Source organism: Amycolatopsis sp. NPDC059027, from assembly GCF_042739735.1.
Taxonomy (GTDB): domain Bacteria; phylum Actinomycetota; class Actinomycetes; order Mycobacteriales; family Pseudonocardiaceae; genus Amycolatopsis.
The window spans coordinates 126,318-183,988 of record NZ_JBHYIK010000004.1; the positions used below are offsets into that span (position 1 = coordinate 126,318).

The following is a 57,671-nucleotide window of genomic DNA, read 5'->3' on the forward strand; positions in this document are numbered from 1 at the left end:
AAGACACACCCTTACGGGCGTCAGACGCCCGTAAGGTGGCCTTAACGGCACGCGGGATCAGGCCAGGGTCAGGCCGTAGGCCTGCAGTTCCAGGGTCAGCGGGTAGAAGTAGCTGGTCTGGGTGTCGCCGCCGGACAGCGTCCCGAGGCCCTTCTCACCGTCGTAGGCCGGGCCGCCCGAGTCACCGTGGTCGGTGTGCGCGGTGGTGCCGAACTCGTGGTTGAGCACGCCGACGTCGAAGTTCACCGACTGGTCGACCGAGGTGACCTCGCCGGTGCCGCCACCGGTCGTGGAGCCCTGCTTCGAGATCTTCTCGCCGACGGTCGGCGCCGCGGCGCTGGTGATCTTCTGGCCGGTGTTGACCTCACCGGGGCCGGTGCCGTTCGGCCGGGTCAGGTAGCCGGAGTCGGCGCCGGGGCAGTCGCTCTTGACGACCTTGGCACCGCTGACGTCGCCGCCCGCCCAGGTGCCGCCGAGGTTGGTGCAGTGCCCGGCGGTGAGCAGGTACGGGGTGCTGCCCTTCTTGACGTTGAAGCCGAGCGAGCAGCGGCCCTGCTCGTTCTTGATGGCGTCGCCGTCCTTGATGTGCAGTTCGAGCTTGCCGGTCTTGTGCTCGACGCGGACGGCGTCGCCGTGCTTCGCCGCCGCGGCGGTCACAGTGTCCGAAGTGGACTTCGTGGCCGCGGAGTAGATCGTCACGACGACCTGGTTGGTCCTGGTGTCGATGCCCCACGTGGTCTGCGGGACGTTGCGGACGGTGTCCAGCGATTCCTTGACACCGGTCAGCGCGGCGAAGCTGTGCGCGACCTTCTTGGCCGTCAGGCCGGCGGCCTGGACCTTCTGGACCGCGGCGTCGTCGAGGACGTTGACGACGGCCTTGCCGTTGTCGAGGTACATCCCGCCGGACGCGGCGCCGAGGCTGTCCGCGACCTGCGAGGCCTGGGTGATCGCGGCCTCCTGGATCTGGGCGAAGGCGAGCGGGCTCGCGGTCGCCGCGGACGAGCACACACCGGTGGTGAGCGCCGCGGCGGATAGGACGGTGAACACGGCGAGATTCTTCCGGAGAGCCATGAAAAACTTTCCTCCAGTTGTGCCGGGTCGAAGCCTGCGCGGCCGGGGCCGCGCACCATGGGGACACCGCCCACCCTTGTTTCTCGGCAACCAACGCACTACCGACGATCGTTGGTTAATAACCAAGCTATCCGGACAAAAGCGGTCAAAACGCGGCATTCGGCGCACTGATTCTGCCGCCGAACGGCGCCGAGGACGAGCCCTGGCACTGCCCGTGGCCGATACCCGGCCGGGGTGAGCGCCTCGTGCGACTTGTGGGTCACGCGAGCCTGACACGCTGGTCAACGCCGCTGGTCCGGGCGAGGGACCCCACTCTCCCGATCGTGTGCAACACCGCCGCGGACCTTGGCGGGACGGCGCGACCTTTGGTTGCCTCAGCGGGTCGGGATCGTCGTGTCGCAGAACGCCGGAAGGCCAGGTACCCCGCGTGCAGCCGTTCGTACTGCCCGAGTTCTACATGCCCTATCCCGCCAGGCTGAACCCGCATCTGGAGGGTGCGCGCGAGCACAGCAAGGCGTGGGCGTACGGCATGGACATGATCGACGTGCCGCAGCACGGCACGGTGATCTGGGACGAGCACGACCTCGACTCGCACGACTACGCGCTGCTCTGCTCGTACACGCATCCGGACGCGGGCGCCGACGAACTCGACCTGATCACCGACTGGTACGTCTGGGTCTTCTACTTCGACGACCATTTCGTCGAGCTGTACAAACGGACCGGCGACATCGCCGGTGCCCGCGCGTACCTCGACCGGCTCGCCGAATTCATGCCGGTCACCGGGGAAATCACCGCGAAACCGGAGAACCCGGTGGAACGCGGGCTCGCCGATCTGTGGAACCGCACCGTGCCCGCCCGCTCCGAGTGCTGGCGCCGCCGGTTCGTCGAAAGCACCAGGAACCTGCTGGAAGAATCGTTGTGGGAACTGGCCAACATCACCGAGGGCCGGATCGCCAACCCGATCGAGTACATCGAAATGCGCCGCAAGGTCGGTGGGGCGCCGTGGTCGGCGAACCTGGTCGAACATTCGGTGGACGCCGAGGTGCCCGGCGAGATCGCCGCGAGCAGGCCGATGCACGTCCTGCGCGACTGCTTCGCCGACAGCGTCCACCTGCGCAACGACCTCTTCTCCTACCAGCGCGAGGTCACCGACGAGGGTGAGCTGTCCAACGGCGTCCTCGTGCTGGAGAAATTCCTCGGGCTCGGTACGCAGGAGGCCGCCGACGCGGTCAACGACCTGATCACCTCGCGGCTGCACCAGTTCGAGCACACCGCGCTCACCGAGGTGCCCGCGCTGTTCGCGGAACACGGCATCGACCCGGCGGCGCAGGCGGCGACCGCCGCATACGTCAAGGGCCTGCAGGACTGGCAGGCGGGCGGGCACGAATGGCATCTGCGGTCGAGCCGGTACATGAACGAAGGGGCGTTGAAGACGCGTGGCGGCCCCGAACTGCTGAACGGGCCCGCCGGGATCGGCACGTCGGCCGCGCGGATCTTCACGTCGGTGGCCGAGACGGCGCCGCAACGACTGCGCGGCTACCAGCACGTGCCGCATCAGACCGTCGGCGCCCGCCCGCGCCCGTCGTTGCGGATGCCGTTCCCGCTCACGCTGAACCCGCACCTCGACGGAGCGCGGGAGCGGGCGGCCGGGTGGGCCCAGCGCATGGGCCTCCTCGACGACGTCGTCTGGGACCGGCGGAAGCTCGAAGCGGTCGATGCACCCCTGTGTGCCGCCGGAACGCACCCGGACGCGAGCGCCGAGCGGCTCGACGCCACCAGCGGCTGGATGACCTGGGGTACCTACGCCGACGACTACTACCCCCAGGTGTTCGGCCGCGCGGGCGACCTCGCCGCCGCGAAGGCGTGCCACGAGCGGCTCCTCCAGTTCATGCCGACCGATTGCGAGCCCATGCCCGAACCGCTGACGCCGCTGGAACGCGGGCTGGCGGACCTGTGGGAACGCACCGCCAAACCGCTTTCGGTCCGTGCGCGACGGACGTTTCGTCACTCCGTCGAAGACATGCTCGAAAGCTGGCTGTGGGAACTGGGCAACCGGATCCAGCGCCGGGTGCCGGACCCCGTCGACTACATCGAGATGCGGCGGCGGACCTTCGGCGCCGAACTCACCATGCTCCTGTCCCGCCTCGACACGTCCGCGATCCCGCCCGAACTGCTCCGGACCCGGCCGCTCCAGGCGCTCGAACACGCCGCCGCGGACTATCCCGGCCTGCTCAACGACGTCATCTCGTACCAGAAGGAGATCCAGTTCGAAGGCGAGATCAACAACGCCGTGCTGGTGGTCGAAACCTTCCTCGACACGCCGCGGGAGCGCGCGTTCGACGTCGTGACCGACCTGGTCGATGCCCGCCTGCGCGAGTTCGAGCACGCGGCGTCGGTCGAACTGCCCGCACTGGTCGACGCCTACGACCTCGGCACCGAAACTCGCCGTGCCCTCGACGACCACGTCGAGGGCCTGAAGCACTACCTGGCCGGATGTCACCACTGGCACATGACGGTGACCCGCTACGACGAGGCCGAGGCGCGCCGCCCGATCGGCACGCCGGCCCTGCTCGGCGGCCCGACCGGGATCGGGACGACCGCACTGCACCTCGCCGCGCGCTGACCCGCCGGGGCGGAGTGTGGAAGTCCACACTCCGCCGGGCATTCCCCGAGTTCACCGGCGATACTCGACGTCGTGAGCGGCTTCAACCTGCGTTTCCTCGGCCATTCGACGGTCCGGCTCGAACTCGGCGGCCGCGTCGTGCTCACCGATCCCGTGCTGACCTCGCGGATCGGCGCGCTGACCAGGGTGGTGCCGGCGCCGGACCCGCGCCACTGGGCGGACGCGGACCTGGTGCTGATCTCGCATCTGCACGGCGATCACCTGCACCTGCCGTCGCTGCGGCTGATCGGCGCGAGCACCCGGATCGTCGTCCCGCGCGGGGCGGGCGCCTGGCTCGCCAAGCGCGGTTTCCGCGACGTCGAGGAGATCGCCGAGGGCGAGACGATCACCGACGGTGACCTCCGGATCACGGCCACCCGAGCGGTCCACTCGGGACATCGCTGGGGCCCGCGGCTGACCCACGGCCCGCAGAGTTCCGCGCTCGGGCACCTGGTCACCGACGGCGCCACCACGGTGTATTCCGCCGGGGACACCGACCTTTTCGACGAGATGGCGGACCTGGGGCCCGTCGACGTCGCGCTGCTGCCGGTCTGGGGCTGGGGGCCGAACCTCGGACCCGGCCACCTCGACCCGGAACGCGCCGCCGTCGCGGCCGGGCTGCTGCGCGCGAGGATCGCGGTCCCGGTGCACTGGGGCACCCTGGCCGTCCGCGGGCTGAGCCGCACGGCCCGGATGCGCCGGCTGCTGACCGACCCGCCGCGCCGGTTCGCCGAGGCGGTCGCGGCCGCCGGGCATCCTTGCGAGGTGCTGCTCACCGAACCCGGCGAGAACGTCGCCCTCCCCGCCACCACGGATCTGGCGTGAACTGGTCCGACCCGTCGGCGATCGGGTACCCCGCGCTCTTCGGCGGCGTCCTGCTCGGCTCGATCATCCCGGTGGTCCCGACCGGCGCCGTCGTCGGCGCGGCCGCGGCAGTCGCGACCACCACCGACCACCTGTCCCTGCCTGTCGTGATCGTCCTCGCCGTGCTGGGCGCGTACATCGGGGACGTGGTGACGTTCGCCGTGCCGAAGTTCGGCAGCGAGGCCGCGGTCCGCTGGATCGCGCGGCGTCAGCAGGCCGACCGGCTCGCCAAGGCCCGTGAGCAGTTCGCCCGGCGCGGCTGGCAGCTGGTGATCATCGGACGGCTGGTGCCCGCCGGGCGGATCCCGGTCCTGCTCGCCGCGGGCGCGCTGAACTACCCGTGGCGGCGGCTGGCGCCCGCCGCGCTCGGTGCCTGCGTGCTGTGGGCCGTCGCCTACGCCCTGCTGGGCATCCTCAGCGGCGGGATCTTCGACTCGCCGTTGGTCGCCACGCTGCTGGCGACGGTTCTGGTCCTGCTGGTCACCGTGCTGACGAACGTGCTCGGCAGGCTGGTCAAGAAGAAGCGGGAGGCGGCGGTGAAAACCGGACAGGACAAGGAGAAGGGACGCCTGTTGCGCGGCGGCCGGACCGTCGCCCGCGTCCTGGTGATCTGGATCTTCGTCAGCGGCGCGCTGCACCTGCTCGACGTCTGGCTCGACGGGTTCGCGATGCCGCACTGGTGGCAGCGGCTGGTCTGCGCGTTCCTGCTCGGCGTGCTGGCGTCGGTCGTGTGGCCGCTGATCATGCGGATCGCGATGCCCATCGCGTTCTTCACCCTCGGCGTCGGCAGCTTCCTGGTGCTCGGCGCGGGCGCGCTCGCGGTCTTCGAGGCCGTGCCCGGCGTCCGCATCGACGGCTTCGGCACCGCGGTGCTGGTCGTCGTCGCGATGGCGGTGGTCAGCGTGGCGCTGTCGAGTCTGCTGGCGATCGACCAGGACGAGGTCTTCTTCCGCCGCGCCGCCCGGCGGCGGCAACGACACAGCCGTGGCCACGACGCGGAACTTCCGCCGGGTGTGGTGTTCCTGCAGATCGACGGTCTCGGTCACGACATCGCGCGCCGCGCGATCCGCGACGGCGACATGCCGACGCTGGCCGCGTGGCTCAACGAGGGCAGCCACTCACTGACCCGCTGGCACACCGACTGGAGTTCGCAGACCGGCGCGAGCGTCTGCGGGATCCTGCACGGATCCAACCACGACATCCTCGGTTTCCGGTGGTACGAAAAGGATCGCGACCACGTCATGGCGTGCGCGCACCCGAGCGACGCCGCCGAGATCGAGCGGCGGCATTCCGACGGCCGCGGGCTGCTTTCCCACGACGGCGCGAGCCACGGCAACCTGTTCAGCGGCGACGCCGAGCACGTCAGCCTCACGATGAGTTCCGTGCCGGTGCTCGTGCCGAAGAACCTGCGGCACCGCAGGCACCATCGCGTCGGCGACGGGTACTACGCGTATTTCGCGAACCCGGTGAACGCGGTGCGGACGTTCATCATCGCGCTGGTCGACGTCGGCCGGGAGCTGATCGCCTCGACACGCCAACGCCGCGCGGGCGTTCTGCCGCGAGTCCCGCGCGGCGGGCTGTATCCGTTGGCGCGCCCGGGAACGACCGTGATCTCCCGTGACGTCGTGGTGTCCGCGATCCTCGGCGACATGCTCGACGGCCGGTCTGTCGTCTATGCCGATTTCCTCGGCTACGACGAGGTCGCGCACCACTCCGGCATCGAGCGGTTCGACACGCTCGCCGTGCTGCGCTCGATCGACCAGCAGATCGCCCGGCTGCACCGCGCGAGCAAGATCGCGCCCCGGCGGTATCACCTCGTGGTGCTTTCCGATCACGGCCAGACCCAGGGAAACGCCTTCTCCCAGCGGTTCGGCGAAAGCATCCAGGAATACATCGGCAGGCTCTGCGGTGGGACGTCGCCGGTCGCGCCCGGCAAACGACGTCAGGCGGAGAGCTGGCAGATGAACGCCGGGCTCGCCGAGGCGGCCGCGAGCGGCGGCCTGATCGCCCGGCGGCTGCGGGCCAGGGTCGAGGACGCCGAATGCGCGGACGACCGGCCGCGCACCACCAGCGGCGCACCGGGCGAGGTCACCCGCGTCGCGCCCGGGGTGGTCGCGGTGGTGTCCGGGCACCTCGCGATGGTGTCGTTCACCGAGCACGAAGCGCGCGTGGACTTCGAGACCATCGAGCGCGAGTTCCCCGAACTGGTGCCCACGCTCGTCGATCACCCCGGCGTCGGCTTCATGCTGGTCCGCAGCCGGGAATTCGGCCCGGTGGTACTCGGCCGCGACGGCCTGCACCGGCTCGCGACCGGCGTCGTGATCGGCGAGGATCCGCTGCTGCCCTACGGTCCGCACGCGGCGGATCTGATCCGCCGCGTCGACACCTTCCCGCACTGCGCGGACATCATGATCAACAGCCGGTACGACGCGGATTCCGACCAGGCCTCGCCGTTCGAGACGCACGTCGGCTCGCACGGCGGGCTCGGCGGTCCGCAGCAGCACGGGTTCCTCGCGTTCCCGAAGGAGTTCCCGGCGCCCGGCGAGCCGGTGGGTGCCGAGGCGGTACACAGGGTGTTCCGCGACTGGCTGACCTTCCTCGGCCACCCCGAACCGGGTTCGGGCAAGCTGGAGGAGCCCGAAGAGATCCACGCCGAACGTTCGGAGGTCCGTTCTTGACCACGAAGCTCACCGTCTACGGCGCGAGCTGGTGCCCCGACGTCAAGCGCAGCCGGGCGCTGCTCGACGGCACCGGCGTCGAGTACGACTACATCGACGTCGAGGCGGACTCCGCCGCCGAAGCACGCGTGCGGGAACTGCAGGACGGCGCACGGCGGATCCCGACGATCGTCTGGCCGGACGGCACGCATCTGGTCGAGCCGTCGGACGACGAGCTGACCGCGCACCTGAACCGGTGAGCGGACTGCCGGACGTGCCGCTGGGCACCCGCGTCGTCGTCCGCTACCGGATCGAGGACGGGTTCACCGACGCGCTCGGCACGCTGCTGGCCCGCGACGCCGCGACGTGCACGGTGGAGACGAAACGCGGCCCTGTCGTCGTCCCGCTCGACGCCGTCGTCGCGGCCAAGCCGGTGCCGCCACCGCCGGAACGCCGCCGCTGACTCCTTTGTGGACACTCACCAGCCGAGCGGCTTCGGCGCCACCGGTTCACCGCGCCGGTCCCGCAGCACCTGGATTCCCAGCGGCACGAGGACCAGCGCCAGCAGCCCGGTGAAGACGAGGTCGGGCACCACGGCCTCCTTGAGCACACCCATCCAGATGGTGTTGCTCGCCAGGAAGACCAGTGTCCGCCCGGTGCCGAACACGCCGGATCGCCAGAGTCCGATGCCGAGCAGCAGTCCTCCCGCGTACTGGCAGGCGGACGCGGTGACCGGGACTCGCCAGGGACCGTAGGAGATGTCGGCGTAGCCCGCCATGATCGACCGCACGGTGTCGTCGAGGCCGTTCTCCGCGATGAGCCGGAACGCGGTCTGGTCCACTCCTGCGAAATAGGCGCGGGCGAAGAGCCCGAAGACGAGCAGCGTGCCGCCCCACGCGACGAGCTTCGGGCACCGGCGCACGGCGAGGTGGGCGAGCGTGACGAACGCCGGGAACAGCAGGATCGCGCCGAGCACGAACAACGCGTCGCCCGCGGTCACCAACGCCGGGTCACGCACGTAGGAAGCCAGCCGCGCAGGCGCCGCGAACGGCAACTCCGCGAAGGCGTCCAGTTCGGCGTCGGTGAACTGTCCGCCATGCAAACCGAGGTAGCGCAACAGGAATCCGGCGAACCAGATCGGCGGGGCGAGGATCAGCGCTCCGCCGCCGACGAAGCGGCCGGGGAACCAGGAACCGGGCACCGCGCGCGGCGGGGTCTTGAGTCGTTCGAGCATGTCGCCCAGCGTCGTCGTTCGCCGGCACCGCGCACATTGCCCGATCGTCGGGCGCCGCACCCGTCTTTCGTCAACCGGCGATCGCGGCTTCCACGCCGTCGAACAGGATCTGGAGCCCGGCCTCGAACGTCAACCGCGCTTCGCGCTCCAGATACGGCGTGCAGTCGTCCGGGTCGGGTTCCATGCCGCCCAGCTTCGTCACCATGGGGAACCGCTCGGCCAGATCCGGTGCGAGTTCGGTGAGCATTCCGGACCGGGTGTACCACCACTCCTCCTCGGAGACGTCGATCTCCCGCGCCGCGAGCCGGGCTTCCGCCGCGATCTGCGCCGAACCGCGCACGAGGCTGAACACCGAGCCGAGCACCCAGCGGACCCGGTGGGCGGGCAGGCCGGTCGCGAACAGGATGCGAAGCACCGTCTCCTGCAACGCGAACTCCCCCGGCCCGAGCACCGGGCGGGCGTAGGAGATCTGCAGCTGCCACGGATGCCGCAGGTAGAACGTCCACAGGTCCTCGGCGAACGCCGTCGCGGCAGCACGCCAGCCCGCTTCGAGGTCGTACTCGCCCGCCAGCTCGGCCAGCGCGCGGTCGACCATGAGGTCGAGCAGCTCGGCCTTGCTGGGCACATAGGTGTAGAGCGCCATCGCCGTCCGCCCGAGCCGGTCCCCGACCGCGCGCATCGACAGCGCCGCCATCCCGTCCGCGTCCGCGATGGCGATGGCCGCGTCGACGATCTCGTCCACGCTGAGCGCGGGCCTCGGACCGCTTTTGACCTGCGCGGACGCGCCCTCACGCCAGAGCAGGGCCATCGAACGGCGGGCGTCGCCCTGCGCCGCGAAGACAACCACCTTGCAACTCCTTACAGCATAAAGTACCGTGACCCGGCCAACTCCTTACAGCATAAATTATCAGGGGGATTCATGCCGGGGCTCGAGGCTGCCGACAGTCACGACGTCATCGAGGTCCGCGGGGCCAGGGAGAACAACCTGACCGGGGTCTCGCTCGACATCCCGAAGCGCAGGCTGACCGTGTTCACCGGGGTGTCCGGCTCCGGGAAGTCGTCGCTGGTGTTCGGCACGATCGCCGCCGAATCGCAGCGCATGATCAACGAGACCTACACCGCGTTCCTCCAGTCGTTCATGCCGCGCATCGGCCGTCCCGAGGTCGACGCGCTGCGCAATCTGAGCGCGGCGATCGTCGTCGACCAGGAACGGATGGGCGCGAACGCGCGCTCGACGGTCGGCACCGCCACCGACGCGCACACGCTGCTCCGGATCGCGTTCAGCAGGCTCGGCACCCCGTACGCCGGCACCTCGGGCGCGTTCAGCTTCAATCTCGCCGAGGGCATGTGCCCGGCCTGCGAGGGCATCGGGCGAGTGTCCGATTTGGACGTCGGCGAACTGGTGGACGTCGAGCTTTCGTTACAGGAAGGCGCGATCACCGTGCCCGGCTTCACGCCGGACAGCTGGTACGTGCAGATCTATCTCCAGTCCGGGTTCTTCGACCCCGGCACCAAGCTCAAGGACTTCAGCCCCGAGCAGTGGGATGCCTTGCTGTACAAGGAGAACACCAAGGTCAGGGTCGGCACCGCCAACCTCACCTACGAGGGCCTCGCGGTGAAGGTCAAGCGGCTGTACCTGAGCAAGGACAAGGACGCGCTGCAACCCCGGCTCCGGTCGTTCGTCGAGCGGGCCGCGGCGGTGACGACATGCAAGACCTGCCGGGGTGCGCGGCTCAACCAGAAGGCACTGGCGTCGAAGGTGGGCGGGAGGAACATCGCCGAATGCGCGGCCATGCAGATCAGCGATCTGGCCGATTTCCTCCGCGGCCTCGACGAACCGTCGGCCGCGCCGCTGCTCGAGGGCCTGTTGGAGACCCTCGATTCGCTGATCGGGATCGGGCTCGGTTACCTCAGCCTCGACCGGGAATCCGGCACGCTGTCCGGCGGCGAGGCGCAGCGCGTGAAGATGGTGCGCCACCTCGGGTCGAGCCTCACCGACATCACCTACGTCTTCGACGAACCGACCGTCGGGCTGCACCCACACGACATCGAGCGCATGAACAACCTGCTGCTTCGCTTGCGGGACAAGGGAAACACCGTCCTGGTGGTGGAACACAAACCGGAGACGATCGCCATCGCCGACCACGTCGTCGACCTCGGGCCCGGTGCGGGCTCGGCGGGCGGCGAGCTGTGCTACACCGGCGACGTCGCGGGGCTGCGGTCGTCGGACACGCTCACCGGACGCCACCTCGATCACCGGGTGCGGTTGCGGGACGTCTTCCGCGAGCCCACCGGCCGGATCTCCATCACCGGCGCGACGCTGCACAACCTCCAGGACGTCAGCGTCGACATCCCGCTCGGCGTGCTGACCGTCGTCACCGGCGTCGCGGGATCGGGGAAGAGCTCGCTGATCCACGGTTCGCTGGCGAAACGCGAGGGCGTCGTGGTGGTCGACCAGTCGGCGATCCGCGGTTCGCGGCGCAGCAATCCGGCGACCTACACCGGGCTGCTCGACCACATCCGCGCCGCGTTCGCCAGGGCCAACGGCGTCAAACCGGCGTTGTTCAGCGCGAACTCCGAAGGCGCGTGCCCGAAGTGCAAGGGCCTCGGCGTGGTGTACACCGACCTCGCGATGATGGCGGGTGTCACCAGTACCTGCGAGGAATGCGCGGGGAAGCGCTTCACGCCCGCGGTGCTGGAGCACAAGCTGCGCGGCAAGGACATCAGCGAAGTACTCGCCATGTCGGTCACCGAGGCGCGCGAGTTCTTCGGCACCGGTGGCGCCCGCACGGTCCTCGACCGGCTCGGCGACGTCGGACTGGGCTACCTGAGCCTCGGCCAGCCGCTCACGACGTTGTCCGGTGGCGAACGGCAGCGGCTGAAGCTCGCCATCCGGATGGCGGAGAAGGGCTCGACGTACATCCTCGACGAGCCGACCACCGGCCTGCACCTCGCCGACGTCGACCAGTTGCTCGGCCTGCTCGACCGGCTGGTGGACGGCGGGAACACGGTGGTCGTCATCGAGCACCACCAGGCCGTGATGGCGCACGCGGACTGGATCGTCGACCTCGGCCCCGGCGCCGGCCACGACGGCGGCCGCGTCGTGTTCACCGGCACTCCGGCCGAACTGGTGAAGAACGCCGACACCCTGACCGCCCGCCATCTGCGGACCTATCTCGACCGCTGAGCAGCGCGGGATTGTCGTATGCGTACCTGTTGATGTCAATACTCCACGCCAATTGGTAAATCACCAATCATCCACGCAGTACGAAAGTCGGGTCACAGCACGCGAAGCGCTCTCTAGATTCACTCCAGCGCGCGCGAAACCCGGCAAATTTCCCTGTACGGCGAGGAGTTGTCTGATGTCGAGGAAGTTTCTGCTGTCCGGTGCCGCCGCGCTGGCCGTGGTGGCCGCCCCGCTGACCGCGGGCACCGCGCTCGCCGCGCCCGCGGCGGCACCGGCCGTCACCACGGTGTACTACGACACCTCCGCCGCACCCACCTTCCGCGACGTCATCCGGGCGGGCGCGGCGAACTGGAACCGCGCGGTCTCGAACGTGCAGCTGCAGGAGCGGGCCTCGGGCGCGACGCTGCGCTACCAGGAGGGCAACGACCCGCAGGGCTCGTACGCCGAGACCGACGGCCACGGAAGCGGCCGGATCTTCATCGACTACAGCCAAGCACAGCAGTACGACAAGATCCGCATCGCCGCGCACGAGACCGGGCACGCCCTCGGCCTGCCCGACCACTACCAGGGACCGTGCTCGGAGCTGATGTCCGGCGGCGGCCCCGGCCCGTCCTGCCACAACGCGAACCCGAACCAGCAAGAGGCGTCGCGTGTGCAGTCCTTGTGGGCCAACGGTTTCCGGAGCGCGGGCGTCCCGACGCGGATCTACGAGCAGATGCCGGTGCCGAGCCACTAGCGCTCACCCCTTGACCGAAGGGGGCTTTCCTCGCCGCGGCGGGCGGGGAAAGTCCCCTTCGACCTCGTGTTCGACAAGATTGTCGGGGGTGGCGGCTAGCTTGGCGGGGTGCTCACCACCCTGGCTGTCGAGAACTACCGGTCCCTGCGAGATCTCGTGCTGCCGTTGTCCCGGCTGACGCTGGTCACCGGCGCGAACGGCAGCGGGAAATCGAGCCTGTACCGGGCATTGCGGTTGCTCGCCGACGCGTCACGCAACGGCGCCGTCGCCGCGCTCGCCCGTGAAGGCGGGCTGCCCTCCACGCTGTGGGCGGGCCCGGAGACCATCGGCCGCGGTGTCCGCTCGGGCGCGCATCCGGTGCAGGCCACCCGGCGGACGAAACCGGTCGGGCTCCGGCTCGGTTTCGCCGGGACGGAGTTCGGCTACGCGCTCGACCTCGGCCTGCCCGTCCCGGCGGAGACCATGTTCGGCCTCGACCCGGAGTTCAAACGGGAGTGCGTGTGGAGCGGGCCGGTGCTGCGCCCGGCCAAACTGCTGGCCGATCGCGCGGGGCCGATGGTGCGGACGCGCGAGGCCAGGGGGTCCTGGTCCGGAGACATGCACGAGATCCGGCTGACCGACAGCATGCTCAGCGAGTTCGCCGATCCCCGGCGCGCGCCCGAGTTGCTGGTGGTCCGCGAACGGATCCGCTCGTGGCGTTTCTACGACCACTTCCGCACCGATTCCGGGGCACCCGCGCGGATTCCCCGGATCGGTACGCGCACCCCGGTCCTCGGCCACGACGGCGGTGATCTCGCCGCCGCGCTCCAGACGATCCACGAGTCCGGCGGCGGCGACTCGCTGCACACCGCGATCGACCACGCCTTTCCCGGCTCCACCCTGGAGATCGGGAACGTCGACGGCCGGTTCGTCCTGCGTTTCCGGCAACACGGGCTGCTGCGTCCGCTGGACGCCGCGGAACTCTCCGACGGCACGCTGCGATACCTGCTCTGGGTGGCCGCGCTGCTCACGCCCCGGCCGCCGGAGCTGCTGGTGCTCAACGAACCCGAAACGAGCCTGCATCCGGATCTGCTGCCCGCACTCGCCGAACTCATCGCGAAGACGGCGAAGGCGACCCAGCTGATCGTCGTCTCCCATGCGCGGCAGCTGATCCGCGGGCTGGAGTCGGTGTCGGCCGAGCTGGGAATCGAGGTGAACACTCTTGCGCTCGAAAAGGAGTTCGGCCAGACCGTCCTCAGTGGACAGGGGACGCTGGACCGTCCCTCGTGGTACTGGCCCAAACGCTGACCTGGCGTATCGCTCAGGGCTCTCGCAACGCCGGTCCGATCCAGCGGCGGACGAGGCCGCGCAGTTCGTCGTCGGTGGCCGGCGGTGTCGAGGGGTACTGCAGGAAGGACATGAACAGTCGCATGAGGATCTCTGCGAGTCCCTGGAGTTCGGCGTCGGTCGTGACACCGGCGGCCGCCCAGTCGACTTCGGCGTCACGCAGGATCCGGGCGCCCAGCGAGAAGGCCGGAGGCGTGGCGGTCCCGGCAGTGAAGTAATCGGCTTCACCGGCTTGGAGGAGCAGGCCCAAGTAGGGCTCGTCGGGCAGGCTGCGGACGGCGAACACGACGGATTCGACCGCGACCTCGACAGGGCTGTCGAACGAGGCCAGGTGACTCCGCATCCGCTCGGCGAACTCCTCGGCACCCGCGTGGGCGACGGCCCGCAGGATTTCGGGCAGACCGGCGAAGTAGCGGTAGACGGTCTGCCGGGTCACGCCCGCCTCCGCCGCGACGTGGGAGAGGCTGGTCTTGGCCAGCCCGGCACGGTCGATGCACGCTATCGCCGCCTTGACGATCCGGCGGCGTGCCTCGTCCTCGGCGCCGGGAGGGTCGCCCTGCCATCCGTGGTACCCCATGCCGCCCATCGTCTCAGACGAGCCACTTGGTCAACCGATGGCGGACACGGCCGGGCGGGCGAACCGTTTCGCATGCTGCGCGGCCAGCAACAGACCGGCGGCGAAAAAGCAGGCGAGTGCGTAAGGCCCGCTCCCGATCGGGGTGCCGTCGCGGGTGACGCCGTCGTGCGCGCCGAAATAGCCCGGCAGTGTGCCGATCCAGCACACCGCCAACCCGCACAGGTAGATCGCGGGGTAGTACCGGCCGAAGGCGGAGAGCGGCTCGTCCGTTCCGCGACCGGCGGAACGCAGGTGTGCCACGACGATCCACGCCCCGGCCAGCCAGACCAGGGCCAGCTCGACGCCGAGCACCCAGGCCTGCGCGGTCGCGTTGGGGTGGTCGCCACCGAAGAGGCTCGCCGGGATGCCGGCGAGCGCCATGGCCGGTGGGGTGAGGACACCCGCCGCCAGGATGCGCGGTACCAGCGCCCAGCCGCGTCGCGGTCCGCCGTCCCTGGCTCGGCCACCCGTGAAGCGCACGACGAGGTAGGTCATGGCCGCCATCGAGACCGAGGCGAACAACAGCATGCTGGTCATCGGGACCGAGGCCAGCGCGGGGTGGTTGACGATGTGGTTGCCCGGATTCCAGGCCCACCACTTCAGCTGCGGGCCCACCTGGTCGAAGACCTCGTAGAACACCTGGCAGGCAAAGGCGACTACGACGGCTCCGGCCACCGGGCCACGGCGCGCGAAGATCCCGAGCGAGCGGACGAGTTCGTAGGCGAGCTGGCTGATCATCGGGTAGAACGCGACGATGTAGAGCGGCAGCCGGTCTCCCATGAACTGCACGGTGAACTGGTTGTGCGCGAAGATGAATCCGTACAGCCGGTCGAGACCGAACCACTCCGGGAAGTAGAGCGGCGGTTCCGTCACGAACAAATAGACCAGCGAGGTCCACCACAGCGCCAGGTTGACCGGATCGCCCGCCCGGTACCGGCGGACGGCGTGCACGAGCGCGAACACGGCACCGCCGATGATCAGCACTTCGAGCAGCGGCATCGTCCAGTGGGCGAGTCCCCAAGGCGCGCGCACCGAGACCGCCGGGGCGACGTCGTTGCAGTCGAAGCCGAGGCCGCGGGTGACGGCCTCCACTTCGGGCCCACAGCCGGCGCTCATCCCGCCGACGCCGTGATCGTGGCGTCCCGCGTACCGCCCGCCGAGTAGTCGGTGGCCGGTGGCTCGGCTTGCGGGTCGAAACCGAAGGGCACCCGGTGCCGCCCCAGCGCGGCGCGGAACCAGTAGCGCACCAGCCCCGCGATCACCCGCGGGTTCCTGATCATCTCGCCCAGCGACTCGTCCAGGTTGAACACCTTGGCGAAGTGCTCGTCGACGACGTCGTCCTCCCGGGCGGCACCGACGACGAGGCTGAACGCCGGGGCGGACACGGCCGCGAGGAGGCGGCGCTTCCACCCGGACAACCGCTCGGTGCCCTCCGCGCATTCGTAACCCTGATCGCGGGCCATCGCCAAACTCCACGGCACCCCGAGGAGTTTGCGCTGCGCTGTAAGGAATCTCGCGCAGAACCCCGGGTCGAGACTCGTGGCACGGGAGAGGTGCTCGCGCAGCAGCAGAGCCGAACCCGACGCGGAACTGATGCCCTGCGCGTAGAACGGATTGAACGCGCAGATCGAGTCGCCGATGAACGCCAGGCCCCGCGGCGGGTTCGCCCAGCGGTCGTAGCGCCGCCACCTGTTGCCGGTGGAGCGGGTCAGGTGCACCTCCGAGGTGGGCGTGCACCGGTCCATCGCGGAGGCGAACAACGGGGTCCGCACCCGGCGGGCCGACTCGACGAACGCGTCGGTCGTCCGCGGCATTTCCAGGCCCCACGAGCCCATGCAGGCGATGACGCGGTTCCCCTCGATCGGGAAGAAGTTCACCAGGAACTCGTGCTCCGCGGGATGCTCACCCCGGTCCTGGGTCGGCATGAGCACGAGGTGCTGCCACCACCACGACGCCGGTCGCCGCGGCGCCGAAGGCAGCTCGTACCAGCGCGAGGTGTAGGTGACCTTGGCGTCGAGGGTGCGCACCTCGGGTTCCGGCCAGCCCGCCGCCGCCAGCCACTTGGCGACCGGCGAACCCCGGCCCATCGCGTCCACGACGAAGTCGGCGTCCAGGTGCTCGTCACCGTCGGACGTGGTCATCTCGACCCCGGTGACGGCCCCGCCCGTCGTGGCCAGGCCCCGCACGGCGACGCCCTCGCGAATGACCACGTTGGCCAGCTCCCGCACCTTGTCGCGCAGCACCCGCTCGATGAGGATCCGCGAGCTGTAGATCATCGTCATCGCGCTGCGCTTGCGCGCCGACCAGCCCTCCTTGTCGAGGTAGGCGGCGTCCATCGACGGCATCAGGTGCAGTCCGCCCGCCGCGATGAGGTCATCCTCGAAACCGGGGAACAACGCGCCGATCGCCCGGCGGCCCGAGTTCAGCAGGAAGTGCGGATGCTTGCTCTGCGGCACGCCGCGCCGGTGCTCGGCCTCCGCGGGCAGCTCGTCCCGTTCCAGCACGAGCACCTGGTCGAAGTACGGGGACAGCGCCCCGGCAGTACACAGACCAGCGGCACTTCCCCCGAGGACGACAGCGGTGTTGCCGAGCTTCACGCGAACCAACTCCGAACGTCATTCATACAAAGTTGGAGATAATGTATGAATGACGGCGCGAGCATGTCAACAGTCACGGTGCCGTTGCCCGCGTTCGGCCTAGGCCGGGGAATCAGTGCACGCCGCCTCGATCACGGCGGTGTCCCAGTAGAACGGCAACACCTCGATGATCCGGCCGTACTCGACGGTGATCGTCTGCAGGATCGGGAACTCGAGTTCACGCCCGGTCGCCCGCGCCCTGGCACGCACCCGGGTCAGCACGACGAGCGGATTACGACGGCTCAGGAAGGTCTGCTCGACCATGTCGAAGGATTCCCAGGTCTCGCTCATCGCGACGAAGAACCGCTCCATGCCCGCGTGACCGCGCCACTCCCCGCCGTACGGCAGGGAATCCGCCTGGCGCAGCACGACATGCCGCGCGAAGAAGGGAGCAAGCGGCGCAAAGGAGGCCTTGCCGGGCCCGCCCGCGGCGAGATACTCGGCCTCCGCCGCGTACATCCCCTTAAGCACTGCCTCGGCGTCCGTTGTCGATGACGTCGTCATACCGGCCACTGTGGACGATCGCCGCCGGAACTTCCGGCGGAAATCGGCCATGACCGTGAGAGCCAGGCGGAATGGATTGCACACCACACAGGCACCCCGCGACGATGGCGGCCACGAGCAGCCGGCTACGAGCCATTGCCCATGACACGATCGCCCTTCTTGACCCAGGTAGGTACGCGACCGCTGCGAGGCGGGCGGACTTCGCCGGGAGCGTCACACACGCGATCTCCCGCACCCGTCTTCACACGGCTGAAGACATCCTGGCCCCCCGAGCAGAAGGACGATCTCCCCGAAGTCACAGTCACCAACGAGTCGTACTGGACGCCTGGGGTTGCGGTGTCTTGAGCAACGATCCAGCCGTGGTCGCACAGGTTTCCGGAAAGCCTTGATCAACAACCGTTTCCTCGGCCACGTCGCGTTTGCGGTCCTTGATCGACAGCACGGGCATCCGACGGTCACCACATTCGCCGACACGGTCCAGAACCTTGAGGAACCACTCACGCGATCTTGATTCACCCCATCGTGTCGAACATATGTTCTATCGACGCAGTATGATGGTGGTGTGTCCGAGAACCTGTCCACTCTGGAACCGCCGCAGGAGCTGTGGCGGCGATCCGGTCGTGCACTCGCCGACGAGGTGCGTACACGACTGGAATCCTTGTGGCGCCTGGACGCTGAGCTTGGCAAGTTCCTCGCGGAGATCGACTCTCGCGGTGTGTCCGAGCTGTACGGGTATGGGTCGACAGCGGCGTGGTTCGCGCACATGGCGCGAATGTCGCGTGGTGAAGCCAAAAAGTACCTCGACCGAGCCCACGGGTTGAACCCCGGCCGCAATATCGACGGTAGCGAACTCCCCGCCGCCGCGCCAGCAACGCACGCGGCCGCGCTCGACGGTGAGATCGGGCCGCATCACAGCGACCGGATTCTCCAGTTCCTCAAGAAGGTCCCCAGCTTTGTGTCCGAAAAGGATAGAAGCAGCGCCGAGAAAATCCTCGTCGAGCTGGCCCGGCACGCCACACCGCAAGAGGTCGTGAAGGCCGCTGACGAGATCCTGGCCCGCATGGACCAGGACGGGAAGCCCCCGAAGGACCCGGATCCGCCGGAGCGGAAGCCGGAACTGCGGTTGCGGCAACGGAAAGACGGCTGGTTCGACATCGACGGACAGCTCGACCCCATCACCGGAACCCGCCTCAGCACGATTCTCGACCCTCTCGCCACACCACGGCCCGCCGGGGAGGACAAGTGGCCGGACCTGCGGTCACCGTCCCAGCGGTACGGGGAAGCCTTCGGCGAAGCCATCGCCATGCTCGCCAACGTGCCGGATGTGCCCGGCGGCGACCGCGCCCAGCTCCTGGTGACCGTGACGCTGGACGACTTGAAGTCCAAGCTGGGTACGGCGTGCCTGGATATGGTCAGCACCATCACCGCAACCGAGGCCCGTATGCTGGCCTGCGACTGCCAGGTCATCCCCGCAGTCCTCGGCTCCAAGGGCGAACCCCTCGACCTCGGGCGCGCCAAACGACTTGTCACCCCAGCGTTACGCAAAGCGCTGAACATCCGCGACGGCGGCTGTGCCTTCCCCGGCTGTCATCGCAAACCCCGACATTGCGACGCCCACCACGTGGTCGCGTGGATGAACGGCGGACACACCGTCCTCCGCAACCTCGTCCTGCTCTGCGGCGCGCATCACCGGCTGCTACACAAAGCCGACTGGAAGGTCCGCATCGCCGAAGACGGATTGCCGGAGTTCATCCCGCCAGATTACGTGGATCCGTTACGCAGACCCCGAAGAAACATCCTCCACGTACCCACCCCTGGCTGATCAGGCCCTCCGGCGGCGGCCGGATGTGCTGAAAGACGCCGTCGGTGCGATGGCCAGGGGGTGCGACAAGGGCGTCCCTCGGACACTCCCGCCCACGCCCTGCCCCACCGAAGGCCGCGAAGGCCTCCTTCACGGCGTCACCACGGCAAGGCCACGATCTCTAGACTCGGGCGAGTGCCTCGACTGATTCACCTCAACGGGCCTTCCGGGATCGGGAAGTCGACCATCGCGCAGTTGTACGCCGACCGGCATCCCGGGGTGCTCAATCTCGACATCGACCAGGTCGTCAGTCTCATCGGCGGGTGGGAGGACGACTTCTGGAACGCGCTCAAGGCTGGTGCGGCGCTCGCCGTCGCCATGGCCGAGACGCATCTTCGGAGCGGCCACGACGTCGTGATGCCCCAGCTCGCCACCAAACTCGCCGAGGTCGAGGGCTTCGAAGCCGCGGCAAGCAGGACCGGCAGCGAGTATCGCGAAATCGTGCTGTGGAGCGGAAAGCAGCAGGCACTCGATCGGTTCGCGGCGCGGGCGGCGAGCGGTGATCCGGCGAGGCACCGGAGGATCGACGACATCGTCAAGGAAAAGGGCGGGCCGGTGTTGCTCGAACGGATTCACGATCACGTCACCGAGTTTCTGCGTCACCGTCCCGAATGCGTGGTCGTGGACACCGAGGAACACGACGCCGAACAGACCTACGACGCCCTGCTCACCGTCCTCGGCCAATAAGGATTCCGTCACCGAACAAGAGATGATCTACGCTTGCCGTGTGGACTTTCCGGGCGGGTGGGACAGCGCGGCGAGGCTCGTCGACGGTCGTTGGGTCGAGCGGCGGCCGCGTCGGCCGGAGGTGGCGGCACGGCTGCGTACTGAGGCGCGGCTGATGCCGTGGCTGGCGCCTAGGTTGCCGCTCCCCGTGCCCGTGCCGCACGTCCTCTCCGAGGCTCCCTTGGTGGTGCGCCACGAACTCGTGCCCGGGGAACCACTGGAGCGCGCCGACGCCGACGCCGGTCACCGCCTCGGCGTCTTCCTGCGCGCTCTCCACGACGCTCCAAGCGACGAAGCGATCCGCCGCGGGGTCCCGTCCGCCGAGGAGGCAGCCAAAGAACACGCGGCGATGATCGACCGATTCCGCGCCGAGGTCGTTCCGATGCTGCCCGCCGATCACCGACCCGCCGCGGGCGCACTCCTCGACGCAACACGGGAACTGAGCGGCGACACGCTGGTTCACGGCGACCTCGGGCCAGAGCACGTGCTCGCCGGCGAAAACGGTCTCACAGGCATCATCGACTTCGGCGACACGCACATCGGGGACGCAGCCATCGACCTCGCCTGGGCGCTGTACGGCACCCCGCGCGCATTCGCCGATGCAGTGGCGACAACGTACGACGCGACCAGCGGACAACGCGAGCGTGCGCTGCGGTGGCACCAGCTCGGGCCGTGGCACGAGGTCACCCACGGCCTGGACACCGCCGACCCCGACACCGTGCGGGATGGTCTCGACGGTGTCGTCGCCAGGCTGGCCGAGCGCTGAGGGCGGATATTCGTTTGCCCGGTTGATCATCACCGGCCTACAGTGCCGCGCATGAGTGCTGTCAACGCTATCTGCTTCGTGAGGATTCGTCGCGCCTAGCGGCGGGCTGACCTCACCACGCGCCAGCTCCGCCGCGCAGCGGTCCGTGACCGGTGCGGCATCCGACGCCGCCCGGTTCTCCACCGAACCCTCGCGGAGCACTCACTCATGCCTTCCCCCTATCCGGGCGGAGCCCACGAACTCGGCCAGAACTTCCTCATAGATCGCGCTGTGATCACCGAGATCGGCAGGCTCGTCGCCCGCACCACCGGCCCGATCGTCGAAATCGGACCCGGCGGTGGCGCGGTCACGCTGTCGATCAGCCGCATTGGCCGGGAAATCACCGCGGTCGAAGTCGACCCGCGGCTCGCGCGACGCCTGAACCAGCGCACCCCCGCGCACGTCGAAGTCGTCAACGAAGACGTCCTCAAGTACCGCTTCCCCCGCGCACCACACGTGATCGTGGGCAATCTGCCCTTCCATCTCACCACCGGCATCCTCAAGCGGATTCTCACCACGGACCACTGGCACACCGCGATCCTGCTGGTGCAGTGGGAAGTCGCGCGGCGACGTGCCGGGATCGGCGGCGCGAGCATGCTGACGGCGAGCTGGTGGCCGTGGTACGAGTTCTCGGTGCACAGCCGGGTGCCGGCGCGAGCGTTCCGGCCGATGCCCTCGGTCGACGGCGGACTGCTCACCATGACGCGCCGGGGCGAGCCACTGGTGGCCGAACGTGCGGGCTATCAGCGATTCGTCAGCGAGGTCTTCACCGGCAGGGGACACGGAATCCGGGAAATACTCCGGAAAAACGGCCAGATCGGGCCGCGGAACCTGAACAGGTGGCTTGCCGTGAGCCAGGTGTCGCCGCGCGCGTTGCCGAAGGATCTCGACGCCGCCCAGTGGGCGGCGCTCTGGCGGCTCACGTCCTGACGATGTCGCGTTCGTAGCCGGTCGTGCTTTCCCGGATTTCCAAGGAGAACGGGGTTTGCACGTCCTGCGGCGAGGCCGCGGCCTCGCCGGAGATCCGCCGGTGGATCAGCTCCACGGCGGCTTCGGCGAGCGCGGCCTTGTCGGGGGCGATGGTGGTCAGCGAGGGCAGGCTGAACGAGCTTTCCTCGTTGTTGTCGAAGCCGACGATGGCGATGTCCTCGGGCACCCGCAGGCCCTGTTCGGCGGCGGCCCGCAGCGCGCCGACGGCGAGCAGGTCGTTGAAACAGAACACAGCATCGGGCGGTGAAGGCAGCGCCAGCAGCTGTTTCATCGCCGACGCGCCGTGAGTGCGGTGGTACTTCTCGACCGGTGCGACCAAAAAGTCCTCATAGGACAGTCCGGCTTCGGACAACGCCGCGCGGTAACCCGCCAGGCGCTGCTCACTGGTACCGCGCTGCGGGTTGGCACCGATGGCGGCGATCCGGCGGCGGCCGAGCCCGACGAGATGCCGCACGGCGGTGCGCGCGGCCAGCACATTGTCGATCGCGACGTGGTCGATGGCCACCTCGACGGCGTGTTCGCCCAGCAGGACCATCGGGATGCCGCCCACCGAGTCCGGGAAGTCCGACGCCTCCAGTGCCTCCGGGTGCACCAGCGCCCCGTCGACGAGGTGCGGGCCGAGCGAGGACAGCGTCGCGCGCTCGCGGTCGCGGGTGCCCTGGGTCTGTTCGATCAGGACACTCCAGCCGCGCCGCTGCGCCGCCGTGATCACCAGGCCCGCCAGCTCGCCGAAGTACGGGATGGCCAGTTCGGGCACCATCAGCGCGAGGAAACCGGTCCGGCCGCGCCGCAGATTTCTGGCGCCGAGGTTGGGCCGGTAGCCGGTCGCGGCGAGCGCCTCCTCCACCCGGCGCCGGTTCTCCGGCTTCACGAACGCGTAGCCGTTCACCACGTTCGACACCGTCTTCACCGACACCCCCGCGAGCGTGGCGACATCCTTGAGCGTGACGGCCACGGCGACCCCTCTCGAACGGGCAGACCTGGAGTCTAACCCCGTTTTGCCTGTTTACAACGTTGTTCCAACGATGTAAAAAGTACCTCATGCGCCTGGGGTGAGCTGGCTCACTCCGGTTAGCGCGCCGTCGCCGTCCGGAGGAGTCGTCGTGTCCCCATCCCGCTCCGCTCTGTTCCTGTTGGTCACCGGTGCCACCGTTACGCTCGCGCTCGGCGCGTGCACCAGCCGCGAAGCGGGCCCTTCGACGTCCTCGACCAACAACGGCCCCGCCGCGTCGGCGGCGTCGAGCGCGCCCGGCGGCACCGGCTGCTCCCGCACGCAGACGGGCTATCCGCAGGTCGACCCGAAGACCGCGATCGTCGGCTTCTCCCAGTCGGAGAAGGAAGCCAACCCGTTCCGGATCGCCGAGACACAGTCCATCCGGGACGAGGCGGGCAAGCTCGGTATTCCGGCCGACAAGCTTCTGGTCACCAACGCGCAGAGCGACCTCAACAAGCAGATCAGCGACATCAAGTCCCTGCTCGACCGCGGCGCCCAGCTGCTCGTCGTCGCGCCGCTCAACTCGGACGGCCTGCAGCCCGCGTTCGACGCCGCGAAGGCCAAGAAGGTCCCGGTGGTCACGATCGACCGCAAGGTGAACTCGGCGCCGTGCACCGACTACCTGACCTTCATCGGCTCGAACTTCGTCGAGCAGGGCAAACGCGCCGCCGACGAACTGGTCCGCGTCACCGGCGGCAAGGGCAAGGTCGCGATCCTGCTCGGCTCCTCGGGCAACAACGTCACCACCGACCGCACGCAGGGCTTCAAGGACCAGCTCGCGAAGACGCCCGGTCTGTCCATTGTGGCCGAACAGACCGGCGAGTTCGACCGGTCCAAGGGCCAGACCGTGACCGAGCAGCTCATCCAGAGTCACCCCGACATCACCGCGGTGTACGCGGAGAACGACGAAATGGGCATCGGCGCGGTCAACGCACTGAAGACCGCGGGCAAGAACCCCGGCAAGGACGTCAAGATCGTGTCGGTGGACGGGACCCGCAACGCCGTCCAGCTGATCGCCGACGGCAGCTACAACGCCGTCATCGAGTCGAACCCGCGCTTCGGCCAGCTCGTCTTCAAGACGCTGCAGGACTTCGCGAGCGGCCAGCCGATCCCGTCGACCGTCGTGATCAGCGACGACCAGTACGACGAGACCAACGCCGCCCAGAAGGTCGGGAACGCGTACTGATGGCCGAGCCGGTCCTCGAAGTGCTCGAGGTTTCGAAGCGCTTCCCCGGGACGATCGCGCTGGACCACGTGAGTTTCGCGGTCCGGCCGGGCGAGGTGCACGCGCTGGTCGGCGAGAACGGCGCGGGGAAGTCGACGCTCATCAAGGTGCTCACCGGCGTGTACCAGCCCGACGGCGGACAGCTGCGGCACCTCGGCGAGGAGGTGACGTTCAGGCGGCCGATCGAGGCACAGCGGGCCGGGATCTCCACGATCTACCAGGAGGTCAACCTCGTCCCGCTGATGAGCATCGCCGGGAACGTCTTCCTCGGCCGGGAGCCACGTTCCAAAGCGGGCCTGGTCGATTGGCGCCGGATCCACGCCGAGGCGGCGGATCTGCTGGCGGGCTACGGAATCCACACCGACGTCCGAAGGCCGCTGGCGAGCCTCGGTGTCGGCGCGCAGCAGATGGTGGCGCTTGCGCGGGCGGTGTCCACCGACGCCCGCGTGGTCATCATGGACGAGCCGACGTCCTCTTTGGAGCCTCGCGAGGTGGAGACCCTTTTCGAAGTCCTTAATGGACTGCACGAACGCGGCATCGCCGTGGTGTACGTCAGCCACCGGATGGACGAGCTGTACCGGATCTGCGACCAGGTGACCGTCCTGCGCGACGGCAGGAAGGTCCACAGTGGACCACTCGCCGAACTCCCGCGCATCGAGCTGGTGTCGATGATGCTCGGCAGGGAGATCCGCGACATCCGCGAGCACGGCGTCACGAGCTTCGGCGAGGACCACCATGCTGAGGCGGAACCCCTGCTGCGCGCGGAAAACCTGACGAGTAAGCACACCATCGACGACGTCTCGGTCGCCATCCGGCCCGGCGAGGTCGTCGGCCTGGCGGGGCTGCTCGGCTCGGGACGCAGCGAGACAGCGCGGGCAATCGTAGGCGCGCTCCCGCTCGACGGCGGCACGGTGTGGCTGGGCGGGCGCAGAGTGCCACCCGGCAACGTCGCCGCCGCGGTCCGCGCGGGGATCAGCCTCCTCGCGGAGGACCGCAAGACCGACGGGATCATTCCGAATCTCTCCGTGCGCGAGAACATCGTGCTCGCGGCGCTCCCCCGGCTGTCGCCGTTCGGCCTTGTCAGCCGCGCGAAACAGGACCGCGTGGTGGACATCTTCATGAAACGCCTGCGTATCAAGGCGTCCAGCCCCGATCAGAAGGTCGCCGAACTCTCCGGCGGCAACCAGCAGAAGGTCCTGCTCGCACGCTGGCTGTGCACCCAGCCGAAGGTGCTGCTGCTCGACGAGCCCACCCGGGGCATCGACGTCGGTGCCAAGGCGGAGGTGCAGGCCCTGATCGACGAACTCGCCACCGAGGGCCTCGGTGTCCTGCTGATCTCGTCCGAAATGGACGAACTGATCGACGGCGCCGACCGCGTCGTCGTGCTGCGCGACGGGGCCGTCGCTGGCGAGCTGTCCGGTGACCGGGTCACCGAGGAAGCCGTGCTCGCCGCGATCGCCGCCGCCGGGGAGGACGCCCATGACTAGCGTGACCGTCGACCGCGCGCGGGTCACCACCTGGCTGCAGAACTACGGCGTCTACCTCGCCGTAGTGGTCCTGCTGCTGTTCAACCTCGCCTTCACCGAGAACTTCCTGTCGCTGGCCAACTTCCGCACGCAGCTCGTGCAGGCGGCGCCGGTGTGCATCGTGGCGCTCGGGATGGCGCTGGTGATCGGGACCGAGGGCATCGACCTGTCGGTCGGCTCGGTGATGTCGCTCTCGGCCGCGCTCGTCCCGCTCTACCTCGGGTACGGTCCGGCCGCCGCGGTCGGCGTCGCGCTCGTGGCCGGTCTCGCCGCCGGGCTGTTCAGCGGGTTCCTGGTGGCACAGCTGGGAATCCAGCCGATCATCGCGACGCTGGCCCTCCTCGTCGGCGGGCGCGGGCTGGCGCTGGTGATCGCGCACGGCCAGCTCGTCCAGTTGCACGACCCCGGTTTTCTGGCGCTGGGCACCGGCGACGTCGCGGGCATCCCGGTCATGGTGCTGGTCGCGGCGGTGCTCGCCGTGCTCGCGGGCCTCGTCGTGCGGCGGACCGCGTTCGGGCGCAGGCTCGTGGCGATCGGCGGCAACCGCACCGCCAGCACGCTCGCCGGGCTGCCGGTGAAGCGCGTGCTGATCGGGGTGTACGCGATCAGTGGCGTGCTGGCGGCCGTCGCCGGCCTGCTCGCGACGGCCCGGCTGGGCGCGAGTGACCCGGCGGACGTCGGGCTGCTCATGGAACTGTCCGCGATCACCGCCGTCGTGGTGGGCGGGACGCCGCTCACCGGCGGGAAGGTGCGGATCCTCGGCACGGTCATGGGCGCGCTGCTGATGCAGCTCGTGCGTGCCACGCTCATCAAACACGATCTGCCGGACTCCGCCGCGCAGATGGTGCAGGCCGCGATCATCGTCGTCGCGGTCTACGTCGCACGGGAACGGAGCCGCCGATGACCACCACGGCTTCTCCGCCTACCAACAGCGATCCCGGCGCACCGGCGACGACGCGGGGTGCGCTGCTGGCGGGTCTCGCCCAGCGGCAGGGTGCCGCGGTCGTCCTCGTGCTCGGCGTCATAGTCGCCTGGTTTTCCTTCCCCCGCTTCGGTTCCGTCGACAACCTCCGCGATCTCGCGCTGCAGAGCTCGTTTCTCGCGGTGATCGCGCTCGGGATGACGTTCGTGATCATCTCGGGCGGGATCGACCTGTCGGTCGGCTCGGTGTACGCGCTGGGCGGCGTCCTCGCGGCATACGGGTCGCAATGGGGTGTGCTCGGCGCGCTCGTGCTGCCGCTCGCGGTGTGCGGCCTGATCGGGCTGATCAACGGCGTCCTCATCGCCCGCACCGGGATGGCGCCGTTCATCGTGACGCTGGCCTCGCTGCTGTTCGCGCGCGGACTGCTGCTCGCGATCACCACGGAAGGCTCGACGACGTACCAGATCCGGCCGGATTCGGCGTTCCTCCACCTGGGACGCGGAACGATCCTCGGCATCGGCGTCCCGGTATACGTGACGCTGATCCTGTTCGCGCTCGGTGGTGTCCTTTTGCGACGGACGCGGTTCGGCCAGTCGGTGTTCGCGATCGGCGGCGCGGAGAACTCGGCGCTGCTCATGGGACTTCCGGTCGCCCGCACGAAGGTCTCGGTGTACACGCTGAGCGGACTGCTCGCCGGGTTCGCCGGCGCGATGACCGCGGCGTATCTCCAGTCCGGTGTCACGGTACTCGGCGTCGGCACCGAACTCGACGCCATCGCGGTGGTCGTCATCGGCGGCACCCTGCTCACCGGCGGCGCGGGCACGATCATCGGCACGCTCGTCGGGGTGCTGCTGCGCACGGTGATCCAGAACGTGATCAACCAGATCGGGACGCTCGACTCCAACTACCAGTCCGTGGTCAGCGGGGCCTTCCTGCTGGTCGTCGTGGTGATCCAGCGGCTGCTCGCCCGCGCCCGCCGGTGATCCTGTTCCGGGATAAGGAGTGTGTACGCCGATGTACCGACAGCTCCGCACTCGTTTGGCCATACTGGGGGCCATATTCACTGTGGTCCTCACCGGTCTAGGCACCGCACCGGCCGCCTCGGCGGCGTCACCACCACAGTGGCAACGGCTGACGCCGCCGTTGACCACCCCATGGACCAAGGACGTCTCCCCCTCGAACGCGCTGCCGGAGTACCCGCGCCCGCAGCTGACCCGCGACAAATGGCAGAACCTCAACGGCGTCTGGGAGTTCGCGAAGGCCGATCCCGGCCAGGCGCCGCCGGTCGGCAAGAGCCTGCCCGAACGCATCCTCGTCCCGTATCCGGTGGAGTCGGCGCTGTCGGGGATCATGCGCCACGAGACGCAGATGTGGTACCGGCGCACGTTCTCGGTGCCCAAGGACTGGCGGGTCGGCCACTCCGGCCAGCGGCTGCTGCTGCACTTCCAGGCGGTGGACTGGGAGGCGACGATCCTGGTCAACGGCAAGCGGGTCACCCGGCACACCGGCGGGTACGACTCGTTCTCCGTCGACGTCACCGACGCGCTGACCCCGGAGCGCGACCAGGAACTCGTGGTCGGCGTCGTCGATCCGAACGACCAGGGCGGCCAGCCGATCGGCAAGCAACGCAAACCGGGTGACGGGATCTTCTACACGCCGTCGTCCGGGATCTGGCAGACGGTGTGGATGGAACCGGTGGCCTCCGCGCGCATCGACCGGCTTGATATGACCCCGGATCTGCCGAACAGCTCGCTGACGCTCACCGCGCGCGTCGGCGGCCCGGTACGGCAGTGGGTCGAGGCGGTCGCCTACGACGGCGGCAAGTTCGTCGGCCGGGTGGTCGGCGAGGCGAACAAGCCGCTGAAACTCCCGGTGCCGGACGCACATCTGTGGTCCCCGGACGATCCGCACCTGTACGACCTCAAAGTACGGCTGCTGGGACAGAACGGCGACGAGGTCGGCTCGTACTTCGGTATGCGCTCGATCGGACTCGGCAAGACGTCCGACGGAAAGACGCGGATGCTGCTCAACGGCAAGGCCGTGACGCAGCTCGGCCCGCTCGACCAGGGGTTCTGGCCCGACGGCATCTACACCGCGCCGACCGACGCGGCGCTGAAGTTCGATCTGCAGACGGAAAAAGCGCTCGGCTTCAACATGGTGCGCAAGCACATCAAGGTCGAGCCCGACCGCTGGTACTACCACGCGGACAAGCTCGGGCTGCTGGTGTGGCAGGACATGCCCGCGATGAAGGACGACATCGAGCCGTCGCCGGCGTCGCGCGTCAACTTCGAGTCCGAAATGCACCGGATGATCGACCAGCACCGCGGTTTCCCGTCGATCGTCATGTGGGTGCCGTTCAACGAGGGCTGGGGCGACTACGAGGTCGGCCGGATCGCCGACCTGGTCAAGACCTGGGATCCGTCCCGGCTCGTCAACGCCGAATCCGGCGTCAACTGCTGCCGGTCCGAACCGGACAGTGGCAAGGGCGATGTCTACGACGACCACACCTACACCGGGCCCGGCGCACCGATGCCCGATCCGAGACGGGCCACTGTGGACGGTGAGTACGGCGGGCTCGGGCTGAAGGTGGCGGGCCACGAGTTCGACCCGCAGGGCAGCTTCGCCTACGAGATGGAGCCGGACAGCGCGACGCTGACCCGGCGCTACGGCGAACTCCAGCAACGCCTGATACTGGCCAAACAACGCTGTGGCGTCTCGGCCGGGGTGTACACCCAGACGACCGACGTCGAGAAGGAGGTCAACGGCTTCTACACCTACGACCGGCAGGTGGCCAAAATGGACTTCTCGGCGGCACGGACGGCGAACCTGGCCGTGATCAACGCGCCGATCGGCGGCGACGTCCCGCCGCTCCCGCCGGGCAAACCCGGACTGGACGGCATCGCCGCCTACCCGTTCGACGAGAACACCGGGACCGTCGCGAAGGACGTCGTCGGCAAGCACGACGCGACGCTGCGAGGTGGCGCCGGCTGGACCGCCGGGCATTCCGGCTCCGCGCTGGCGGTCACCGGCAACGGGCAGTCCGCCGATCCCGGAACGTCCCTTGTGGACACCGCGGGGAACTACAGCGTTTCGGCGTGGGTCAGGTTCAACGCGGCGAGCGACGGCACGGTGGGCGGCGCCTTCCAGACCGTGGTGAGCCAGGACAGCGGTGACCACAGCGCCTTCTACCTGCAGTACTCCGGGCAGGATCGGAAGCTGTCCTTCAGCACGCTCGGCACGCGGGCACTGGCGCCGACCACACCGGAACCGGGTCGCTGGTATCACATGGTCGGCGTCCGCGACGCGGCCACCGGACAGCTGAAGTTGTATGTGGACGGTCAGCCGGTGGCGGCCAAGAGCGTCTGTCTCGGCGAATCGTCGAGCGGTACCGCTGCGATCGGGCGCGGCCGGTACGGCGGGAACCCGGTCGACTTCGTCAACGGCGCGATCGACCAGGTGCGGTTCTACGACCGGGCGCTGTCCGACGCGGACGTCGCGGCGCTGTACAAGAGCGGGAACTGACCTTGACCTGAAGTGAACTCCAGGCGCTAGCCTCGGACCCGTACCTGATCACCAGGGGGAACGGAGCCAAGATGACCGCCGAAGAGACCACACAGGACCGGTTCGACCGGGGCATGCGCAAGCTGAAGGAGGTCAACGGCGAGGGCGCCGGAGCCGTGCTCGACGCCCTCGCCGATGTCTCCCCCGAGCTCGCCCACCAGCTCGTCGCCTGGGGTTTCGGCGACATCTACTCGCGGACCGAGCTGTCCCCGCGCGACCGCCAGCTCGTCACGCTCGGTATGTTGACCGCGCTCGGCGGCTGCGAACCACAGCTCGAGGTCCACGTCGGCACCTCGCTCAACGTCGGGCTCACCCCGGCGGAAATCGTCGAGACACTGCTGCACGCGACTGCCTACTGTGGATTCCCGAAAGCGCTCAACGCGACCTTCGTGGCGAAGAAGGTCTTCGTGGAACGTGGCCTGCTGCCGATCAATCCTTGATGAAGAACAGCATGGGATTGTCGGTCCCGGTGTGCACCGGCTGGGTCAGCCCCAGTTCGGTGCGCACCTGAGTGAGCCGCCGGTAGACCTCGCGAGCGCGGGCCGGGGCGGCGGTGAAGTACCGGATGCCGCGGCCGTCCAGCCAGCGCAGCACCTCCACGCCCTCGGTGAACGGGAGCGGTCGGCGGCGGTGGAACACGTCGTGCACGCTCACCGGGATGCCGGCGGGTACGGCGGGCAGCAGGTTAGCCAGGTACCAGCGGGCGAACGACGCGGTGTGCGCGGCGTCGATGAACAGGTAGTCCGTCTTCGCCGCCCAGTCGTCGTCCCGCTCGCGGACGTCGCCGTGGTGGAAGTCCCAGCGGTCCTTGGCCAGCTCGGGCGGGACCGCGCGGACGGCGTTGTCGATCAGGTCGTAGCTGGCGAGGCGCCCGGATCCGTTGTCCCGCAAGGCTTGCAGGATCCACGTGGTGGACCAGCCGTGGAACGTGCCGACCTCGGTGACCAGCTCGGGCCGGAAGTGCCGGATCAGCAGGTAGGTCAGCTCGGCCTCGATGTCGTCCAGTTTGGCCTTCATCGCGGGGCCGCCGATGATCGTCCGCTGTGCCACGCGGACGTTCTTCAGGTCCGCCGCGTGGGCGCGGTACAGCTCGGTGACGAAGTCGACGTCGAGGGATTCCAGTACGGGACGCATGGTCCCCAAGCTAGGGATCCCTACTTCAGCGGTCGTCACTCCGCGGACGGCTCTTCGCACTCACTCGCGGGAGTGATGCGTCGTTCCCGGGACTGACGAGCCCGCTCTCGTAGGCCACCGCGACGGCCTGTGCCCTGTCCCGCAGCCCCAGCTTGCCCAGCAGCCTGCTGACGTGCGTCTTCACCGTGTGCTCGGTGACCGTCAGCGCCGCCGCTATCTCCACATTGGACAGTCCACGGGCGACGAGCACGAGCACCTCGGACTCCCGCGCGGTCAGCTCGGTGAGCTGTTTACCCTCGGCCGCCACGGGACGCGCCGCGAACTCGGCGATCAGCCTGCGGGTCACCGACGGCGCGAGCAGCGCGTCCCCCGCGGCGACCACACGGACGCCGTCGACCACCTGGCCCGCGGTGCTGTCCTTGAGCAGGAAGCCGCTCGCCCCGGCGCGAAGCGCCTCGTAGACGTAGGCGTCGAGGTCGAACGTGGTCAGGATCAGCACCCGCGTGTCCGGGGTTTCGCGCAGCAGCCGCCTTGTCGCGGTCACGCCGTCCTGGCGCGGCATCCGGATGTCCATCAGCACCACGTCGGGCCGCAGTTCGACGGCGAGCCGTTCGGCGAGGATGCCGTCCTCGGCCTGTCCGACGACCTCGAAGTCCGGCTGCGCGGCCAGCAGCGCGGCGAATCCCTCGCGCACCACCGTGTGGTCGTCGGCCACCACGATCCGCAGTGTCATCGCCGCTCACCCCCGTGCACCGGCAGCTCGGCCCGCACCTGCCAGCCTTCGCCGGTGCCGCCCGCGGTGCAGCGGCCCCCGACCGCGGCGGCGCGTTCCCGCATCCCGAGCACCCCGTGCCCCTTCCCCGTTCCGGTGCCGTGTGCCACCGGGTTGTACACCCGCAAGCGAACCATGTCCGGTTCGGCGCTCACCTCGACCTCGACCGGTGTGCCCGGCGCGTGCCGGACCGCGTTGCTCAAGGCCTCCTGCAGGATCCGGTACGCGGCCAGCCCGGTCGTCTCCGGGGGTATCGTGTCCCCGTCACGGCGATGACGGACCTCGACACCCCGATCGCGCGCGTCCGCCACGAGCTGATCCAGCTCCGCCCAGCCCGGCTGCGGGGCGAGCGCGGGTTCCTCGTCGTCACCCCGCAGCGCACCCAGCAGCATCCGCATCTCGGCCAGCGCCGCCCGCGCGTCGGCGGCGATCCCGGCGAGCACCGCGCGGTTGTCGTCGGGCAGCTCGGCGAGCCGGTACGGCGAGGTCTCGGCGGTCACCGCGATCATCGACATCCGGTGCGCGACGACGTCGTGCATCTCCCGCGCGATCCGCGCGCGTTCCTCCAGTACCGCGAGCCGCGCGGCCTCGACCTCGGCCATCCGCTCCCGGTCGGCGAGTTCACGCTGCCCGCGGGCCCGCGAGTGGATGAGCACCGCGGTCACCAGCGGCACCGACCACACCACGTAGGCGAGGAATGGCGAGGACTCGTTCATCGCCGACGGGACGGCGGTCAGGATCAGGCCGACGGCGACGACGACCGAGCTGGCCCACGCCAGCCACGCCGTGCGCGGTCGCACCCGCGCCGCCACCACCACGACCGTGAGCAGCAGCAGGACCTGTTGCGGCAGCGGCCACGGCATGCCGTCGGCAGGCCCCCACGGGCGTGCCAGCACAGCCAGCACCCAGCCGGCGAGGGTGAGCGCCCACGCGGTGAGCGGTGCGCGGACGATGACGAACAGCGGCGCGGTGAACACCGCCGTGTAGAGGATCTGGAGCGGAACGGGCACGGCCCCGCGCACGGCGAGGCTGCGCCAGGTCGTCACCACGACGACGGCGGCGACCAGCCAGACCAGGAGTTCCAGCGCGGTCGCCGAGCGCAGCCACGCCCGCGGTGCCTTCACGACTCCGACGCTACCCCGGCGTCCTCGGCCGCCCGGCGCGTCCGCACGCGCCGATAGCTCCAGCCCAGCAGGACGAACAGGATGATTCCCGACAGGATCAGGCTCGCCCCGGCACTCCAGCCGTGCAGCGGCAGCCACGACAGGAGTCCCCACGCGACACCCGCGCCGATGAGCGCCAGCCCGGCCAGCACCGAACCGGCGATCCGCAGTGGACTGGACACGCTGTCCTCGGCCGCCTTCATCGCCCGGGTGCGCACCGGTTCGATGTAGCGCTTCAGCGCGGGGAACTCGGTGGCCAGCGTGAGCAGGCCGGCCAGCACGAGCAACAGCCCCGGCCCCGGCAGCACCAGAAGGACGACGCCGACCACGACCAGCACGGTGCCGACGATCGCCACCAGTATCCGCTTCATTCGCCTCACCTGCCCATCGCCGGTCACGATAACAGTTATCCGTCCGGCTATCTTGCCGGTTCACCCAGGGCGCGGAAAATCGTCAGTATCGATAACCGAGGAATCGCAGGGGAAAGGCAGGAAGAAATGTCGGAAATCAGCAGGCGCGGGGCACTGGGCGCGGGGGCGGCCGCGGCGGCCGCCGCCGGGCTGGCCGCGACGGGCGGCATCGCCGCGGCGAGCACCCCGGCGGGCGGGGCGGCGAGCGGCGCGGTGCCACCGGCGAACGGCGGCGCGTCGCCGTTCCTGTTCTCGCTGAGCAAGACCGCGCCGATGACCTTCGACGGCGGCACGCTGCGCGGCGCCAACAAGGACACCTTCCCGGTGCTCACCGAGGACCAGAAGGGATCCGTCTACCTCGTCCACCTCGACGTCGGCGGAATTCGCGAGCCGCATTGGCACCCGTCCGCGTGGGAGCTGAACTACATCCTTTCCGGCACGGCGAAATGGACGATGCTGGGCACCCACGGGGACGGGAGTTATCACAACTCCGCTTTCACGGCCAAGCAGGGCGACCTCGTTTTCGCGCCGCAGGGTTTCTTTCACTATTTCGAGAACGCCAGCAAGACGCAGGGGCTCGACGTGCTGGTCATCTTCAACACCAGCGTCGGCGAGCCCAGCGACGACATCGGCATCGTCGGCACGCTGAACTCGCTCCCGCGGGACGTGCTCGCGGCCACGTTCGGCGTCCCCGAATCGGCATTCAAGGCAATTCCGACAAAAATCGAGCCGGTGGTGATCACCAAGCGAAAGTAGCAGTGGCTCCACGCACACTTCGTGTCCAGACGGACACTGATGGTGGTAAGCCGGAATGGTGATCGATCCGGTGCTGTTGAGGACGTTCCTCGCCGTCGCGGATTCCGGCGGGTTCAGCGAGGCGGCGCGCAGGCTGGGGCTGGGCCAGTCCACGGTCAGCCAGCACGTGCGGCGGCTGGAATCGCTGCTGGGCCGCGAGCTGTTCGTCCGCGACACGCACCGGGTCGCGCTCACCGGCGACGGCGAGGCCATGACCGGTTTCGCCCGCGACATCCTGGACCAGCAGGATCGGGCGATCCGGTACTTCGCCCGGCCGGAGCCCCGTGGCCGGATCCGGCTCGGGGTCTGCGAGGACCTCGTGCTGTCACGGCTGCCCGAGCTGCTCCGCCGGTTCCGTGGCGACCACCCGCTGGTCGACCTCGAACTGACCGTGGAGCTCAGCGGCGTGCTGCACGACCGCCTCACCGAGGGAAAACTGGATCTGACCTTCGCCAAACGCGGTCCCGACGATTCCGCCGACCTGCCGGTGTGGTCGGACTCGCTGTCCTGGGCCGGGGCTCCCGGGCTCTGTCTCGACCCGGGCGAACCCGTGCCCCTCGTGGTCTACCCGGAGCCGAGCATCACCCGGGCGCGTGCGCTGGACACCTTGCGGCGCAATGGTTTCCGCTGGCGTATCGCGTGCACCTGCACTCATCTCAACGGCCTGCGCGCCGCCGTGCTCGCCGGACTCGGCGTCGGTCTCTTCGCCACGTCGATGGTGCCGCACGGCATGGCCGTTCCGGCCGCTCCGCTCCCGGACCCCGGCAGTGTGGTGTTCGGGCTGAGCAGCCGCCGCCCGCTCACGCACGGCCCGATCGCCGCGCTGTCCGACCTGATCCGCGCGCATCCGTGGACCCCGCAACCGGTACTCGCCCACTGAGCACGGGCAGTGTCCACTGTGGATCCTCTGGTGGCTCGGCCGGTTCATCCGGGCAGTGTCCGGTCGCGGGTCGGGCAATGCCGGTGCCGGAGCCTGGTTTTGCTCATGGTCGTGCTGGAAGCTGGCCACGGCCGGGCCCCGACGCCCGCCGGAACTGGAGGAGATCGTTGATGAAGAAGCTGATCGTCGCCGGGCTGCTGGGGTTCGGTGCGCTCGTGGCCACCGCGGCTCCCGCCTCGGCTTCCGTCTGGTCAGGGCTCCATTACTCCAGCGAATACGCGTGCAACGTCGCCGCGCTCGGAGCCCAGGCGAGCGGCCACACCGGCGTGTTTTGCACGCGAGACCCGCAGGGCTACTACCTGCTGTGGTGGGACTAGCAGAACGACGGATCCGGCGCGGCTCCTCGAAGCCGCACCGGTTCCGCCCTGCCTGCCTAGCCGAGTTCGATGACGCGGTCGGGCACCGTGTCGAGGCTCAGCACCCGATGTCCGTGATGCACACCCGGCGGCAGGTCCATGGCGGCCCGCGCCGTCGCCGCCGCGATGACGCCGGTGCCCCGCGCTTGGGAGCGTCCGGCCGCCCAGCGCGTCCGGCCGTCCGCCGCCCTCGCCAGCGCCAGCCAGCGGTCACTGCCCGGGAAGTGCGCGCCCCGCAAGGCTTTCAGCCGTCCCAGTGGCGGAATCCAGGTCAGCGCCGCCAGGCCGGAGGTCGCCAGCCGGGAGTCGAGACCGAAGTAGGTCCGCACCGGGACGCCGAATTCCGCGGTGAGCGTGTGCTGATCGGAGAAGTCCGCGCGGTAGAGCCGCCGCCTGCCGAAGCCGGGCAGTGTGAACGCCTTCGGCCGGGTGAAGTTGCGGACGCTGCCACCGCCGGGGTCGGCGAACCGGCGGCCGAGCAGATCGTAGGTCCACGCGGTGGCGGCCACGCCGTGCCGCTCGCCCGCGCCCAGCAGCACGGCGAGATCGATCGGGCCTGGCACGGCCTGATGGGCCGCGGCGGCGAGCAACCCGGTCAGTCCCGGTGCGATCCCCACACCCACGACGACCGGCGAGGCCGGGACGAGCCGCTCCAGTTCGGCCACGTACGCCGTCGACGCCGTTATGTCCACAAAGGACATCCCGGCGTCGGTGGCGAGGATGGCCAGCCGGACGTCCTCCGCGCCGCTCGCGTTCACCACGACGTCGACTTCGGGGATCGCGGTCAGCGCGGCGCGGTAGGAGATGTCGTCGGTGAGGTCGACGGCGATGTCGGCGCGGACGGGATCGCGCCCCGCCACGAACGTCTCCCGCCCCAGCTCGGCGACGATGTGCGCGCCTACCGCGCCGTAGCCGCCGAGCACCAGGGTCCGCACCCCGCCAGACTACTGCCCGTCCGTCCCGGCGAGTAGCTGTTCGAAGGGCACGGACGCGAACGGCTCCGTGGCCTGACCTGCGGTGGGCGAGCGTCCGGCCACCATCGCCGCGAGTTCGCCGCCCGCGCGTTCGACCCGCTTCTGCAACGCGCCGAGCGCGTCTCCGCCGCCCCAATCCGACGACGCCGCGTACACCCCGGTCGGCGCCGGAGTCGCGCGCAGGTAGCCGAACAACGGCCGCAGCTGGAGATCGAGCACCAGCGAATGCCGTTCGGTACCACCTGTCGCACCGAGCAGCACTGGCTTGCCTTCGAGCACACCCTGGTCGAGGACGTCGAAGAAGGATTTGAACAGACCGCTATACGACGCGGTGAACACCGGTGTGACCACGATCAGCCCGTCGGCCCGCTCCACCGTGTCGATCGCGGCCCGTAGTTTCGGGCTGGGAAAGCCGGTGAGCAGGTTGTTCGTGACGTCGACGGCGAAATCGCGGAGTTCGATCACCTCGACGGCGGCCTCGCCCAGCGTGGTCACCGTCGCGGCGGCGAGCCGGTCCGCGAGCAGCCTGCTCGACGAGGGCTGGCTGAGCCCGGCGGTGACCACAGCGAGTGTGCGTGTCATGACTTGACCTCTTTCCGAGTTACGCCAGTGCCTTTTCGGCTTCGCGCGCGGCCTTGAGCGAGGCGTGCGTCGGCGCCTCGGGGACGTGCTCCGGGCGCCGGGCATCGAACTCCTTGCGCAGCACCGGAAGCACGTGCTCGCCGAGCAGGTCGAGCTGTTCCAGCACGGTGTCGAGCGGGAGGCCGGCGTGGTCCATCAGGAACAGCTGGCGCTGGTAGTCGCCGAAGTGCTCGCGGAAGCTCAGCGTCTTGTCGATCACCTGCTGCGGGCTGCCGACGGTCAGCGGCGTCTGCTCGGTGAACTCCTCCAGCGACGGCCCGTGCCCGTACACCGGCGCGTTGTCGAAGTACGGCCGGAACTCGCGCACCGCGTCCTGGGAGTTGGGCCGCATGAACAGCTGCCCGCCGAGCCCGACGATCGCCTGGTCGGCCTTGCCGTGCCCGTAGTGCTCGTACCGCTCGCGGTAGAGCTCGATCAGGCGCTGGAAGTGCTCCTTCGGCCAGAAGATGTGGTTGGCGAAGAAGCCGTCGCCGTAGTAGGCGGCCTGCTCGGCGATCTCCGGGCTGCGGATCGACCCGTGCCAGACGAACGGCGGCACGTCGTCGAGCGGCCGCGGCGTCGAGGTGAAGCCCTGCAGCGGCGTGCGGAACTTGCCGGACCAGTCGACGACGTCCTCGCGCCACAACCGGTGCAGCAGGTGGTAGTTCTCGATGGCCAGCGGGATGCCCTGCCGGATGTCCTGGCCGAACCAGGGGTAGACCGGCCCGGTGTTGCCGCGGCCCATCATCAGGTCGACGCGGCCGTCGGCCAGGTGCTGGAGCATCGCGAAGTCCTCGGCGATCTTCACCGGGTCGTTCGTGGTGATCAGCGTGGTCGAGGTGGAGAGGACGATCTTCTCGGTCCGTGCCGCGATGTAGCCGAGCATCGTCGTCGGCGAGGACGGCACGAACGGCGGATTGTGGTGCTCACCGGTGGCGAAGACGTCGAGGCCGATCTCCTCGGCCTTGAGCGCGATGCGGACCATCGCCTTGATCCGCTCGTGCTCCGAGGGTGTGGTGCCGGTGGCCGGGTCGGTCGTGACGTCGCCCACCGTGAAGATCCCGAACTGCATGACCCGCTCCTTCCATCTACTTGAGCGCTCAACTGTAATCGCGCAAGAGATATTCCGGAGCGTGGGGCCGGTCACCGGGACCGGCCCCGGCCGCGATCAGGCGGTGCAGTTCTTCTGGGCGTCGGTGCGGACCTTCGCGCCGGTGAACTCCTGCAGGATCGCGAGGTTCTCCGGGGCGTAGTTGGTCGCGGTGATCTTGTCGGCGTCGGGGCTGCCCAGCTTGCCGGTGTAGGGCGCCGACTTCTCCAGCCAGTAGGCCGACCGCAGGAACTGGGTCAGGACCAGCTCGCGCAGCTTCGGCTCGTTCTTGATCTGGGTCCAGTACGCGGGGTGCTTGTCCTTGGCCACTCGCAGGTAGAGCAGCAGGTACCGCAGGTTGGTGGCGACGATGTCGCGGGCGTTGCTGGCCCCGACACCCTTGATGTACTCCTGCAGCACGGTCACCGCGGGCAGTCCGGTCAGCCCGGCGTTCAGTTCCGCCGTCACGCCCTGGAGGTGATAGCTGCCCTGGGTGCTGTCACGCAGGTAGATGCCGTCCATGGAGTCGCTGAGCCGATCCTTGATCAGCGGCAGGATCTCCTTGCGGGGGAAGCCGTCGTGCAGCGGGATCTTCAGGTCCTGCCGGGAGGCGTTGATCCAGGCCGCGGTGTACTGGTTCCACGTGGTCCGCGCCCCGTCGAGGTCCCACATGTGGGTTTCCTCGTGGATGGCCACCATCATCGACTCGGCGAACGACTCGAAGCTGTTCTTCTGGACGAACTGGTCCCAGTACTTGTCCTTGGCCTGCGCGACCGCCAGTGCCTGCCCGCTGGGCCAGCGCCGCTGGTACACGGCCTGGAGGGTCGGCATCCAGTTCGAGGCGGAGAACCTCGCCCTGAGATCACTCACGTCCGCGGTGGGATTCGACGGTTCCTCGTAGCAGTACGGCGCGGCGGGTTCCGGGACAGGTGTTGCTGCGGCGGCGGTTCCCGCCATCGGCGCCAGCGCGAGGAGCACTGTCGCCAGGGACAGGACACGGATGCGGCTCACGGGGACCTCGGTTTCCGAGCGGACGTGCGCTGGGGGACCGGGGCCGCCGCTCTCGTCGTCGTCACGGTGGAGCGTATTGACCGCCGTTACCGCCGCACTAATCCCATTTCGCCATAACATCCCGTGATCCCCGGTCCCGTCTTGCGCGGAACTACCGGTCGGGTGACTTGGCCGGTTCGGGAACGCGGAGGACGGTCACCGCGTTGATCGGCGGCGGCGGGCCGTCGGGCACGCGAGGGCCCGAAGACCGGGTGACCAGACGACGTACCCGGGTGCACAGGAACGAGACGAGCGCCTCCAACGGTCCCTTGCCCGCCGTGGCCCGCCAGGCGAGGCCGATCAGGAGCACCGCGCACACCTGGAGGAAGTACCCGACCACAGCGTCGTAGGTGTCGTAGTCGGAGTTGATGAACATGACGTGCACGGTGTACAGCGTCAGCGTCATGCTTCCCGCCGCGGCCAGCGGCGCCAGCACGATCCGCACGACGCGCCGGACGTGCCGTTGCGTGACGTGTCCCAGCAGCAGCAACGCGCCGAGCAGCGCGACCGCCGTGCCCGTCGTGCCGACCAGATCCGGCGGGGTACTGGTGTGCGGGGAGTCCACCGCGAGCCACCACCACGATTCCGGCGGCACCGTGCCGTCCGCGCCGAAGCGCAGCACGTCCGCCGTTTCCGCCGTCGTCAGGAAGCTTTCCTTCTGCGCCAGCCAGATGTGCAGCAGTCCGCCCCAGCGGTTGAGCAGCAGCGAGGACACCACCGCCGCGCTCACCGCCATCACCACACCGGACGTCAGCAGCGCGGCCGCGACCTTCACGCTCGACAGCTTCAGCCTGCCGATCACGATCCCCGCGGCCAGATACGGCAACCACGACAGCGCCGGGTATTCGCCGGTGAGCGTCAGCTCGGACAGCAGCGAGAGCGGATGCTCGAAGAGGTAGCTCCAGGTCGGATTGAGCAGCGTCGGCTTCGGCAGATGCGGCAGCCAGTAGTGCATCAGCACCGGAACGCCGCCCGCGAGCGCGGCGCCGACGACCCCGACCAGCCACGTCGGCAGGAACACCAGCGGAATCGCGAGCAGGAACATCACGCCGTAGTAGGGCAGGATCACCGCGGCGATCGACGCGTCGGTGTAGCCGAGCACGAGCCCGACGACCGCGATCGCCAGCGCGCGGGTCACGAGCGCCGCGATCTGGCCGCGCGCGTCGGCGGCGCCCACCCGGCGGCGTCCGGTCAGGAACGCGATCGTCACGCCGGCCAGGACAGCGAACGCCGCCGCGGCCCGGCCGCCGAAGATCGTGAACGACAGTGTCGGCGCGCCGGACTCGGTCGATTCGTACAGCGAGTGCACGGCCATCATGCCGACGAGCGCGATCCCGCGGGTCGCGTCGATCGCGACCAGCCGTTTCCGTTCGCTCACCGCGCCATCACCGCGTCGACGAGCGCCTGCCCGAGTTTCGTGCCCGAACGCCACGGCACCGAGAGCCCGGCGTCGGTGAACCAGTCGCGGGTCGCCTCCGGATGCGGGCCGACGACGCCGACCTTGCCCGAGCCGAACGGCGTCACGACCGCCGCGATCTCGCCGTTGGAGTATCGGGCGACCACGTTGGCCTTCGCGCCGTCCTTGAGCCAGAAGTACGGCCCGTCCTGGAAGAACAGCTTGCGACGGCGGAACATCCCCCAGCGCACCTTCACCAGCGTGTTGCCGTCGTGCTCGACAGTCGCGCCGTCGGATTCGATGTACTGGTCGGTGTCGCCCGGCAGCAGGCCGAAACCCGGTGTCGCACCGGCGAGATAGCCGCCGAGGCAGAATCCGAGATACGCGCCGCCTTCGGAGACGAAGTCGCGAATCACCTCGCGCCGGTTCTTCAGATGCGGATAGGAGTCCTCCAGCGTCCCGCCGCCCGGCTGGGCGTAGAGCGCCGCCTCCTCCAGCGATTTACGCTTCAGCGGGACGTCCCCGCCGGGCCCGGCGTACTGGACCCGGAAGCCGTGCCTGCTCGACCGCAACAACTCCGCGACCGCCTCCGGGCAGCCCTCCGTCGTCGCCGGGCCGCGATACACCAGCGCCAATGGCTTGCTCACGAAGCACCTGCCTCGGCCATCGTGACGACGCCTTGGGCGGGGATCCCGCGCCATCGTGTCCCGTCCGGCAGTTGCTCGCCCTTCATCAGCAGCGACAACGACCCCAGTGAGGTTTCCTTGCCCACGACGGCGTCGTAGAGCACGATCGCGCGGGTCCCGATGGTCGCGCCGGCTTCCACGGTCACGTACGACATCTTCATCACCCGGTCCTCGAACAAGTGTGTTTGCAGGGAACTCTCCGTGCCGACGGTCGCGTCGTCGCGGACGCGGACCAGGTCGAACTCGGTGAGATAAGTGGTCCCGATCCAGGTCCGGCGGCCGATGTCCGCGCCGAACCAGCGCAGGATCGGCGGCAGGAACGGTGTCCCGACGAGCATGCCGACCCCGGCGGGCACCGCGGCCGCCTCGTACAACCCGGTGGTGAATTCCGCGTAGCGCACGAACTTGCTCCACAACGGCTCCACCCGCGGCCGGTACACACCGACCAGATTCCGTTTCGTCGCCGCGCAGTACCCGATGGTCGCCAGGCCGACGGCGATCGCGACCAGCGGCGACACCAGCGCGGGAATGTAGAGGTAGTTGCCCTGCGCCAGATCCGACAGGATCGTCAGGTAGAGATAGAAGCTCAGGCCGAGCACGGTCGCTGGCAGCGTCGCGCGGAAGAACTCGATCATCAGCCGGTGTGCCACCACCTTGCGCGGCGGCGAGAACGTCTGGTCCTCGGCGAAGTTCCCGCTGTCCTGCCGCTGGGGCAGGTGGATGGCGGGCGAGCCCAGCCACGACGTGTCGTCCGGGACCCCGTCGTACGGCGGCACCGTGCTGACCCCGACCAGCGAGCCGTCACCCATGCTCGACCCGGCCGGGACGAACGCCGCGTTGCCGACGAACGCGCGGCTGCCGATCTCGGTCGGCAGCAACGCGATCCGGCCGTTGGCGAACGTCGCGCAGCCGACGCTGGCCATGTCCGCGACGAAGCTCTCCTTGCCCAGCGTCAGCAGATCCGGGTCGATGTGGCCCGCGGTCGACACCTCGGCGCGATCCCCGACCCGCGCCCCGAGCAGCCGCAGCCAGGGCACCGTGTAGAGCGTGGCGTACAGCGAGTTCGTGAACGTCAGGCTCATCTCCAGCAGCTTGTCGGAGATCCACTTCCGCACGCCGAGCATCGAGCGCACCGGGAAAACCCCGACCGGCGCCGTCCGCAGCACCATCCGCTTGCCCAGCGCCACGACCACACACACGGTCAGCACGAACACCGGCCCGGCGAAGATCGTCGCGAGCACCCCTGCCAGCACGCCCCAGCCCAGCAGCGCCCACCACACCAGCGCGACACCCGGCACGATCATCGCGATCGCCAGGAACTCCAGCCAGATCAGCCCGAGCACCGCGGCACCGAGGTGCCGCGGCCTCCAGCCGCCCATGTCGCCGCGCGCGTCGAGCATCACCTCGGCCGCGGGCTCCAGCGACGTCGTCGGCTGCGCGGGAGACCCGGACCAGCGGTCACCCGCCGGGACGATCTCCTCCTGCCCCAGCACCGACTGCTCCCCGACCGCGGCCCATTCGCCGACGGTGGTGCCGGGTTCCAGCACGGCGTTCGCCCCGACGAAGGCACCGTCGGCAATGGTGATCGGGGCGACCGTCACCCAGCCGTCCTCGACCCGCCACGGCCGCAGCACCGCGCCGTAGCCGAGGGAGACGTCGTGTCCGATGTGGACCATCGAGGGCAGGCTCACCGAACTGGTCGCGATGGTGCTGTGCCTGCCCACCCGCGCACCGAGAACCCGCAGGTAGAGCGCCATCATCGGGGATCCGGACAACACCGGGAGCGGGCCGATCGCCAGCAACATGTCCAGCGTCCACAGCCGCAGGTACGTGGGCCCCCACAACCGGTACCGGCCCGGTTTGATACCGAGGGAAAGCGGGCGCGCCACCAGCGGCGGCACGATCCAGCGCACGCCGAGATAGCTGACCAGGATGGCGACCAGCAGCTGCACCAGCACGCGGACCGAGACCTGGCCGTCGTTCTGGGTGTACACATAGGACACTGGCAGGCAGATGACCAGCAGGAGCAGGTAGATCGCGACGAGCTGGGCCCCGCCCGCCGCGGCGATCCGCCGTCCGCTGTGCCGGATCGGCGCCGGGCGCGGCGCCGCCGTGCCGACCTGCTCGGCCGCCCCCAGCTGCGCGGACAACGCGCGCACGGTCGGGTTGGCGTACAGATCCCGCACCGCCACCGAAGCACCGATCTCCATCGAGCGCAGCTTCGAGACGACCTGGGCGGCCAGCAGCGAATGCCCGCCGAGATCGGCGAAGAAGTCCGCCTCGACCGAAAGCTGCTCCGGTTCCAGCCCGAACACCCCGGCCCACGCCGCCCGGACGCGGGTTTCCAGCTCGCCCTCGGCCTCGACCACCGGGCCGGTGCTCGCGGTGAGCCGCTTGCACTGGGGAAACGGCAGTTTCGGCCGGTCGACCTTGCCACTGGGCATCATCGGCAGCCCGGGCAGTTCGTCGAGGTAGGCGGGCACCATGTAGGCGGGCAACCGTTTCCGCATGTCCTCGTGCAGGCGGTGGACGAGTTCCTCGCGGCTCTCCCCGGCACCTTCCTCACCACGGACGATGTAGCCGACGAGTTCCTTGGCGGCGTCGGCCGGTTCCGGCGGGGCGATCAACGCGACCACCGCCTCGGCCACCGCGGGGTCGGCGAGCAGCACACTCTCGATCTCGCCGAGATCGACGCGGTAGCCCCGGATCTTGACCTCGGCGTCCGCGCGGCCCAGGTATTCGATTTCCCCGTCTTCGGTATAGCGGCCGAGGTCGCCCGTGCGGTACAGCCTGCCGCCGTCGCGCGCGAGCGGATGCGGGAAGAACTTGTCGGCGGTCAGCTCGGGACGTCCCACGTACCCGCGGGCGACGCCGGGTCCGCCGAGGCAGATTTCGCCGACCTCGCCGAAGGGGACCGGGTTCCGGTCTTCGCCGAGGATCAGCGCCGAGTAGGTGGGCAGTGGTTTCCCGATCGTCACCGGCCTGCCCGGCAGCAGCTCGCCCCAGGTCGCGGTCACGGTGGCCTCGGTCGGGCCATAGGTGTTGAGGATCCGCCGGTAGGGCTTGGCCCAGCGCTCGACGAGCTGCTGCGGACAGGCCTCGCCGCCGACGAGCAGCTTGCGGATGCCCGGCAGCTCACGCGGCAGGGTCGCCAGCAGCGTCGGAACGCAGTAGAGCGTGGTGATCCGCTTGTCCTCGAGGAAGTCCGCGAGTTCGGCGCCGAGCCTGCGCGAGTCCGTCGGACCCGCCACCAGCGTGGCGCCGACCGCCCAGGTCGGCCAGATCTCCTCGATCGAGAAGTCGAACGAGATCGTCATGCCCTGGTACACCCGGTCTTCCGGCCGCACGTCATACACCGCCGGGACGACGTCGAGGAAGTTGCAGATGCTCGACTGCCCGACCTCCACCCCCTTCGGCCTGCCGCTGGAGCCGGAGGTGTAGATCACATAGGCGGCCGGATCCTCACCCGGATCGGGCTCCGGGCGGATGTCCGGCGCGGCGGCCAGCTCGTCGGCGGCGAGGTCGAGCACGAGCAGCTCGACGCCTGCCGCCGTGGCGTCGCCGGCGTTCTCCGCCAGCTCGGACGAGGTGATCAGCAGATCCACCGCGGAGTCACCGGCGATGTAGGCCACCCGGTCCGGCGGCGAGGCCGGGTCGATCGGCACGAACGCCGCACCCGCCTTACCCACCGCCAGCAACGCCGCGTAGGTGTCGAACCCCCTCCGCAGCAGAATCGCCACCCGGCACCCGCCCGCGACACCCCTCCCGCGCAGCACGTGAGCGAGCCGGTTCGCGCGGGCGTCCAGCCCGGCGTAACTCAGCGCATCCTCCTCGTGCTCCACAGCGATCGCCCCCGGTACCCGGTCCGCAGTGGCCTCGAACACGTGATGCAGACGTCGTTCCCGAGCCGGGGTGGCGGCACCGCGCGCCCCGGCGATGGTCTCCAGTGTCGTCACGCCACGCCCACAGGAAACTCATAGAAATAAAGCACGAAAATCCCCTTAGCCACGGTCAAGTCGCCGTCATCGGATTGACTACACGGATGTCGGCGATTTCATACGAAGGCGTTACAGTCAGCCAACCACAGATTCGTCCTGGCAGCCAAGCACTCCAGGCAAACTCTTCTCAAACTACGAGAACATCCTTGCACGCTGCGCTGACGGCATGTCGTGATTTTCCTACCAGCCAAGAACTCGCCGGTTTCGCACCATTCGACCAATCCGCGAACATGACGGCCCCGAACACGTCAGACGTCCCCTTTCCCCCTGCCGATTACCGGCGCCATGATCATCACCCGGGAGTGTCTGTGAAATTCACATGAAAGCGCACAAAGACGTGTTCAACCAAACATGAACAAGTTTCGTAACACCTTCTGGATTGATCCCGGACTTTCGTCGTGCCGAGTGTGCCCACACCCCCTCGGTACCCCTCCCGGCGGCCCCCTCCGCCCCGCCCGGCACGGGCTCTCCCCTGCCTGACGCGCCACTCCAGGGGCCGAGTGCGCGAAAGCTGTCGGGGTCGGCGGATATCCTGCGTTACGGTGTCCCGCCGGGCACCACCCCCCGAACAACGTTCGCGAGCCACGATCCGGGAGAGCGACCCCTGTGACTGCTGAGACCTTGTACGGGGCCGACGACCTCACGCATCTCGAAGGACTGGAAGCGGTCCGCAAGCGTCCGGGGATGTACATCGGCTCCACCGACAGCCGCGGTATCAACCACCTGTTCTCCGAGGTGGTGGACAACTCCACCGACGAGGGCGTGGCCGGGCACGCCACCCGCGTCGTGGTGACCCTGCACGCCGACGGCAGCGTGCAGGTCGACGACGACGGCCGCGGCATCCCCACCGGGGTGCACGCGAAGTCCGGTCTGTCCGGTGTCGAGCTGGTGCTGACCAGGCTGCACGCGGGCGGCAAGTTCGGCGGATCCGGCTACAAGACCTCCGGCGGCCTGCACGGCGTCGGCGCGTCGGCGGTCAACGCCCTGTCGCACCGCTTCGACGTCACCGTGAAGCAGAACGGCAAGGTGCACGAGATGTCGTTCGCGCACGGCGTGCCGGGCACCTTCGACGGGCCGGGGCCGAAGGCGAAGTTCACCCGCCGCTCCGGGCTCGGCGTCACGGGCAGGATGAAGCGCGGCGAACGCAGCGGCACGTCGATCCGCTACTGGTACGACGCCCGCTACTTCGAGACCGGCGCCGCCCTCGACGTCGAAGCCGTGCGCGCGAAGCTGCGCAACACCGCGTTCCTCGTCCCCGGCGTCACCTACGTGCTGCGCACCGCGGTGGACGACGCGATCAGCGAGGAGACCTTCCACTTCCCCCACGGCGTCAAGGACATGGTCGACTTCCTGGCCCCCGCCGGGGACAAGCCGGTCTGCGGCACCCTGCTGATCAGCGGCGAAGGCACCTACAAGGAGAACGCCGCCGACGCCAGCGGCGTCATGCAGTCCAATGTGGAGCGTCACGCCGAGGTCGAGGTCGCGCTCCGCTGGGGCACCGGCTACGAGCGCACGGTCGAGTGCTTCACCAACACCATCCGCAACGTGCACGGCGGCACCCACCGGCGCGGGTTCGACCGCGCGATGCTCAAGGCGCTGCAGGAGGCGATCGGCAAGACCCGAGGGCTGCTCAAGCCCAAGGAGGACATGCCGACCATCGAGGACGTGCTCGAGGGCATGACCGCCGTGATCCACGTCCGGCTGCCCGAACCGCAGTTCACCTCGCAGACCAAGGACGAGCTGTCCACCGCCGGGATCACCCGCGTCATCCAGGGCATCGTCGACAAGCACGTCAAGGCGTGGACCGAGGATCGCAAGACCAAGTCCGAGGCCAAGATCGTGCTGCAGAAGGTCGTCGACGCCGCCCGCGTCCGGCTCACCCAGAAGCAGCAGAAGGACGCCGCCCGCCGCAAGACCGCGCTGGAGGGCGCGGCCATGCCGCCGAAGCTGGTCGACTGCCGCACCACCGGCGTCTCCCGCAGCGAGCTGTTTCTCGTGGAAGGCGACAGCGCCCTTGGCTCGGCGCGCATGGCGCGGGTGTCGGAGTACCAGGCGCTGCTGCCGCTGCGCGGCAAGATCCTCAACGTGCAGAAGGCGAGCCTCGGCGACACGCTGAAGAACGCCGAGATCGCGTCGATCGTGCAGGTACTCGGCGCGGGCAGCGGGCGCACGTTCGACCTGTCCACCATGCGTTACGGCCGCGTCATCCTGATGGCCGACGCGGACGTCGACGGCTCGCACATCCGGACGCTGCTGATCACGCTGTTCGCCAAGTACATGCGGCCGGTGATCGAGGACGGCAGGCTGTACGCGGCGATGCCGCCGCTGCACAAGCTGATCACCAAGGGCCGCAACCCGGAAACCCACTTCACCTTCACCCAGCGGGAGATGGAGGCGAAGTACGCCGAACTGGAAGCGGCGGGCAAGCAGATCGTCACGCCGGTTCCCCGGTTCAAGGGTCTCGGCGAGATGGACGCCGACGAGCTGTGGGAGACCACGATGAACCCGGCCACCCGGGCGGTCCGCCGGATCACCATCGAGGACGCCGAAGCCGCCGAGGCCGCACTCGAACTGCTGATGGGCGAGAAGGTCGAGCCCCGCCGGAACTGGCTCGTCGAGTCCTCCGACCGGGTCGACCGCGAAGCCATCGATGCCTGATTCGCCAGTGCTACCAAGGAGTTCTGAGTAATGGCACGCCGCAAGGCCCCCACCACCCGCGTCGACCCCGCCGCCTTCGACCAGCCGGGCGCGCAGGTCTTCGACAACCCGTTGAAGACCGAGATCGAGGATTCGTACCTCGAATACGCCTACTCGGTCATCCACGCGCGTGCGCTGCCGGATGCGCGAGACGGCCTCAAGCCGGTGCACCGCCGGATCCTGTTCTCGATGCACGAGAATGGCTATCGCCCGACCCACTCGTATGTGAAGTCGTCACGTGTGGTCGGCGACACAATGGGCAAGTACCACCCGCACGGCGATACGGCGATCTACGACTCGATGGTCCGCATGGCGCAGGACTTCTCGCTCAACGCGCCACTGATCGACGGGCATGGCAACTTTGGTAGCCCAGACGATGGACCGGCGGCTTCGCGTTATACAGAAGCACGGATGTCGCCCGAGGCGATGCAGTTGGTCGGGGAACTCAACGAGGACACCGTCGACTTCCGGCCCAACTACGACGGTTCGCTCGAGGAGCCGTCCGTGCTGCCGGCGGCGTTCCCGAACCTCCTGGTCAACGGCACGTCCGGGATCGCGGTCGGGATGGCGACCAACATGATCCCGCACAACATGGGCGAGGTCATCGCGGCGGCGCGCTGGCTGATCACGCATCCGAACGCCACGCTCGAAAAGCTGATGGAGTTCGTGCCCGGCCCCGATCTGCCCACCGGCGGCACGCTGCTGGGGCTGGACGAGGTGCGCAAGGCGTACGAAACCGGCCGCGGCGTGGTGCGGATGCGTGCCCGCTGCGAGACCGGGCCGCTCGAAGGGAGTCGCGGCAGGCAGGCCATCACCGTCACCGAGCTCCCCTACGGTGTCGGGCCGGAGAAGGTGATCGAGAAGATCACCGACGAGGTCAACAAGTCCAAGCGGCTCACCGGCATCGCCGACGTCAAGGACCTGACCGACCGCGAGAACGGCACCCGGCTGGTGATCGAGTGCAAGGTCGGGGTGAACCCGCAGGCGCTGCTCGCCGACCTCTACCGGCTCACGCCGCTGGAGCAGTCCTTCGGTATCAACAACCTCGTGCTCGTCGAGGGCCAGCCGCGCACACTCGGGCTCAAGGCGCTGCTGGAGGTCTTCCTGCGGCACCGCTACGAGGTCGTCACCCGCCGCACCCGCTACCGCCGCCGCAAGCGCGAGGAGCGGCTGCACCTGGTCGACGGCCTGCTCGTCGCGTTGCTGAACATCGACAAGGTGATCAGGCTGATCCGCGACAGCGACAACGCGCAGGCCGCGAAGGACGGCCTGATGAAGCGGTTCAAGCTCTCGGAGATCCAGGCGCAGTACATTTTGGACACTCCGCTGCGCAGGCTCACCAAGTACGACCGGCTGGAGCTGGAGTCCGAACAGGACAGGCTGCGCGACGAGATCGCCGAGCTGTCGAAGATCCTCGACGACGAATCGGTGCTGCGCAAGGTCGTGTCGAACGAACTGGCCAAGGTCGCCAAGGACTTCCCGACCGAGCGGCGCACCGCGCTGATCGACGGTGACCTCAAGGAGGTGCTGGCCGCGTCGAAGCCGTCCGGCCCGCTGGAGGTCAGCGACGACCCGTGCCAGGTGATCCTGTCCGCAACGGGGCTGGTCGCGCGGACCGCAGCCGAGTCGGAGGAGTCCTCGGAAGCGCGGCGGCGCAACGGGCGGGTGAAGCACGACGCGGTGTCCGCGGTGGTCCACACCACCGCGCGCGGTCAGGTCCTGCTCGTGACCAGCAAGGGCCGGGCGTTCAAGACCGACGTGCTGCCGCTGCCGGTGCTGCCGGACCAGGCGGGCACGGTGTCCCTGCGCGGCGGCATGGCCGCACGTGAGCTGGTCCCGCTGGAGAAGGGCGAACGGGTCGTCGGCATCGCGCCGCTGGGCGAGCAGGCGGCGGGTTCGCCGGGTCTGGCGGTCGGCACGAAGCTGGGCGTGGTGAAGGTGTGCGCGCCGGAATGGCCCGTGCGGTCCGACGAGTTCGACGTCATCACGCTCAAGGACGGTGACGAGATCGTCGGCGCCACCTGGCTCACCGACGGCAACGAGACGCTGACGTTCATGTCCTCGGAGGCCGCACTGCTGAAGTACCCCGCATCGCTCGTGCGTCCGCAGGGGCTCAAGGGTGGCGGCATGGCCGGGATCAACCTCGGCACGAAGGGCGCGGACGTGGTGTTCTTCGGCGCCGTCCGCACCGACGACGACGAGCACGGCGAGCCGATGGTCATCACGGCCACCGGCGCGAGCGTGAAGGTGACCCCGTTCAGCGAGTACCCGGCGAAGGGCCGCGCGACGGCCGGCGTCCGCGCGCAGCGGTTCCTCAAGGGCGAGACCCGGCTGGTGGTGGCCTGGGTCGGTCCGCGACCGGCGGGCGCGGCGAAGAACGGTGATCCGGTCGAGCTGCCAGAGGTCGACCTGCGCCGCGACGGCTCCGGCCACGCCCACCCGGGCCCCGACGTCGTCGGCCACCTCATCGAACGCGACTAGGCCTCCCGCATACCGTTAAGGCCACCTTACGGGCGTCTGACGCCCGTAAGGTGGCCTTAACGGCATCTCAGCCCAGCAGGCCCTTGGCGATGTGGGTCACCTGGATCTCGTTGCTCCCGGCGTAGATCATCAGCGACTTCGCGTCCCTGGCCAGCCGTTCGACCTGGTACTCGGCCATGTAGCCATTGCCGCCGAAGAGCTGCACCGCCTCCATCGCGACCTCGGTGGCCGCCTCGGACGAGTACAGCTTCATCGCCGAGGCCTCCGCGAGCGTCGGCGGCTTGCCCGCCCGCGTCGCCTCGATCGCCTGGAACACCATGTTCCGCACGTTGATCCTGGCGACCTCCATCTTCGCCAGCTTCAGCTGGATCAGCTGGAACCGCCCGATCTCCTGGCCCCACAGCTTGCGGCTCTTCGCGTAGCCGAGGCAGAGCCGGTGGCATTCCTCGATGATCCCGAGCGACAACGCGGCGACGCCGATCCGCTCGGCGGTGAAGCTCGCCCGCGCGCTGTCCCGGCCGTCCCCACCACGGGATTCCTCGATCTCGCCGAGCAGCCGATCCGGCTCCAGCCGCACGTTGTCGAAGAACAGCTCACCGGTGGGCGAGGACATCATGCCCATCTTCTTGAACGGCCTGCCCTGGGTCAGACCGTCCATTCCGGACTCCAGGACGAAGGTGAGCACCTTGCGGTCCCTCGGATCGGCGCCGTCCCCCTCGTCCAGTTTGGCGTAGACGACGATGACGTCCGCGTACGGCCCGTTCGTGATGAACGTCTTCTGTCCATTGAGGACGTACCCGTCGCCGTCGCGGCGGACGTAGGTCTTCATGCCACCGAACGCGTCCGAACCGGAGTCCGGTTCGGTGATCGCCCACGCCCCCACCTTCTCGAAGGTGACCAGTCCTGGCAGCCAGCGTTCCTGCTGCGCCAGGGTGCCCTTCGCCTGGATGGTCTGCGCGGTGAGCCCGATGCTCACGCCCATCGACGCGACGAGCCCCAGGCTCGCCCTGGCCAGCTCGCTCGCGGCGATCAGCGCCATGGACTCCTGGCCGCCGAGCCCACCGCCACCGGAACTCTTCTCCGGCGTCTCGCCCGCGGCCTTCGCCCGTGCCCTGGCGAACTGCTTCTCCAATGCCTCCGCGGCCATCGCGCCGACCCCGAAGGAGGCGAAGAACTTCCGGATCAGGTCATACGGCGGCAGATCACCGCTCTCCAGCTCCGCCGACACCGGCCGGATCTCTTTGTCGACGAACTCCCGGATCGCGTCCCGGATCAGCAGTTCCGTCTCGGACCACTCGATCATGGCAACCGGCTGTGATCTGCGGGACACCCGCACCCGGTCGGCTGCCATGGGTGGGCTTCGCCATTGTCACTCATGGCAGCCTCCGAGCGATATCGTCGATCCGCCAGGGACCGTCGGTTTCGATGGTCTTGACGTCGTGCCAGCCCGCCAGTTCCGAGATCGCCCCGCCCTGCACCGCGAACACCTTGCCGGTGATCGGGCACTTCTCGGTGGCCAGGTAGGCCACCAGCGGGGAGATGTTGGCCGGGGAGAACGCGTCGAACTCGCCTTCCTCCACCTCCTGCGCGAAGATCGCGCCCATGCCCGGGGTCGCCAGGGTGAGCCGCGTGCGCGCGATGGGCGCGATCGCGTTGGCGCGGACGCCGTAGCGTTCCAGTTCCTCGGCCGCGACCAGGGTCATCGCCGCGATGCCCGCCTTCGCCGCGCCGTAGTTGAGCTGTCCCGCGTTGGGCAACGTCGTACCGGACGCCGACGCGGTGTTGATCACCGCCCCGGCCACCTGCTCGCCGGCCTTGCTCGCCGCCTTCCAGTACGCCGCCGCGTGATGCAGCACCGCCGCGTGCCCCTTGAGATGCACCGCGATCACCGCGTCCCACTGCGCTTCCTCGATGTTCGCGATGAACGCGTCGCGCAGGATGCCCGCGTTGTTCACCACCACGTCGAGGCGGCCGAACTCGTCGACGGCCTGGCTGACCAGCTCCGCGGCGCCGGACCACGCGGCGACGTTCCCGGTGTTGGCGACGGCTTTCCCGCCCGCCGCACGGATTTCCTCGACGACCTCCTGTGCGGGGCCCGCGTCCGTGCCGCTGCCGTCGTTCCCGCCGCCGAGGTCGTTGACCACGACGCTCGCGCCTTCGGCGGCGAACAGCAGCGCGTGTTCGCGACCGATCCCGCGGCCCGCGCCGGTGATGACCGCGACCCGCCCGTCCAGCGTTCCCATCAACTTGTCCCTTCGGAGATCTCGGCGAGCCCGTCGGAGATCACCACGGTGTCCCCGACCTTGGTTTCGTACGCGTAGCTGGTGACACCGTCCGCGGACCCGGCACGCCAGATCGTCGTACTCAGGTCCTGACCCGGCAGCACCGGTTTGGCGAAGCGGACCGCGATACGCCGCAGTCTGTCCACATCGGACCCGGCGACCTCGGTGAGCAAGGCCCACGAGGTGAACGCCATCGTGCACAGGCCGTGCGCGATGATCCCGGGCAGCCCGGACGCCTTCGCGATTTCCTCGTCGAGATGGATCGGCATCGGGTCGCCCGCGGCCGGGCCGTACCGGAACGTCTGGTCGTCGTCGACGTGCTGGCTGACCTTGCCCGCCGCCGAGTTCGCCCGCAGCGCCTCGTCGAACTTGTGCTCCGGCGCGAGTATTCCGCGCTCCTCACCGGTGTCGAAGCCCCGGACGAAGAACATGACGTACTGCTCGTTGACGAGCTCGCCGTCCTCATCGCGGGTTTCGAGGTAGACCGTCGCACGGGTCCCCTTCGGCAGGCCCTGGTAGCCGATCATCTTGCCGCGCGAGACGAGCTTGTCCCCCGGCCGGATCGGGCGGTGGAACCGGAAATCCTGTTCCCCGTGCAGGACGTTCCCGAACAACGAGGGCGGCACGACCTCCAGCGCGGGTTCCAGCAGCGACTGGAACACCGGGACGATCGCGAACACCGGGCTCGCGACCTCCCCTGCGAGATGCCGCTCGATCGGGTCGTTGGTCGCCTTCGCGTACTCGACCAGCCGTTCCCTGGTGACCTCGAACCGGTTCTCCTCGGTCCATTTGTCCAAACCGGACGGATCGAACCGCAGCTCCTCCGCCATCTCAGGCTCCGACCAATGCCTTGAACTTCTCCAGCGACTCGTCGAGGTTCTTCTTGCCGTCCTTCTCGACGGCCTTGCCGAGCGCCCCGACGATCATCTGACCGCTGAACTCCGCGTCGATGGCCGCCTTCGATCCCGCGCCGGATGCCTCGACCGACAACCGGAAACTCACCTTCACCCCGGCCATCCCGGTGCCGGAGATGACCAGTTTGGACGGTGCCTCGAACTCGTCGACGGTCCAGGTGATGGTGTTCGGCATGCCGAGCATGGTCACCACTTCGGACGCCTGCGCGCCCTTCGAGAACTCGGCCGGGACCTCACCCTTCCACTTCGTGTGGATCGTCAGCCACTTCTCGAAGTTGCCGGGGTTGGAGAACTCCGCCCACACCTTGTCCGGGGTGGCGGGGAGCTCGACCGACGCGCTGATCTGGCCCATGACGTTCCTCCTGGTTTCGCGGGGTTCGGGTTCAGCGCTCGGCGCGCTGGTAGGCGGTGACGACGGCGGCGCCGCCGAGTCCGATGTTGTGCTGCAGGGCGGCGGTGACGTTGTCCACCTGGCGTTTGTCCGCGGTGCCGCGCAGCTGCCAGGTCAGTTCGGCGCACTGGGCGAGCCCGGTCGCGCCGAGCGGATGCCCCTTGGAGATCAGGCCGCCGGACGGGTTGACCACCCATTTGCCGCCATAGGTGGTGTCGCCGGAGTCGACGAGCTTGCCCGCCTCGCCCTCGGCGCACAGCCCGAGGGCTTCGTACAGCAGGAGTTCGTTGGCGGAGAAGCAGTCGTGCAGCTCGATGACCTGGAAGTCGTCCGCGCCGAGCCCGGCCTGCTCGTACACCTGGCGCGCGGCCTGGACGTTCATGTCATAGCCGATGATGTTCTTCGCCGTACCGTCGAAAGTGGACTGGAAGTCGGTGGTCATCGCCTGCCCGACGATCTCCACCGCCTGGTCCGCCAGCCCGTGTTCCTCCACAAAGGACTCACTGGCGAGGATCGCGGCGCCCGAACCGTCCGAGGTGGGCGAGCACTGGAGTTTGGTCAGGGGGTCGTAGATCATCCGCGAATCGAGAATGTCCTGCAGCGTATAGACATCCTGGAACTGCGCGTAGGGGTTGTTCACCGAGTGGCGATGGTTCTTCTCGCCGATCTTGGCGAAATGCTCGGCGGTCGTGCCGTAGGCCTTCATGTGCTCGCGGCCCGCCGCGCCGAACATCCACGGCGCCGGCGGGAACAACACCTCGGAGATCTCGGCCAGCGCCTGGAGGTGGCGGCCCATCGGCTGCTCACGATCGTCGTAGGTCGAACCGAGCGAGCCGGGCTGCATCTTCTCGAAGCCGAGCGCGAGCGCGCAGTCCGCGCGGCCACCCCGGATCGCTTCCGCCGCGAGGTAAAGCGCCGTCGACCCGGTGGAGCAGTTGTTGTTCACGTTGACCACCGGGATCCCGGTCATCCCCAGTTCGTAGACCGCGCGCTGCCCGGACGTCGACTCGCCGTAGACGTAGCCGACATAGGCCTGCTGGACGCGTTCGAAGCCGATCCCGGCGTCTTCGAGCGCCTTCGTGCCGGACTCCTTGGCCATCTGCGGGTAGTCCCAACCCTCTCGGCGACCCGGTTTCTCGAACTTCGTCATCCCGACGCCGACGACGTAGACCTTGTTCGCCACCGCAGCACTCCCTCGTCCTCGACCTGATCGATACCCGAGAAGATACAAGCTTGCCTGTATTTATCAAGCCCCAGACGGCACGAGATGACCTTGAGACGCCTGTTTTAGCAGGTCAAGACGTCAAGATTTACATACAGTACTGCACGCATGTCATCTCTGCTGGCACTCGAACACCCCAATGCGGCATTGGGTGCGGTGGACGCACCCAGGGCGTCCCTCGGACTTACCGCGCGCTCGCCGACACCATTCGCCCGATGTCGCGAACGCTCCGATGCCGACGATGAACGTCCCGAACGGAGCGTTCACGACACACACCCCGAACCCCACCGCATGCCGCGAAGGCCCCCTTACCAGCGCTCAGTGCCGTGAAGGACCCCTTCACCGCACCACCAAGCCCCCCGGAAAGCACCCACCAGCAAAACCACACCCCCGCACCTACCGAGAAAACCTCATTGGGACGCATGACAGCTAGGTCCTCGCGATGGTCAGCGACGGGGCCAGGAGCCGCAGATGACGTTTCGCGCGTTGCCAGCGGCGTTCGAGCACCGCTTCCTCCGCGCTCCCCTGCCCCGGCGCGGCAACCTCGCTGACCAGGATTCCGCGCACGACGTCCATCACGGTGTAGAGCCAGTGCCGGACCTCCCGATCGGCCGCGAGCTCGGGATACAGTCCGCCCACGAACCCCAGCAACGCGCCGGTGACCAGCTGCTCGACCTCCCGCAGCTGCGTGCGCAGCTCGGCGTCGGACCGCGCGGCCGTCCACAGCTCGACGGTGGCCCGGAACAGGGGTCCACTGTGGACGGACCAGAGCAGGTCGAGCCCGACGTCGACCGGGTCGTCGGCGGCCCGCAGCCGTTCGAGTTCGGCCTGTGCCAGATCGGTGCGTGCGGTCGCGAGGTGCCGCACGGCGGCCGTCACCAGATCGGCCTTCGCCGGGTAGTGGTGCACCAGCGCACCGCGGGTCACCCCGGCGCGTTCGGCGACGCGAGTCGTGGTCGTGCCGGTGTAGCCCTCCTCGACCAGGCAGTCGATGGTGGCTTCGAGCAGCCGGGCACGCGTGGCGGCGCTGCGCTGTTCCTGGGTACGGCGCACGAGACTCAGGGTAACCTCGCCAGTGGTCCGGGGTAAGCGGGCGGATTCAGGCAGCTGCTCAGCGGATCCACAAGCGAACAGAACGAGGGCCGCGCGACCGGCAGGTAGTTCGGCGGGTTCCCGCCGTCGCGGACCAGCGCGCGGAAGGTGGCCACCGCGTCGGTCGGCCGGCGGGTCAGCGCCGGGTCGGTCCGCGCGTCCACTGTGTACAGTCCGAACCTCGGCCGGTAGCTGCCCCATTCGTAGTTGTCGGTGATGCTCCAGTAGTTGAAGCCGATGACGTTCATCCCGTCGGCCTTTGCGCGCTGCACCCAGTAGAGGTGGTCACGCAGGTGCTGCGAACGGCTGTACCCGTCGGGACGCGCCGTGCCGTTGTCGGTCGGCATCCCGTTTTCCACCACGTAGAGCGGCAAGTTCGGGAATTTGCGCGCGTAGTACCGCAGCACGAAGTAGATCCCGTCGGGCTGCGGGGTGATTTTCCAGAACTCACCGGTGATCCCGTGGATCGCGGTGAAATTGTCGAGACTGGCGCCGTAGTAGTAGTCGACGCCGAGGAAGTCGAGCTTGTCCTTGACACGGTCGACGAAGGTCAGATCGAGCAGGCCCTCCACCGGCGGCTGGTACGCCGCGTTGCTGGAGACCCTGGCGCCGGGATCGAGCCGGTGGATCAGGTCGTAGACTTGCCGGTGCGCGTCCACGAGTTTGCCGAGCATGTCGAGTCCCTTGAACCAGGGCAGCCCGCCATTGCGGATTTCGTTGAGCACATAGACAGTGGGCTCGTTGATCGTGATCCACTGGGCGCCCTTGCCCCGGTACCGCTCGACGACGCGGCGCGCGTTGGCCAGCCATTCGCCGACCATCCCGTCGCCGCCCCACCCGCCCTGATCGGCGACCCAGCCCGGGTACACCCAATGGTCGAGGGTGATCATCGGCTTCATGCCCGCGTCGAGGATGTGCTGGACGACGTCGTCGTAGTAGGCGAGTTCAGCCTCGTCGAGCCGGCCCTGCCGCGGCTCGATCCTGGCCCACTCGACGCTGAACCGGAACGCCTTCACACCCAGGTCCCTGGCACGCGCGATGTCCTCGGCGTAGCGATGCCGGAAGTCGACCGCGTTGCCGTACGGCTCCTTGATCGCCGGAGTC

General features: G+C 68.9%; 49 protein-coding genes and 1 pseudogene (1 of these 50 only partly in view). 24 read left to right on the forward strand and 26 right to left on the reverse strand.

All coding sequences use genetic code 11. From position 1 onward, the window contains the following. Window positions 1-57: 57 nt before the first annotated feature. Window positions 58-1,071 (reverse strand): S1 family peptidase, encoded by a 1,014-nt coding sequence (locus tag ACFWY9_RS04245; RefSeq protein WP_378338115.1) that lies wholly within the window; start codon window positions 1,069-1,071, stop codon window positions 58-60. Window positions 1,072-1,498: 427 nt separating this feature from the next. On the opposite strand from ACFWY9_RS04245, the gene ACFWY9_RS04250 reads away from it, so the two are divergent. The 6 genes and pseudogenes from ACFWY9_RS04250 to ACFWY9_RS04275 all read left to right on the forward strand — a co-directional run bounded on the left by ACFWY9_RS04250 (window position 1,499) and on the right by ACFWY9_RS04275 (window position 7,717). Continuing rightward, window positions 1,499-3,694, forward strand: a complete 2,196-nt coding sequence (locus tag ACFWY9_RS04250; protein ID WP_378338116.1) for a germacradienol/geosmin synthase — start codon at window positions 1,499-1,501, stop codon at window positions 3,692-3,694. Window positions 3,695-3,766: 72 nt separating this feature from the next. Then, window positions 3,767-4,558 (forward strand): MBL fold metallo-hydrolase, encoded by a 792-nt coding sequence (locus ACFWY9_RS04255; RefSeq protein WP_378331021.1) that lies wholly within the window; start codon window positions 3,767-3,769, stop codon window positions 4,556-4,558. 71 nt (window positions 4,559-4,629) lie between these two features. Further along, a pseudogene (locus ACFWY9_RS04260) lies at window positions 4,630-4,998 on the forward strand (DedA family protein); the annotation flags it as partial. A gap of 135 nt (window positions 4,999-5,133) precedes the next feature. Beyond that, window positions 5,134-7,275 (forward strand): phage holin family protein, encoded by a 2,142-nt coding sequence (locus tag ACFWY9_RS04265; protein WP_378338168.1) that lies wholly within the window; start codon window positions 5,134-5,136, stop codon window positions 7,273-7,275. Next, the gene (locus ACFWY9_RS04270) at window positions 7,272-7,514 is read left to right on the forward strand and encodes a glutaredoxin family protein (protein ID WP_378331020.1); all 243 of its coding nucleotides are present in this window, start codon (window positions 7,272-7,274) and stop codon (window positions 7,512-7,514) included. Before ACFWY9_RS04265 ends, ACFWY9_RS04270 begins: the two co-directional genes overlap by 4 nt. After that, a complete protein-coding gene (locus ACFWY9_RS04275) occupies window positions 7,511-7,717 on the forward strand; it encodes a ferrous iron transport protein A (RefSeq protein ID WP_378331019.1) in 207 nt (68 codons plus the stop codon). The genes ACFWY9_RS04270 and ACFWY9_RS04275 overlap by 4 nt, the downstream gene beginning before the upstream one ends. 15 nt (window positions 7,718-7,732) lie before the next feature. On the opposite strand, the gene ACFWY9_RS04280 is transcribed toward ACFWY9_RS04275, so the two are convergent. Together ACFWY9_RS04280 and ACFWY9_RS04285 are read right to left on the reverse strand one after the other, a co-directional pair. Beyond that, entirely contained in the window at window positions 7,733-8,488 is a 756-nt protein-coding gene (locus ACFWY9_RS04280) for a hypothetical protein (RefSeq protein WP_378338117.1), read from the reverse strand. Between the two features lie 70 nt (window positions 8,489-8,558). Next, entirely contained in the window at window positions 8,559-9,335 is a 777-nt protein-coding gene (locus tag ACFWY9_RS04285) for a TetR/AcrR family transcriptional regulator (RefSeq protein ID WP_378338118.1), read from the reverse strand. Between the two features lie 72 nt (window positions 9,336-9,407). On the opposite strand from ACFWY9_RS04285, the gene ACFWY9_RS04290 reads away from it, so the two are divergent. The 3 genes from ACFWY9_RS04290 to ACFWY9_RS04300 all read left to right on the forward strand — a co-directional run bounded on the left by ACFWY9_RS04290 (window position 9,408) and on the right by ACFWY9_RS04300 (window position 13,698). Then, window positions 9,408-11,675: an ATP-binding cassette domain-containing protein gene (locus ACFWY9_RS04290; RefSeq protein WP_378338119.1), complete on the forward strand. Its 2,268-nt coding sequence runs from the start codon at window positions 9,408-9,410 to the stop codon at window positions 11,673-11,675. A gap of 175 nt (window positions 11,676-11,850) precedes the next feature. Then, a complete protein-coding gene (locus ACFWY9_RS04295; protein ID WP_378331015.1) occupies window positions 11,851-12,411 on the forward strand; it encodes a snapalysin family zinc-dependent metalloprotease in 561 nt (186 codons plus the stop codon). A 108-nt stretch (window positions 12,412-12,519) separates the two neighbouring features. After that, window positions 12,520-13,698, forward strand: a complete 1,179-nt coding sequence (locus ACFWY9_RS04300) for an AAA family ATPase (protein WP_378338120.1) — start codon at window positions 12,520-12,522, stop codon at window positions 13,696-13,698. Between the two features lie 13 nt (window positions 13,699-13,711). Here the strand turns inward: ACFWY9_RS04300 and ACFWY9_RS04305 are convergent, their stop codons facing one another. From ACFWY9_RS04305 to ACFWY9_RS04320, 4 genes are all read right to left on the reverse strand, one after another. After that, window positions 13,712-14,314: a TetR/AcrR family transcriptional regulator gene (locus tag ACFWY9_RS04305; protein ID WP_378338121.1), complete on the reverse strand. Its 603-nt coding sequence runs from the start codon at window positions 14,312-14,314 to the stop codon at window positions 13,712-13,714. A gap of 30 nt (window positions 14,315-14,344) precedes the next feature. Further along, entirely contained in the window at window positions 14,345-15,469 is a 1,125-nt protein-coding gene (locus tag ACFWY9_RS04310) for a hypothetical protein (RefSeq protein ID WP_378338122.1), read from the reverse strand. After that, window positions 15,466-16,950, reverse strand: a complete 1,485-nt coding sequence (locus ACFWY9_RS04315) for an FAD-dependent oxidoreductase (protein WP_378331011.1) — start codon at window positions 16,948-16,950, stop codon at window positions 15,466-15,468. Before ACFWY9_RS04315 ends, ACFWY9_RS04310 begins: the two co-directional genes overlap by 4 nt. A 99-nt stretch (window positions 16,951-17,049) precedes the next feature. Beyond that, window positions 17,050-17,493: a nuclear transport factor 2 family protein gene (locus ACFWY9_RS04320; protein WP_378331010.1), complete on the reverse strand. Its 444-nt coding sequence runs from the start codon at window positions 17,491-17,493 to the stop codon at window positions 17,050-17,052. Window positions 17,494-18,055: 562 nt separating this feature from the next. Between ACFWY9_RS04320 and ACFWY9_RS04325 the strand changes: the two genes are divergently transcribed. From ACFWY9_RS04325 to erm, 4 genes are all read left to right on the forward strand, one after another. Then, window positions 18,056-19,315 carry a DUF222 domain-containing protein gene (locus ACFWY9_RS04325; protein WP_378338123.1) on the forward strand — a complete coding sequence of 420 codons (1,260 nt, stop codon included), beginning with the start codon at window positions 18,056-18,058 and terminating at the stop codon, window positions 19,313-19,315. A 174-nt stretch (window positions 19,316-19,489) separates the two neighbouring features. Beyond that, the gene (locus ACFWY9_RS04330) at window positions 19,490-20,041 is read left to right on the forward strand and encodes an AAA family ATPase (RefSeq protein ID WP_378338124.1); all 552 of its coding nucleotides are present in this window, start codon (window positions 19,490-19,492) and stop codon (window positions 20,039-20,041) included. 40 nt (window positions 20,042-20,081) lie between these two features. Beyond that, the gene (locus tag ACFWY9_RS04335; protein WP_378338125.1) at window positions 20,082-20,846 is read left to right on the forward strand and encodes a phosphotransferase family protein; all 765 of its coding nucleotides are present in this window, start codon (window positions 20,082-20,084) and stop codon (window positions 20,844-20,846) included. Window positions 20,847-21,053: 207 nt separating this feature from the next. Continuing rightward, window positions 21,054-21,815, forward strand: coding sequence for a 23S ribosomal RNA methyltransferase Erm (erm, locus tag ACFWY9_RS04340; RefSeq protein ID WP_378338126.1), 762 nt, complete (start codon window positions 21,054-21,056; stop codon window positions 21,813-21,815). On the opposite strand, the gene ACFWY9_RS04345 is transcribed toward erm, so the two are convergent. Continuing rightward, on the reverse strand, window positions 21,805-22,830 hold the full coding sequence (locus ACFWY9_RS04345; RefSeq protein ID WP_378331005.1) for a LacI family DNA-binding transcriptional regulator: 1,026 nt from the start codon (window positions 22,828-22,830) through the stop codon (window positions 21,805-21,807). The two genes, erm and ACFWY9_RS04345, sit on opposite strands and share 11 nt — an antisense overlap. 148 nt (window positions 22,831-22,978) lie before the next feature. Here ACFWY9_RS04345 and ACFWY9_RS04350 point away from each other — a divergent pair, with 148 nt between their 5' ends. The 6 genes from ACFWY9_RS04350 (at window position 22,979) to ACFWY9_RS04375 (ending at window position 30,543) form a co-directional block, all read left to right on the forward strand. Continuing rightward, entirely contained in the window at window positions 22,979-24,055 is a 1,077-nt protein-coding gene (locus ACFWY9_RS04350) for an ABC transporter substrate-binding protein (RefSeq protein WP_378338127.1), read from the forward strand. Further along, window positions 24,055-25,581: a sugar ABC transporter ATP-binding protein gene (locus ACFWY9_RS04355; RefSeq protein ID WP_378331003.1), complete on the forward strand. Its 1,527-nt coding sequence runs from the start codon at window positions 24,055-24,057 to the stop codon at window positions 25,579-25,581. The genes ACFWY9_RS04350 and ACFWY9_RS04355 overlap by 1 nt, the downstream gene beginning before the upstream one ends. Beyond that, window positions 25,574-26,524: an ABC transporter permease gene (locus ACFWY9_RS04360; RefSeq protein WP_378338128.1), complete on the forward strand. Its 951-nt coding sequence runs from the start codon at window positions 25,574-25,576 to the stop codon at window positions 26,522-26,524. Before ACFWY9_RS04355 ends, ACFWY9_RS04360 begins: the two co-directional genes overlap by 8 nt. Next, complete coding sequence (locus ACFWY9_RS04365; RefSeq protein WP_378338129.1) at window positions 26,521-27,525, forward strand: ABC transporter permease; 1,005 nt, start codon at window positions 26,521-26,523, stop codon at window positions 27,523-27,525. Before ACFWY9_RS04360 ends, ACFWY9_RS04365 begins: the two co-directional genes overlap by 4 nt. Window positions 27,526-27,556: 31 nt before the next feature. Beyond that, the gene (locus tag ACFWY9_RS04370; protein WP_378338130.1) at window positions 27,557-30,064 is read left to right on the forward strand and encodes a LamG-like jellyroll fold domain-containing protein; all 2,508 of its coding nucleotides are present in this window, start codon (window positions 27,557-27,559) and stop codon (window positions 30,062-30,064) included. A gap of 71 nt (window positions 30,065-30,135) precedes the next feature. After that, window positions 30,136-30,543: a carboxymuconolactone decarboxylase family protein gene (locus ACFWY9_RS04375; protein ID WP_378338131.1), complete on the forward strand. Its 408-nt coding sequence runs from the start codon at window positions 30,136-30,138 to the stop codon at window positions 30,541-30,543. Here the strand turns inward: ACFWY9_RS04375 and ACFWY9_RS04380 are convergent. The 4 genes from ACFWY9_RS04380 to ACFWY9_RS04395 are packed head-to-tail and all read right to left on the reverse strand — an operon-like array spanning window position 30,533 to window position 33,543. Then, complete coding sequence (locus ACFWY9_RS04380; protein ID WP_378338132.1) at window positions 30,533-31,237, reverse strand: class I SAM-dependent methyltransferase; 705 nt, start codon at window positions 31,235-31,237, stop codon at window positions 30,533-30,535. The two genes, ACFWY9_RS04375 and ACFWY9_RS04380, sit on opposite strands and share 11 nt — an antisense overlap. 25 nt (window positions 31,238-31,262) lie before the next feature. Then, on the reverse strand, window positions 31,263-31,970 hold the full coding sequence (locus ACFWY9_RS04385) for a response regulator (RefSeq protein WP_378338133.1): 708 nt from the start codon (window positions 31,968-31,970) through the stop codon (window positions 31,263-31,265). Next, window positions 31,967-33,133 (reverse strand): sensor histidine kinase, encoded by a 1,167-nt coding sequence (locus ACFWY9_RS04390; protein WP_378338134.1) that lies wholly within the window; start codon window positions 33,131-33,133, stop codon window positions 31,967-31,969. Before ACFWY9_RS04390 ends, ACFWY9_RS04385 begins: the two co-directional genes overlap by 4 nt. After that, window positions 33,130-33,543 carry a PGPGW domain-containing protein gene (locus ACFWY9_RS04395; protein WP_378338135.1) on the reverse strand — a complete coding sequence of 138 codons (414 nt, stop codon included), beginning with the start codon at window positions 33,541-33,543 and terminating at the stop codon, window positions 33,130-33,132. Before ACFWY9_RS04395 ends, ACFWY9_RS04390 begins: the two co-directional genes overlap by 4 nt. A gap of 126 nt (window positions 33,544-33,669) precedes the next feature. Here ACFWY9_RS04395 and ACFWY9_RS04400 point away from each other — a divergent pair, with 126 nt between their 5' ends. The 3 genes from ACFWY9_RS04400 (at window position 33,670) to ACFWY9_RS04410 (ending at window position 35,634) form a co-directional block, all read left to right on the forward strand. After that, the gene (locus ACFWY9_RS04400; protein ID WP_378338136.1) at window positions 33,670-34,338 is read left to right on the forward strand and encodes a cupin domain-containing protein; all 669 of its coding nucleotides are present in this window, start codon (window positions 33,670-33,672) and stop codon (window positions 34,336-34,338) included. A 55-nt stretch (window positions 34,339-34,393) separates the two neighbouring features. After that, complete coding sequence (locus ACFWY9_RS04405; protein WP_378338137.1) at window positions 34,394-35,257, forward strand: LysR substrate-binding domain-containing protein; 864 nt, start codon at window positions 34,394-34,396, stop codon at window positions 35,255-35,257. Window positions 35,258-35,427: 170 nt separating this feature from the next. After that, window positions 35,428-35,634 (forward strand): hypothetical protein, encoded by a 207-nt coding sequence (locus ACFWY9_RS04410; RefSeq protein ID WP_378338138.1) that lies wholly within the window; start codon window positions 35,428-35,430, stop codon window positions 35,632-35,634. A 56-nt stretch (window positions 35,635-35,690) separates the two neighbouring features. On the opposite strand, the gene ACFWY9_RS04415 is transcribed toward ACFWY9_RS04410, so the two are convergent. The 7 genes from ACFWY9_RS04415 to ACFWY9_RS04445 all read right to left on the reverse strand — a co-directional run bounded on the left by ACFWY9_RS04415 (window position 35,691) and on the right by ACFWY9_RS04445 (window position 45,446). After that, window positions 35,691-36,608 carry a hypothetical protein gene (locus ACFWY9_RS04415; RefSeq protein ID WP_378331166.1) on the reverse strand — a complete coding sequence of 306 codons (918 nt, stop codon included), beginning with the start codon at window positions 36,606-36,608 and terminating at the stop codon, window positions 35,691-35,693. 9 nt (window positions 36,609-36,617) lie between these two features. Beyond that, complete coding sequence (locus tag ACFWY9_RS04420; RefSeq protein ID WP_378338139.1) at window positions 36,618-37,229, reverse strand: FMN reductase; 612 nt, start codon at window positions 37,227-37,229, stop codon at window positions 36,618-36,620. 19 nt (window positions 37,230-37,248) lie between these two features. Further along, window positions 37,249-38,340 carry an LLM class flavin-dependent oxidoreductase gene (locus tag ACFWY9_RS04425; protein ID WP_378331164.1) on the reverse strand — a complete coding sequence of 364 codons (1,092 nt, stop codon included), beginning with the start codon at window positions 38,338-38,340 and terminating at the stop codon, window positions 37,249-37,251. Between the two features lie 96 nt (window positions 38,341-38,436). Further along, on the reverse strand, window positions 38,437-39,369 hold the full coding sequence (locus ACFWY9_RS04430) for a hypothetical protein (protein WP_378331163.1): 933 nt from the start codon (window positions 39,367-39,369) through the stop codon (window positions 38,437-38,439). A 151-nt stretch (window positions 39,370-39,520) separates the two neighbouring features. Further along, on the reverse strand, window positions 39,521-40,786 hold the full coding sequence (locus ACFWY9_RS04435) for a heparan-alpha-glucosaminide N-acetyltransferase domain-containing protein (protein WP_378331162.1): 1,266 nt from the start codon (window positions 40,784-40,786) through the stop codon (window positions 39,521-39,523). Then, the gene (locus tag ACFWY9_RS04440) at window positions 40,783-41,451 is read right to left on the reverse strand and encodes a BPL-N domain-containing protein (protein WP_378331161.1); all 669 of its coding nucleotides are present in this window, start codon (window positions 41,449-41,451) and stop codon (window positions 40,783-40,785) included. Before ACFWY9_RS04440 ends, ACFWY9_RS04435 begins: the two co-directional genes overlap by 4 nt. Then, entirely contained in the window at window positions 41,448-45,446 is a 3,999-nt protein-coding gene (locus tag ACFWY9_RS04445; RefSeq protein WP_378331160.1) for a Pls/PosA family non-ribosomal peptide synthetase, read from the reverse strand. Before ACFWY9_RS04445 ends, ACFWY9_RS04440 begins: the two co-directional genes overlap by 4 nt. 648 nt (window positions 45,447-46,094) lie before the next feature. Between ACFWY9_RS04445 and ACFWY9_RS04450 the strand changes: the two genes are divergently transcribed. Both ACFWY9_RS04450 and ACFWY9_RS04455 read left to right on the forward strand, forming a co-directional pair. Continuing rightward, the gene (locus ACFWY9_RS04450) at window positions 46,095-48,146 is read left to right on the forward strand and encodes a type IIA DNA topoisomerase subunit B (RefSeq protein WP_378331159.1); all 2,052 of its coding nucleotides are present in this window, start codon (window positions 46,095-46,097) and stop codon (window positions 48,144-48,146) included. A 30-nt stretch (window positions 48,147-48,176) separates the two neighbouring features. Continuing rightward, a complete protein-coding gene (locus ACFWY9_RS04455; protein WP_378331158.1) occupies window positions 48,177-50,666 on the forward strand; it encodes a DNA topoisomerase (ATP-hydrolyzing) subunit A in 2,490 nt (829 codons plus the stop codon). 67 nt (window positions 50,667-50,733) lie between these two features. On the opposite strand, the gene ACFWY9_RS04460 is transcribed toward ACFWY9_RS04455, so the two are convergent. The 7 genes from ACFWY9_RS04460 to ACFWY9_RS04490 form a co-directional block, all read right to left on the reverse strand. Next, window positions 50,734-51,969, reverse strand: a complete 1,236-nt coding sequence (locus tag ACFWY9_RS04460; RefSeq protein WP_378331157.1) for an acyl-CoA dehydrogenase family protein — start codon at window positions 51,967-51,969, stop codon at window positions 50,734-50,736. A gap of 70 nt (window positions 51,970-52,039) precedes the next feature. Next, window positions 52,040-52,909 carry an SDR family oxidoreductase gene (locus ACFWY9_RS04465; RefSeq protein ID WP_378331156.1) on the reverse strand — a complete coding sequence of 290 codons (870 nt, stop codon included), beginning with the start codon at window positions 52,907-52,909 and terminating at the stop codon, window positions 52,040-52,042. Continuing rightward, window positions 52,909-53,778 carry a MaoC/PaaZ C-terminal domain-containing protein gene (locus ACFWY9_RS04470; protein ID WP_378331155.1) on the reverse strand — a complete coding sequence of 290 codons (870 nt, stop codon included), beginning with the start codon at window positions 53,776-53,778 and terminating at the stop codon, window positions 52,909-52,911. The genes ACFWY9_RS04465 and ACFWY9_RS04470 overlap by 1 nt, the downstream gene beginning before the upstream one ends. A gap of 1 nt (window position 53,779) precedes the next feature. Continuing rightward, window positions 53,780-54,214, reverse strand: a complete 435-nt coding sequence (locus ACFWY9_RS04475) for an SRPBCC family protein (protein WP_378331154.1) — start codon at window positions 54,212-54,214, stop codon at window positions 53,780-53,782. Window positions 54,215-54,245: 31 nt separating this feature from the next. Then, a complete protein-coding gene (locus tag ACFWY9_RS04480) occupies window positions 54,246-55,436 on the reverse strand; it encodes a lipid-transfer protein (RefSeq protein WP_378331153.1) in 1,191 nt (396 codons plus the stop codon). Window positions 55,437-55,904: 468 nt separating this feature from the next. Beyond that, complete coding sequence (locus tag ACFWY9_RS04485) at window positions 55,905-56,528, reverse strand: TetR/AcrR family transcriptional regulator (RefSeq protein ID WP_378331152.1); 624 nt, start codon at window positions 56,526-56,528, stop codon at window positions 55,905-55,907. A gap of 5 nt (window positions 56,529-56,533) precedes the next feature. Further along, window positions 56,534-57,671, reverse strand: the 3' portion of a protein-coding gene (locus ACFWY9_RS04490) for a family 1 glycosylhydrolase (protein WP_378331151.1). The gene runs 185 nt beyond the window's last position; 1,138 of the gene's 1,323 nt are visible here — the last part of the coding sequence; the start codon falls outside the window, past its right edge; the stop codon is at window positions 56,534-56,536.

Bases quoted from the DNA above. Each gene is read 5' to 3' on its own strand.
- ACFWY9_RS04245 (WP_378338115.1), bottom strand. From the start codon at position 1,071: ATGGCTCTCCGGAAGAATCTCGCCGTGTTCACCGTCCTATCCGCCGCG.
- ACFWY9_RS04280 (WP_378338117.1), bottom strand. From the start codon at position 8,488: ATGCTCGAACGACTCAAGACCCCGCCGCGCGCGGTGCCCGGTTCCTGG.
- ACFWY9_RS04290 (WP_378338119.1), top strand. From the start codon at position 9,408: ATGCCGGGGCTCGAGGCTGCCGACAGTCACGACGTCATCGAGGTCCGC.
- ACFWY9_RS04295 (WP_378331015.1), top strand. From the start codon at position 11,851: ATGTCGAGGAAGTTTCTGCTGTCCGGTGCCGCCGCGCTGGCCGTGGTG.
- ACFWY9_RS04305 (WP_378338121.1), bottom strand. From the start codon at position 14,314: ATGGGGTACCACGGATGGCAGGGCGACCCTCCCGGCGCCGAGGACGAG.
- ACFWY9_RS04310 (WP_378338122.1), bottom strand. From the start codon at position 15,469: ATGAGCGCCGGCTGTGGGCCCGAAGTGGAGGCCGTCACCCGCGGCCTC.
- ACFWY9_RS04320 (WP_378331010.1), bottom strand. From the start codon at position 17,493: ATGACGACGTCATCGACAACGGACGCCGAGGCAGTGCTTAAGGGGATG.
- erm (WP_378338126.1), top strand. From the start codon at position 21,054: ATGCCTTCCCCCTATCCGGGCGGAGCCCACGAACTCGGCCAGAACTTC.
- ACFWY9_RS04355 (WP_378331003.1), top strand. From the start codon at position 24,055: ATGGCCGAGCCGGTCCTCGAAGTGCTCGAGGTTTCGAAGCGCTTCCCC.
- ACFWY9_RS04360 (WP_378338128.1), top strand. From the start codon at position 25,574: ATGACTAGCGTGACCGTCGACCGCGCGCGGGTCACCACCTGGCTGCAG.
- ACFWY9_RS04365 (WP_378338129.1), top strand. From the start codon at position 26,521: ATGACCACCACGGCTTCTCCGCCTACCAACAGCGATCCCGGCGCACCG.
- ACFWY9_RS04370 (WP_378338130.1), top strand. From the start codon at position 27,557: ATGTACCGACAGCTCCGCACTCGTTTGGCCATACTGGGGGCCATATTC.
- ACFWY9_RS04375 (WP_378338131.1), top strand. From the start codon at position 30,136: ATGACCGCCGAAGAGACCACACAGGACCGGTTCGACCGGGGCATGCGC.
- ACFWY9_RS04380 (WP_378338132.1), bottom strand. From the start codon at position 31,237: ATGCGTCCCGTACTGGAATCCCTCGACGTCGACTTCGTCACCGAGCTG.
- ACFWY9_RS04385 (WP_378338133.1), bottom strand. From the start codon at position 31,970: ATGACACTGCGGATCGTGGTGGCCGACGACCACACGGTGGTGCGCGAG.
- ACFWY9_RS04395 (WP_378338135.1), bottom strand. From the start codon at position 33,543: ATGAAGCGGATACTGGTGGCGATCGTCGGCACCGTGCTGGTCGTGGTC.
- ACFWY9_RS04400 (WP_378338136.1), top strand. From the start codon at position 33,670: ATGTCGGAAATCAGCAGGCGCGGGGCACTGGGCGCGGGGGCGGCCGCG.
- ACFWY9_RS04405 (WP_378338137.1), top strand. From the start codon at position 34,394: ATGGTGATCGATCCGGTGCTGTTGAGGACGTTCCTCGCCGTCGCGGAT.
- ACFWY9_RS04410 (WP_378338138.1), top strand. From the start codon at position 35,428: ATGAAGAAGCTGATCGTCGCCGGGCTGCTGGGGTTCGGTGCGCTCGTG.
- ACFWY9_RS04420 (WP_378338139.1), bottom strand. From the start codon at position 37,229: ATGACACGCACACTCGCTGTGGTCACCGCCGGGCTCAGCCAGCCCTCG.
- ACFWY9_RS04425 (WP_378331164.1), bottom strand. From the start codon at position 38,340: ATGCAGTTCGGGATCTTCACGGTGGGCGACGTCACGACCGACCCGGCC.
- ACFWY9_RS04455 (WP_378331158.1), top strand. From the start codon at position 48,177: ATGGCACGCCGCAAGGCCCCCACCACCCGCGTCGACCCCGCCGCCTTC.
- ACFWY9_RS04460 (WP_378331157.1), bottom strand. From the start codon at position 51,969: ATGATCGAGTGGTCCGAGACGGAACTGCTGATCCGGGACGCGATCCGG.
- ACFWY9_RS04465 (WP_378331156.1), bottom strand. From the start codon at position 52,909: ATGGGAACGCTGGACGGGCGGGTCGCGGTCATCACCGGCGCGGGCCGC.
- ACFWY9_RS04470 (WP_378331155.1), bottom strand. From the start codon at position 53,778: ATGGCGGAGGAGCTGCGGTTCGATCCGTCCGGTTTGGACAAATGGACC.
- ACFWY9_RS04475 (WP_378331154.1), bottom strand. From the start codon at position 54,214: ATGGGCCAGATCAGCGCGTCGGTCGAGCTCCCCGCCACCCCGGACAAG.